The 45,926-nt window shown below is 73.5% G+C and carries 44 protein-coding genes; 36 read left to right on the top strand and 8 right to left on the bottom strand.

The features are described from left to right. Window positions 1-258 precede the first annotated feature (258 nt). The 3 genes from ACFV3R_RS26855 to ACFV3R_RS26845 all read left to right on the top strand — a co-directional run bounded on the left by ACFV3R_RS26855 (window position 259) and on the right by ACFV3R_RS26845 (window position 2,343). Window positions 259-573: a WXG100 family type VII secretion target gene (locus ACFV3R_RS26855; RefSeq protein WP_385588364.1), complete on the top strand. Its 315-nt coding sequence runs from the start codon at window positions 259-261 to the stop codon at window positions 571-573. Beyond that, complete coding sequence (locus tag ACFV3R_RS26850; protein WP_385588361.1) at window positions 570-1,580, top strand: WXG100 family type VII secretion target; 1,011 nt, start codon at window positions 570-572, stop codon at window positions 1,578-1,580. The genes ACFV3R_RS26855 and ACFV3R_RS26850 overlap by 4 nt, the downstream gene beginning before the upstream one ends. Window positions 1,581-1,644: 64 nt before the next feature. Then, window positions 1,645-2,343 carry a hypothetical protein gene (locus ACFV3R_RS26845; RefSeq protein ID WP_385588358.1) on the top strand — a complete coding sequence of 233 codons (699 nt, stop codon included), beginning with the start codon at window positions 1,645-1,647 and terminating at the stop codon, window positions 2,341-2,343. Between the two features lie 98 nt (window positions 2,344-2,441). Here the strand turns inward: ACFV3R_RS26845 and ACFV3R_RS26840 are convergent, their stop codons facing one another. Continuing rightward, window positions 2,442-3,434 carry a LacI family DNA-binding transcriptional regulator gene (locus ACFV3R_RS26840; RefSeq protein ID WP_385588355.1) on the bottom strand — a complete coding sequence of 331 codons (993 nt, stop codon included), beginning with the start codon at window positions 3,432-3,434 and terminating at the stop codon, window positions 2,442-2,444. Between the two features lie 359 nt (window positions 3,435-3,793). Here ACFV3R_RS26840 and ACFV3R_RS26835 point away from each other — a divergent pair, with 359 nt between their 5' ends. The 12 genes from ACFV3R_RS26835 to ACFV3R_RS26780 all read left to right on the top strand — a co-directional run bounded on the left by ACFV3R_RS26835 (window position 3,794) and on the right by ACFV3R_RS26780 (window position 15,964). Beyond that, complete coding sequence (locus ACFV3R_RS26835; RefSeq protein WP_385588352.1) at window positions 3,794-5,053, top strand: MFS transporter; 1,260 nt, start codon at window positions 3,794-3,796, stop codon at window positions 5,051-5,053. Between the two features lie 9 nt (window positions 5,054-5,062). Next, complete coding sequence (gene pafA, locus ACFV3R_RS26830) at window positions 5,063-6,424, top strand: Pup--protein ligase (RefSeq protein WP_385588349.1); 1,362 nt, start codon at window positions 5,063-5,065, stop codon at window positions 6,422-6,424. A 243-nt stretch (window positions 6,425-6,667) separates the two neighbouring features. Continuing rightward, entirely contained in the window at window positions 6,668-7,687 is a 1,020-nt protein-coding gene (locus ACFV3R_RS26825; RefSeq protein ID WP_385588346.1) for an FKBP-type peptidyl-prolyl cis-trans isomerase, read from the top strand. Window positions 7,688-7,840: 153 nt separating this feature from the next. Next, window positions 7,841-8,215 carry an FKBP-type peptidyl-prolyl cis-trans isomerase gene (locus tag ACFV3R_RS26820; protein WP_385588343.1) on the top strand — a complete coding sequence of 125 codons (375 nt, stop codon included), beginning with the start codon at window positions 7,841-7,843 and terminating at the stop codon, window positions 8,213-8,215. Between the two features lie 169 nt (window positions 8,216-8,384). Next, window positions 8,385-9,371 (top strand): helix-turn-helix transcriptional regulator, encoded by a 987-nt coding sequence (locus ACFV3R_RS26815; RefSeq protein ID WP_385588340.1) that lies wholly within the window; start codon window positions 8,385-8,387, stop codon window positions 9,369-9,371. A gap of 21 nt (window positions 9,372-9,392) precedes the next feature. Further along, the gene (locus ACFV3R_RS26810; RefSeq protein ID WP_385588337.1) at window positions 9,393-10,343 is read left to right on the top strand and encodes a helix-turn-helix transcriptional regulator; all 951 of its coding nucleotides are present in this window, start codon (window positions 9,393-9,395) and stop codon (window positions 10,341-10,343) included. Between the two features lie 95 nt (window positions 10,344-10,438). Continuing rightward, window positions 10,439-10,678 (top strand): hypothetical protein, encoded by a 240-nt coding sequence (locus ACFV3R_RS26805; protein ID WP_385588403.1) that lies wholly within the window; start codon window positions 10,439-10,441, stop codon window positions 10,676-10,678. Between the two features lie 67 nt (window positions 10,679-10,745). Then, window positions 10,746-10,955 (top strand): hypothetical protein, encoded by a 210-nt coding sequence (locus ACFV3R_RS26800; RefSeq protein WP_385588333.1) that lies wholly within the window; start codon window positions 10,746-10,748, stop codon window positions 10,953-10,955. 177 nt (window positions 10,956-11,132) lie between these two features. Next, on the top strand, window positions 11,133-11,405 hold the full coding sequence (tatA, locus tag ACFV3R_RS26795) for a Sec-independent protein translocase subunit TatA (protein WP_385588330.1): 273 nt from the start codon (window positions 11,133-11,135) through the stop codon (window positions 11,403-11,405). 56 nt (window positions 11,406-11,461) lie between these two features. After that, window positions 11,462-12,421, top strand: a complete 960-nt coding sequence (gene tatC / locus ACFV3R_RS26790) for a twin-arginine translocase subunit TatC (protein ID WP_385588327.1) — start codon at window positions 11,462-11,464, stop codon at window positions 12,419-12,421. A 211-nt stretch (window positions 12,422-12,632) separates the two neighbouring features. Next, window positions 12,633-15,449, top strand: coding sequence for a DEAD/DEAH box helicase (locus ACFV3R_RS26785; protein ID WP_385588324.1), 2,817 nt, complete (start codon window positions 12,633-12,635; stop codon window positions 15,447-15,449). A 122-nt stretch (window positions 15,450-15,571) separates the two neighbouring features. Further along, the gene (locus ACFV3R_RS26780; protein ID WP_385588321.1) at window positions 15,572-15,964 is read left to right on the top strand and encodes an L-rhamnose mutarotase; all 393 of its coding nucleotides are present in this window, start codon (window positions 15,572-15,574) and stop codon (window positions 15,962-15,964) included. Between the two features lie 172 nt (window positions 15,965-16,136). Here ACFV3R_RS26780 and ACFV3R_RS26775 read toward each other — a convergent pair whose 3' ends face one another. Further along, on the bottom strand, window positions 16,137-16,943 hold the full coding sequence (locus ACFV3R_RS26775) for an IclR family transcriptional regulator (protein ID WP_385588318.1): 807 nt from the start codon (window positions 16,941-16,943) through the stop codon (window positions 16,137-16,139). Between the two features lie 132 nt (window positions 16,944-17,075). Between ACFV3R_RS26775 and ACFV3R_RS26770 the strand changes: the two genes are divergently transcribed. The 8 genes from ACFV3R_RS26770 to ACFV3R_RS26735 all read left to right on the top strand — a co-directional run bounded on the left by ACFV3R_RS26770 (window position 17,076) and on the right by ACFV3R_RS26735 (window position 23,307). Next, the gene (locus ACFV3R_RS26770) at window positions 17,076-18,278 is read left to right on the top strand and encodes an amidohydrolase/deacetylase family metallohydrolase (RefSeq protein WP_385588315.1); all 1,203 of its coding nucleotides are present in this window, start codon (window positions 17,076-17,078) and stop codon (window positions 18,276-18,278) included. A gap of 38 nt (window positions 18,279-18,316) precedes the next feature. Continuing rightward, on the top strand, window positions 18,317-18,796 hold the full coding sequence (locus ACFV3R_RS26765; RefSeq protein WP_385588312.1) for a hypothetical protein: 480 nt from the start codon (window positions 18,317-18,319) through the stop codon (window positions 18,794-18,796). Window positions 18,797-18,806: 10 nt separating this feature from the next. After that, window positions 18,807-19,205 (top strand): SFCGS family glycine-rich protein, encoded by a 399-nt coding sequence (locus ACFV3R_RS26760; RefSeq protein ID WP_385588309.1) that lies wholly within the window; start codon window positions 18,807-18,809, stop codon window positions 19,203-19,205. Continuing rightward, window positions 19,202-19,537 (top strand): DUF4312 family protein, encoded by a 336-nt coding sequence (locus ACFV3R_RS26755; protein ID WP_385588307.1) that lies wholly within the window; start codon window positions 19,202-19,204, stop codon window positions 19,535-19,537. Before ACFV3R_RS26760 ends, ACFV3R_RS26755 begins: the two co-directional genes overlap by 4 nt. Before the next feature lie 7 nt (window positions 19,538-19,544). Next, a complete protein-coding gene (locus ACFV3R_RS26750) occupies window positions 19,545-20,336 on the top strand; it encodes a DUF4311 domain-containing protein (protein WP_385588304.1) in 792 nt (263 codons plus the stop codon). Window positions 20,337-20,350: 14 nt separating this feature from the next. Further along, window positions 20,351-21,064: a DUF4310 family protein gene (locus tag ACFV3R_RS26745; RefSeq protein WP_385588301.1), complete on the top strand. Its 714-nt coding sequence runs from the start codon at window positions 20,351-20,353 to the stop codon at window positions 21,062-21,064. 79 nt (window positions 21,065-21,143) lie between these two features. Further along, window positions 21,144-22,595, top strand: a complete 1,452-nt coding sequence (locus ACFV3R_RS26740) for a DgaE family pyridoxal phosphate-dependent ammonia lyase (protein WP_385588298.1) — start codon at window positions 21,144-21,146, stop codon at window positions 22,593-22,595. A 73-nt stretch (window positions 22,596-22,668) separates the two neighbouring features. Continuing rightward, window positions 22,669-23,307, top strand: coding sequence for a bifunctional 4-hydroxy-2-oxoglutarate aldolase/2-dehydro-3-deoxy-phosphogluconate aldolase (locus ACFV3R_RS26735; protein WP_385588295.1), 639 nt, complete (start codon window positions 22,669-22,671; stop codon window positions 23,305-23,307). Window positions 23,308-23,486: 179 nt separating this feature from the next. Here the strand turns inward: ACFV3R_RS26735 and ACFV3R_RS26730 are convergent, their stop codons facing one another. Further along, on the bottom strand, window positions 23,487-24,335 hold the full coding sequence (locus ACFV3R_RS26730) for a siderophore-interacting protein (RefSeq protein WP_385588292.1): 849 nt from the start codon (window positions 24,333-24,335) through the stop codon (window positions 23,487-23,489). 82 nt (window positions 24,336-24,417) lie between these two features. After that, window positions 24,418-25,323: a 5'-3' exonuclease H3TH domain-containing protein gene (locus ACFV3R_RS26725; protein ID WP_385588400.1), complete on the bottom strand. Its 906-nt coding sequence runs from the start codon at window positions 25,321-25,323 to the stop codon at window positions 24,418-24,420. Window positions 25,324-25,743: 420 nt separating this feature from the next. Between ACFV3R_RS26725 and ACFV3R_RS26720 the strand changes: the two genes are divergently transcribed. Together ACFV3R_RS26720 and ACFV3R_RS26715 are read left to right on the top strand one after the other, a co-directional pair. Then, window positions 25,744-26,901 (top strand): glycine betaine/L-proline ABC transporter ATP-binding protein, encoded by a 1,158-nt coding sequence (locus tag ACFV3R_RS26720; protein ID WP_385588290.1) that lies wholly within the window; start codon window positions 25,744-25,746, stop codon window positions 26,899-26,901. After that, entirely contained in the window at window positions 26,894-29,497 is a 2,604-nt protein-coding gene (locus ACFV3R_RS26715; RefSeq protein WP_385588287.1) for an ABC transporter permease/substrate binding protein, read from the top strand. The genes ACFV3R_RS26720 and ACFV3R_RS26715 overlap by 8 nt, the downstream gene beginning before the upstream one ends. Window positions 29,498-29,743: 246 nt before the next feature. Here the strand turns inward: ACFV3R_RS26715 and ACFV3R_RS26710 are convergent, their stop codons facing one another. Further along, on the bottom strand, window positions 29,744-30,430 hold the full coding sequence (locus ACFV3R_RS26710) for a gamma-glutamyl-gamma-aminobutyrate hydrolase family protein (RefSeq protein ID WP_385588284.1): 687 nt from the start codon (window positions 30,428-30,430) through the stop codon (window positions 29,744-29,746). A 547-nt stretch (window positions 30,431-30,977) separates the two neighbouring features. Here ACFV3R_RS26710 and ACFV3R_RS26705 point away from each other — a divergent pair. Next, window positions 30,978-31,547, top strand: coding sequence for a transglycosylase SLT domain-containing protein (locus tag ACFV3R_RS26705; RefSeq protein WP_385588281.1), 570 nt, complete (start codon window positions 30,978-30,980; stop codon window positions 31,545-31,547). Between the two features lie 271 nt (window positions 31,548-31,818). Here ACFV3R_RS26705 and ACFV3R_RS26700 read toward each other — a convergent pair whose 3' ends face one another. Further along, the gene (locus tag ACFV3R_RS26700; RefSeq protein ID WP_385588278.1) at window positions 31,819-32,550 is read right to left on the bottom strand and encodes a FadR/GntR family transcriptional regulator; all 732 of its coding nucleotides are present in this window, start codon (window positions 32,548-32,550) and stop codon (window positions 31,819-31,821) included. A gap of 227 nt (window positions 32,551-32,777) precedes the next feature. Between ACFV3R_RS26700 and ACFV3R_RS26695 the strand changes: the two genes are divergently transcribed. The 3 genes from ACFV3R_RS26695 (at window position 32,778) to ACFV3R_RS26685 (ending at window position 36,603) form a co-directional block, all read left to right on the top strand. Next, window positions 32,778-34,166 (top strand): glutamine synthetase family protein, encoded by a 1,389-nt coding sequence (locus tag ACFV3R_RS26695; protein WP_385588275.1) that lies wholly within the window; start codon window positions 32,778-32,780, stop codon window positions 34,164-34,166. 156 nt (window positions 34,167-34,322) lie between these two features. Then, window positions 34,323-35,711, top strand: coding sequence for an aldehyde dehydrogenase family protein (locus tag ACFV3R_RS26690; RefSeq protein ID WP_385588271.1), 1,389 nt, complete (start codon window positions 34,323-34,325; stop codon window positions 35,709-35,711). 94 nt (window positions 35,712-35,805) lie between these two features. Continuing rightward, window positions 35,806-36,603: a 3-oxoacyl-ACP reductase gene (locus ACFV3R_RS26685; RefSeq protein WP_385588268.1), complete on the top strand. Its 798-nt coding sequence runs from the start codon at window positions 35,806-35,808 to the stop codon at window positions 36,601-36,603. Between the two features lie 221 nt (window positions 36,604-36,824). Here ACFV3R_RS26685 and ACFV3R_RS26680 read toward each other — a convergent pair whose 3' ends face one another. After that, window positions 36,825-38,039, bottom strand: a complete 1,215-nt coding sequence (locus ACFV3R_RS26680; RefSeq protein ID WP_385588265.1) for an amino acid deaminase/aldolase — start codon at window positions 38,037-38,039, stop codon at window positions 36,825-36,827. Between the two features lie 221 nt (window positions 38,040-38,260). Here ACFV3R_RS26680 and ACFV3R_RS26675 point away from each other — a divergent pair, with 221 nt between their 5' ends. From ACFV3R_RS26675 to ACFV3R_RS26660, 4 genes are all read left to right on the top strand, one after another. Then, window positions 38,261-40,447 (top strand): hypothetical protein, encoded by a 2,187-nt coding sequence (locus ACFV3R_RS26675; RefSeq protein ID WP_385588262.1) that lies wholly within the window; start codon window positions 38,261-38,263, stop codon window positions 40,445-40,447. Between the two features lie 83 nt (window positions 40,448-40,530). Continuing rightward, on the top strand, window positions 40,531-41,757 hold the full coding sequence (mycP, locus tag ACFV3R_RS26670) for a type VII secretion-associated serine protease mycosin (RefSeq protein ID WP_385588259.1): 1,227 nt from the start codon (window positions 40,531-40,533) through the stop codon (window positions 41,755-41,757). Between the two features lie 58 nt (window positions 41,758-41,815). Further along, complete coding sequence (locus ACFV3R_RS26665) at window positions 41,816-42,550, top strand: SseB family protein (protein ID WP_385588256.1); 735 nt, start codon at window positions 41,816-41,818, stop codon at window positions 42,548-42,550. A 177-nt stretch (window positions 42,551-42,727) separates the two neighbouring features. Then, window positions 42,728-43,474: an MIP family channel protein gene (locus ACFV3R_RS26660; protein ID WP_385588253.1), complete on the top strand. Its 747-nt coding sequence runs from the start codon at window positions 42,728-42,730 to the stop codon at window positions 43,472-43,474. Window positions 43,475-43,562: 88 nt separating this feature from the next. Here ACFV3R_RS26660 and ACFV3R_RS26655 read toward each other — a convergent pair whose 3' ends face one another. Continuing rightward, window positions 43,563-43,928 carry a DUF1844 domain-containing protein gene (locus ACFV3R_RS26655; protein WP_385588250.1) on the bottom strand — a complete coding sequence of 122 codons (366 nt, stop codon included), beginning with the start codon at window positions 43,926-43,928 and terminating at the stop codon, window positions 43,563-43,565. 378 nt (window positions 43,929-44,306) lie between these two features. Here ACFV3R_RS26655 and infC point away from each other — a divergent pair, with 378 nt between their 5' ends. From infC to rplT, 3 genes are all read left to right on the top strand, one after another. Further along, the gene (gene infC, locus ACFV3R_RS26650; RefSeq protein ID WP_385588397.1) at window positions 44,307-44,930 is read left to right on the top strand and encodes a translation initiation factor IF-3; all 624 of its coding nucleotides are present in this window, start codon (window positions 44,307-44,309) and stop codon (window positions 44,928-44,930) included. Between the two features lie 158 nt (window positions 44,931-45,088). Beyond that, on the top strand, window positions 45,089-45,283 hold the full coding sequence (gene rpmI, locus ACFV3R_RS26645; RefSeq protein WP_046726698.1) for a 50S ribosomal protein L35: 195 nt from the start codon (window positions 45,089-45,091) through the stop codon (window positions 45,281-45,283). A 104-nt stretch (window positions 45,284-45,387) separates the two neighbouring features. Continuing rightward, a complete protein-coding gene (gene rplT, locus ACFV3R_RS26640; RefSeq protein WP_365455709.1) occupies window positions 45,388-45,771 on the top strand; it encodes a 50S ribosomal protein L20 in 384 nt (127 codons plus the stop codon). Window positions 45,772-45,926: the final 155 nt, after the last annotated feature.

Raw genomic sequence — 45,926 nt, 5'->3', positions numbered from 1 at the left:
TCTCCGGACGGCCCGCTTTCCGTTGACTGCCTGGTCACCAGCCCGGTTCCGGTTTCCGCGTGCTGATGCCGGCGCGCAAAACAATCACCATCGCTGGGCAAAATCCCGGTAGACGGCGGCTGGCAAACCTCGCCAAGGCGGGGTCTTCCCCCCATTCCCCTCAGTGCCTCGCACGTAGGTTCGTGCGTGCGCCCCGCCATGGCCCCTCCCGGGACAGTGCTCACGGGGTGGAACATCGCACCACCCAAGGGGAAGAACTTGCACGCCGGTTACCAGGTGCATCCGGAGGCGCTGCGCACCTACGCCTCCCGGATCGACGCGGCGGCAGGCCGCGTCTCCACCATCATGAGCGCGCTCTCCGGCACCCGCGTGCCGGACCAGGCCTTCGGCAAGCTGCCCGACGCCCACGGCCTCGCCTCCGCCTACGAGGAGCACGCGGAGGCGGACGTACAGGACTGCCGCGACCTGCACGACATCCTCCAGGACACCGCCGACGGCTTGCGGACCACGGCCGACTCCTACGACGACACGGAGACCGTCACGGTCTCCGCGCTGCAGGAGGTGAAGCGGTGACGGTCACGGCCTGGCTCGGGCCCGGCGGCCCGAGCACGGCGTACGAGTGGACCCGGAAGAACCCGAAGGAGTTCCCCGAGGTCCCGCAGGCCGAGAGCCCCGACCGCGGATCCATCAGCGGTGCCGTGGACGAGGCGGTCACCTGGACGCTGGAGAAGACCGGCGCACTGGACCTCCTGGACCAGGTCACCGGCGCCCCCGCCGAGCTGTCGGCGGCCGCCCGGACATGGCGTCAGCAGGCGGAGGCCATGCGGCAGGTCGCCACCGGCCTGCGCCGCGGCGCCGAGCCGCTGGCGGAGGCCTGGACGGGGAGCGCGTCGGACGGCTTCGGCTCCCACATGGGCGACGTGGTGGCAGCGGTCGACGACACCGCGTACGACATGGCCCAGACGGCGTACATCCTCGGGCAGGCGGCGAAGGAGTGCGCGCTCGCCGAGGAGACGATCATCGAGCTGATCAGCGACCTGATCACCATGCTGCTCGCGGAGTTGGCCACCAGCTTCGTCCTCGACCTGTTCACCGCCGGCCTGGCGACCGTCGTGGACGCGTTGGCCAGCGAGGCCGAGATCGCGGCGGGCATCGCCCGGATCGAGCGGATCTCCCAGAAACTGGCCACCGCGTTGAGGGAGTTGGAGCAGGTCGTCAAGGAGATGCGCACGGCCCAGCGTGAGGGCAAGGCGGTCGGCGAGATCGCGAAGAAGGCGCTGAAGGTGAGGCGCGCGGCCTCAGGCGTCCGCAAGACCGCCAAGGGGCTGGGCGGCAAGCTCGGCAAGGATGAGGGCCTGACCTACTTGCAGCGGAAGAAGTTCGCGCAGCCCTTCAAGCAGATCAACAAGCACGTCAACGAGGGCCTCGGCATCGAGAAGGCGGCCAAACCGCTCGAACGGTACGCGGAGGACGCCGACGCCAGGCGGTCTCTCCTGCAGGACGGCTCCGAGGCCCCGCCCGCCTACCGCGTCGACAAGGAGTCCCTGGACCCCTCGGGTGTGCAGGCGACCTTCGGATGAGTGCCGGCCGACCGGACGCGCTCGTCCCCTCGGTCCCCACGCCACCACGCAGCAGAGGAGAGAGATGACCGACGTGGGCGCACCCGTGCCCTCGGGCACCGGACCCGTGAAGGCGGCGTACGGTGCGGGCCGAGGGCACCTGAGCCCGGCGCAGCGGGCCGTGTGCCACCTGGTGGAGGGTGAGCGGCTGCTGTACGTCTGCCCGACGGAGCTGGACCCCCTGCTCCCGCCCCGCCTGCCCCGGCGCCTGCGGGTCGGCCGCGCCGCCCGTCTGCGCTGGTGGGCTCCTCTGACCTGCCTGCTGTCCACCGTCCTCAGGCTCGGGGACTACTGGCTCGGCTGGGACCTCTGGACCCTGGGGCCCACGGTCTGGGAGTACTTCTTCGACTGGTGCCGGCGCCCGTACCGCATGGTCCGCCGCGCCGTCCGTGGTGGGGTGTGGGGCGGCGGTTACGAGTCCGAGGCCGGGCGGTTCGTGGTGGCGGTGCGCAATGCGCCGCCGTGGCGGCACGGGGAGCACGACAGGCTACTGCTCGCCGTGACATCGCACCGCTTGCTGGCGCTGCCGTGGAAGGCGCCGTCCGCGGGGGAGCAGGAGGAGATCTCCGCGCAGTTCCCGCAGGGCGCCTTCCGCAACCGCCGGGAACCGCTGCCCGCCGGCCGGCGACTGCGGGTGGCGCTCGAGTTCCGGGACGGGTCCTGGGTGGGGCTGGTCGTGAAGTCGGAGCAGGAGGCGAAGGCGCTCACCGCGGCATGGGGCTGAGCGGCGCCCGGGCCGACGATCCGTCCAGGCCTGCCGTCGGGCTCCCCCGCGGCCCGCACAGGCCCGCACCCGGGCCGGACATCCCCGGCCCGCGCCGTTCACTCCGGCGCGGACCCCGACGATCCCCGCACCACCAGCCGCACCGGCAGCGTCACCGAGGTGGGGGCCCGGCCGTCCAGCGCCGCGATGAGCGCCCGCATGCCCGTCGCGCCGAACTCCTCGGCGGGCAGGTGGACGGTGGTCAGCTCGGGTTCGACCGCGGTCGCCAGCGGAAGGTCGTCGCAGCCGGTGACCGAGAGGTCCTGCGGGACGCGCAGGCCCAGTCGGCGTGCGGCCTTCAGGGCACCGGCGGCCAGGATGTCGTCGTCGCAGACCAACGCGGTGGGCCGCGGCCCGGGGCCGGTGAGGGCGGCGCGGGCCGCGGCCTCACCGTCGGGCACGCCGATGCGGGTGCGGACGGTGGCCAGCTCGGCTTCCGGTGCCGCCCGCACGGTCTCGGCCACCGCGCGGGCCCGCACCGTGAAGGTCCAGGAGTCGACGTCGGCCGCCAGGTGGACCAGGCGCCGGTGGCCGAGCTCCAGCAGGTGGCGCGTCACGTCCCGGATGCCGGCCGGGATGTCGAGGTTGACGGTGGCCGCGGCCTGCGGGTCCGCCGGATCGCTGTCCAGCATGACCAGCGGCAGCCCGCCGTCCCGCAAGGTGCTCAGGGCGCCCGCGGCCATCGACGAGGCGATGACCCCGTCGAGCGCGGTGGACGCCGAGGCGAACGGGTCCGGGGCGGGGCCGACGAGCTCCGGCGAGGGGTAGAGCACCACGCCGAAGCCGTGTTCGGCAGCCACCCGGGCGGCGCCGGTGTGCACCCGCGCGAAGAACTCGGTGGTGAGTACCGGCACCACGAGCAGTGCGGTGCGGGTGCGGCCCAGCCGGAGCGATCGGGCGGCCAGGTTGGGCCGGTAGCCCAGCTCCCGGGCGGCGCCGCGGACGGCTGCGGCCTTCGCCTCCGACACCCGGCCGCGCCACTTGTCGCTCAGGACGAGGGAGACGGCCGCCTGCGAGACACCGGCCGCCCGCGCCACGTCGCGACTGGTCACGCGTCCCCCCGGAAAGGGAGGCACCGCGGGATCCGCGCCGGACGGCGTTCCCGGGGTGGCGCCGTGCAGCGGGCGTGCGGGGGAGGGGCCCGGGCCGGGCGGCACCGGGTCGTGCGGACCGGGAAGGGCGGCCTGCGCGTCGGGGCGGACGGTCTGCGCGTCAGGGCGGAGGCGGACCACCGGTCACCTGCCTTCCTCGTCACGGTGCCGGCAGGCCGCAGGACGGGTGGACCGCCGGCGCTCGCGATGATACGTATACGAGCCGGGACGTTATACGTAACACCTCTGCGGTCGCCGTCCGCGGCCGTGCCGCTCGACCATCCCGTCACCCCGACCGCCCGCCACCGCGAGGAGCCGCCATGGCCGCGCAGTACGCGCAGGTCCTCAGGGCCCGTCACGCCGCCCGACTGCTCACCGGCACCCTCGTCGGCCGGCTGCCCAACGCCACGGCCCCGCTGGCGCTGGTGCTCTTCACCCGCGCCGAGGGCGGCTCCTACGGGCTGGCCGGTGCCCTCTCCGCGGTGTACGGCCTCTGCAACGCGGTGGGGCAGCCGGTACTGGGGCGCATGGTGGACCGACGGGGCCAGCCGGCGGTGATGCTGCCCGCGGCCGTCCTCTCCGCGCTCGGCATGACCCTCTACGCGGTGGTCGGACTGGCGGCGCCGGTACTGGCGTTCGCGGCCGTCGTGGTCGCCGGCTTCTGCACGCCGCCGCTGGAGGGCGGGTTGCGGGCGCTCTGGCCGGACGTGCTGCGGCGCCAGGACCGGGTGCACGCGGCGTACGCCCTGGACGCCGTGGCCCAGGAGGTCATGTTCGCCGTCGGGCCGCTGCTGGTGACGCTCTGTGTGGCCGGGTGGTCGGAGCAGGCCGCGCTGTGGATGATCAACGTCCTGGGTGTGCTGGGCGCCGCCTCCGTCCTCCTCTCCGGCCCCTCGCGCCGGTGGCGGGGCGCGGCCCGGGCGGCCCACTGGCTCGGGGCGCTGCACTCGGCCGGCATGCGGGTGCTGGTCGGCTCGTTCTTCTTCGTGGGCGTGGCGCTCGGCTCGATCTCGGTGGCCGCCGTGGCCTACGCCGGCGAGGAGGGCGTCGCCGGGGCGTCCAGCTACCTGCTCTCCGCGCTCGGCCTCGGCGCGCTGGTGGGCGGCATCGTCTACGGGGCGCGACCCTGGCCGGGCACCCCCGAGGGGCGGCTGCGGGTGCTGGTGGGACTGCTGGCCCTGGGCTACCTGCCGCTGACCCTGGTGCCCGGGGTGGTGTGGATGACGGTGCTGGCGGGCCTCTCCGGGCTCTTCCTCGCCCCCGCGCTGGCCTGCGCCTTCGTGGTGGTGGACCGGCACGCGCCGGCGGGCACCGTGACCGAGGCGTTCTCCTGGCTGGTGACCACCTTCGGGGTGGGCTCGGCGGCCGGCATGTCGGTGGTGGGGCCCGCGGTCGAGTACGGCGGGGCGCGCGCCGGCTTCGCGGTGGCGGGACTGGGCGGGCTCGCCGCCCTGGGGGCCATGGCGGTGACCAGACGCTTCCTCGCCGCGCCCGCCCCGGCGCAGCCCGCGGGCGTGTCGGGGGAAAATGATCGAAACCGTCCCGTCGAACCCGGTTTCAAGGCTCGCCATCAGGCGTAATGTCTAGTCATGGACCGCCGCATTTTCGGGCTGGAGAACGAGTACGGCGTCACGTGCACGTTCAGGGGACAGCGCCGACTGTCGCCTGACGAAGTGGCGCGCTACCTCTTCCGCCGTGTCGTGTCATGGGGCCGCAGCAGCAACGTCTTCCTGCGCAACGGCGCCCGCCTCTACCTCGACGTGGGTTCGCATCCGGAATACGCCACTCCCGAATGCGACAACGTGACCGAGCTGGTCACCCACGACAAGGCCGGCGAGCGCATTCTCGAAGGTCTGCTCGTCGACGCCGAACGCCGCCTGCACGAGGAGGGCATCGCGGGCGACGTCTACCTCTTCAAGAACAACACCGACTCGGCCGGAAACAGCTACGGCTGCCACGAGAACTACCTGGTCGCCCGGCACGGCGAGTTCTCCCGCCTGGCGGACATCCTCATCCCCTTCCTCGTCACCCGGCAGCTCCTGTGCGGTGCGGGCAAGGTGCTCCAGACCCCCAGGGGCGCGGTCTACTGCGTCAGCCAGCGGGCCGAGCACATCTGGGAGGGAGTCTCCTCGGCGACGACGCGGTCCCGGCCCATCATCAACACCAGGGACGAGCCGCACGCCGACGCCGAGCGCTACCGCCGGCTCCACGTCATCGTCGGCGACTCCAACATGTCGGAGACGACGATGATGCTCAAGGTCGGCGCGACCGACCTGGTGCTGCGGATGATCGAGGCCGGCACGGTCATGCGCGACCTGACCCTGGAGAACCCGATCCGCGCCATCCGCGAGGTCAGCCACGACACCACGGGCCAGCGCAAGGTGCGCCTCGCCAGCGGCCGGGAGGCCTCGGCGCTGGAGATCCAGCAGGAGTACTACGAGAAGGCCGTCGACTTCTGCGAGCGCCGGGGCATCCGCACCGGCACCGTCGACCGCGTCCTGGAACTGTGGGGCCGCGCCCTGGAGGCCATCCGCGACGAGGACCTGGACCGCATCAACACCGAGATCGACTGGGTGATGAAGTACCAGCTCCTGGAGCGCTACCGGGCCAAGAACGACCTGAGCATGTCGCACCCCCGGGTAGCGCAGATAGACCTCGCGTACCACGACATCCACCGCCGCCGCGGCCTGTACTACCTGCTGGAGCGCAGCGGCCGGGCCGCCCGGGTCTGCGACGACCTGAAGATCTTCGAGGGCAAGTCGGTGCCCCCGCAGACCACCAGGGCCCGGCTGCGCGGGGACTTCATCCGGCGCGCCCAGGAGCAGCGGCGGGACTTCACCGTGGACTGGGTGCACCTCAAGCTCAACGACCAGGCCCAGCGGACGGTCCTGTGCAAGGACCCGTTCCGCTCGGTGGACGACCGGGTGGAGAAGCTCATCGCCGGGATGTGACGGCAGCTCGCGTGCGGGCTGCCCGCTGAGGAAGAGCGCGGCCCGCGCTCCGCTTCTGGCGCGACGCTTACGCGCACTGTCGGCGAGTGACGTATACGGATCGCGACGAACCCCGTTTCTGACGGGGTTCGTTGCTTCTCCGTGCGGGTGCCCGGCGCGTCCGGCGTGCTGCGGGGCCGGACGAGGGACAGGCCGTAGAGTGGCGGCCACTGTCCGCGCAGCCCCCTAGCACGAGTTGGACCGATGGTGAATTCCTCCGGGGTACACCCCCCGCACTCCCGTCCGAGCACCAAGACCCTGCAGAGGGTCGCCGCGGCAACCCTGGCCGTGCCGCTGCTGCTGCTCTCCGCAGCCTGCGGGTCGGACGACGAGGCGGCCCCCGCCCCCGTCGCCTCGGTCTCCGGCAAGCCCGGCCAGCAGCCGAAGATCACGGCCTCCAAGGGAGCGAAGGCCCCGGACCAGGTGGTGGCCAAGACCGTCACCGAGGGCAAGGGCGCCACCGTCCACAAGGACGACTTCGTCCGGCTGGACTTCGCCTACCAGACCCTGGACGGCCAGGCCATCGGCTCCACCTGGAGCGCCCAGGCCCGCACCAAGGGCAAGAGCGCCTCCCCGCAGCTCGTCGGCCAGGCCACCAACAAGTCGACCTCGCTGGTCAACCCCGGTGGCGTGTTCCAGAAGCTGGTCGGCCAGAAGGTCGGCAGCCGGGTCGAGGTCGAGGGCACCGCGAAGACCTTCTACGGCGAGCAGATGGCGAGCCAGGTCGGCCTCAAGCCCACCCAGGGCCTGGTGTTCGTCGCCGACATCAAGGCGTCGAAGAAGGTCGACCCGAAGGCCACCGTCACGGGCAAGCAGGCCGCCCCCGAGTCCGGGCTGCCGACGGTGAAGGCGGACGGCCAGAAGGCCGCGACGATCACCGTCCCCAAGGGGGAGAAGGCACCCGGCGACCTCAAGCAGCAGACGCTCATCCACGGCAAGGGACCCGAGGTCAAGGCCGGACAGGCACTCGTCGTCCAGTACACGGGTGTGAAGTGGGAGGACGGCAAGACCTTTGACTCCTCCTGGAAGAACGGCGGCGCCACCGGCTTCCAGATCGGCACCGGCTCGGTCATCAAGGGCTGGGACCAGGGACTGGTCGGCAAGCACGTGGGCGACCGCGTGCTGCTGGTCATCCCGCCGAAGCTCGGGTACGGCGACCAGGCCCAGAGCGGCCTGTCGAAGAACACGCTGGTCTTCTCCGTCGACATCCTCGCCGCCTTCTGACCCGCAGTCCGTCCTCACGACCGCGTCTCCTGCGGCCCGCCTCCCGGGCCGCAGGAAGCGGGCGCGGAGCGGCGGTGACGACCCTCCGCCCCGCCGGGGACGTATCTGCAAGACTGGTCCCGACACCCGAGGATCATCTGTAGGAGCACATTCGTGAACATCGACAAGCCCGAGATCGACTTCCCCGAGGGGCCCGCGCCCAGCGAGCTGGAGATCGTGGACCTGTGGGAGGGCGACGGGCCGGTCGCCAAGGCGGGGGACACCGTCTCCGTCCACTACGTCGGCGTCTCCTTCGACACCGGCGAGGAGTTCGACGCGAGCTGGAACCGCGGCAAGCCGCTCCAGTTCCAGCTCGGTGCCGGCCAGGTCATCGCCGGCTGGGACCAGGGTGTGCAGGGCATGAAGGTCGGCGGTCGCCGCCGTCTGACCATCCCGGCCCACCTGGCCTACGGCGAGCGGGGCGCCGGTGGCGGCCGCATCAAGCCGAACGAGACGCTGATCTTCGTCTGCGACCTCGTCGCGGTCTGACCGGACCGGCCGGCGCGACCGGCCGGAGCCGTGGGCCGAGGGCCCGTGCCCGTACCGGACTTGATCTCCGGCGGTCACGGGCCCTCGGCTTTGCCGGCCGTCCCCCGAGCGGTACGGTCAAGGGCTAAAGGAACCACGGAGAACGGGAAAGAAGGGGCTAAGGGCGTCGATGGCGATTGCCAAGGCTGAGCGGTTGATGAACCTCGCGTTGTGCCTGCTGGGTACCCGGCGCCCGCTCACCAAGCGTGAGCTGCGCGCTTCCATCGAGGCCTACGTCGAGTCCTTCGCCGCCTCCGACGGCGCCCAGGGGAGCGACGAGGCGTTCAACCGCATGTTCGAACGCGACAAGGACGACCTGCGGGAACTGGGTCTGGTCATCGAGACCGTCGACGGCGTCGACGGTGACACCGGTTACCTGGCCCGCCGCGACAGCAACCGGCTCCCCCCGGTGGCCTTCGACGCGGCCGAGGCCGCCGCGCTCGGCTTGGCGGCGAAGATCTGGCAGCAGGCCCGGCTCGCCGGTGCCGCCAGCGGCGCCCTGCAGAAGCTCCGGGCCGCCGGCATGCCGCTGGCCTCGCAGGACGGCTACGAGGAGGCTCCGCCGAGCGCGCTGGAGCCCCGCATCCCCGCGCACGAGGCGGCCTTCGAACCGCTGATGGTCGCCTGCCGCGACCGGCGCCCGGTCGTCTTCGACTACCGCAAGGCCAACGCCGCCCAGCCGCAGACCCGCCATGTCGAGCCGTGGATCCTGGAGTGCTGGCGCGGCACCTGGTACCTCGCCGGCTGGGACCGCGACCGGCAGGCCGAGCGCGTCTTCCGGCTCTCCCGCATCACCGGCAGGGTCCGCTCCCGGCAGGGCGCCTTCACCGCGCCCGTACCCGACCACGTCACGGTCCGCGAGACCGTGGAGAGCTGGGCCGGCGAGAGCGCCACCGGCACCGCCCGCATCCGGCTGCGCGCCGGCCACGGCTACCCGCTCCGCTCCCGTGCCCTCTCCCTGCGCGAGGTGGGTGAGGGCTGGGACGAGCTGGAGATCCCCAACGGCCACGGCCTGGACGCCTGGCTGGTGGAGTTCGGCGCGGACGTCGTCGTGCTGGAGCCCGCGGAGCTGCGGGCCGACGTCGTGGACCGGCTGCGCGCCGTCGCCAAGGCCTGACAGGACAGGGGCAGCAACCACATGCCGACCAACGCCATCGACCAGACCCGGCGCATGCTGTCGCTGGTCACCTACCTGCGGGAGCGGCCCGGCGCCCGGGTCGCCGACGTCGCCCGCGCCTTCGGCATCAGCCAGGACGAGCTGATCGCCGACCTGAACGTGCTGCCGATGTGCGGGACCAGCTTCCGCGGTGGCGACCTGCTCGACATCGACACCGACGGTGACCGGATCTGGTGGCACAACGCCGACGACGTCGCCGAGCCGCTGCGGCTTGCCGCCGACGAGGCCACCGCCCTGCTGGTGGCCGCCCGCGCCGTCGCCACCCTGCCCGGGCTGCGGGAGGGGGACCGGCAGGCGCTGCTGCGGGCCACCGCGAAGCTGGAGGCGGCAGCCGGCGAGGCGGCGGGTGCCAGCTCCCGGGTGTCGGTGACCTTCGAGTCCGAGGGCGGGGTCTTCGCCGACGTCGACCGCGCCATCGTCGAGCGGCGTCGGCTGTGGCTGCGCTACTACTCCCCGGCCCGTGACGAGCTGACCGAGCGCGAGATCGACCCGATCCGCCTCTTCGCCGTCGGCCACACCTACGTCGAGGCCTGGTGCCGCCTCTCCGAGGCCCGCCGCACCTTCCGTCTCGACCGGGTCGCCGACATCCGCCTGCTCGACGCCCCCGCCGACCCGCCGCCGGTGGAACTGCGCGACCTCTCCGAGGGGCTGGTGCAGCCCGCGGCCGAGGACCCCGAGGTCGTCGTCGAGGTGGGCCCGGGAGGCCGGTGGGTCGCCGAGTACTACCCGCACGACAAGGCGGAGGAACTGCCCGACGGCGGACTGCGCATCACGCTCCGCACCCCGGACCCCGCCTCCCTGCGGCGGCTGGCGATGCGGCTGGGACCGGACGGGCGCATCGTCGAACCCCGGGACCTGGCCGACAGCGCCCGCGAGGCCGCCCGCCAGGCGCTCGCCGCGTACGGGGAGTGAGGGGCGTGCGCGGCACGACACCGCCGGGCGGCGAGAGCGGCGGCGCGCGAGGGGACGGGCCCGGTCCGGCCGCCGGTGGGCCCGGTACCGACCGGGTGCCCACCGAGCCGGTGGCCGGCGCCGTGCTGTTCCGGGCGGCCTGCCCCGACTGCCGGGCCCGCTTCGAACTGCTCTCGGACGCCCTGCGCCTGGCCATCGGCGGCAGCCGCCGCACCACGTTCTACTCGTTCACCTGCCCCGAGTGCGGCAGCGTGGTCCGCAAGCCGGCGGGGGAGCGCATTGTGGAGTTGCTCACCGGGGGCGGCGTGAGCACCTTGCGGCTGCACTCCGGCTGACGAACGGCGCACCGTCCGTGGTCCGAAAACGTCCTCTTTCCGTAAGGCGCGCACCATGCTCTGGCCCATGATCGCCATCTCTCTCGGCTTCCTCGGCCTCGCCGTGCTGGCGGTGTTCGCCGCACGGGTGTACACGGAGGTGAGGCGACTGGCAGGACAGGTGGACAAGGCCTCGAACGAGATCGAACGGGCGGCGAGGGAGCTGAACGACGCCGCCGGCCCACTGGCCGCGCAGACGGGCCACTTCGTCCAGGATGTGACGTCACACACCACCTGACACCAGTTGTCCCGTGGTGCGACCGCGTGGACGGGGGCGAGCGGGACAACGGGGAGCCGCACGGGGATTGCCCCCTGTTTACCCCGTCGCGTTACGATCCTGTCAGCACGTGGGCCGGACGCATCTCCGCCGACGTCAGTTCCACCCCCCAGCCGCCTCGGTGAGAAGGTAGACAGCATGCTCAGCAACCTGCGAGCCCCCGAGATCATCCTGATCCTTGTGGTTGTCGTTCTCCTGTTCGGCGCCAAGAAGCTCCCCGACATGGCCCGGTCGCTCGGCAAGTCGGCCCGCATCCTCAAGAGCGAAGCCAAGGCGATGAAGAGCGAGGGCGAGCCCGCGGCTCCGAGTGAGGACACCGCGGCGGCCGCCCAGCGCACCATCCAGGCCGCCCCCGGCGACACCGCCAGCGCCCGCCCCGCCACCGAACCGCAGCAGACCAAGCAGAGCTGACGCAGAACGGGACCAGTAGCCGCACCCGTGTGGCGACGACGAGACGAGGACGTGGGGTGCTCAGTTCTGCCCGCAACAAGGACAGGGATCCGGAAGGGCGGATGCCGCTCGCGGAGCACCTGCGGGAGTTGCGCAACCGCCTGCTGAAGTCGGTCCTTGCGGTGGCCGTCGTCACAGTCGTCGCGTTCTGCTACTACAAACAGATCGCCCACTTCATCACCGGGCCGGTCACCGACGCCGTGGGCTGCCCCGGAAAGAACATCGGCGCCCGACCCGGGGGCAAGCCCTGCGCGCAGATCACCGCCAACGGTCTGCTGGCCCCCTTCACGATCATGCTGAAGATCGGTCTCACCACGGGCGTGGTGGGAGCGAGCCCGGTGTGGCTGTACCAGCTCTGGGCGTTCCTGGCACCCGGACTCCACAAGCACGAGAAGCGCTACGCGCTGGGGTTCGTGGGTGCGGGCGTCCCCCTCTTCCTGGTCGGCGCCTACATCGCCTACGCCGTGCTGCCCACGACGGCCGGCGCCCTGGTCGGCCTCACGCCGAGCGACTGGGACAACCTCTTCCCCGCGGACGAGTTCCTCGACATCGTCACCCGCATGGTGATCGTCTTCGGCGTCGCCTTCGAACTGCCGCTCCTGCTCGTGCTGCTCAACTTCGGTGGGGTGCTGTCCGGGAAGAAGGTCATCGGCTGGTGGCGCTTCATGGTGGTGGGCATCACCGTCTTCGCGGCCATCGCCACCCCCACCGGTGACCCGCTGACCATGAGCCTGCTGGCGGCACCGATCGTGGTCCTCTACTTCGGCGCCTCGGCGGTGTGCCTGCTGCACGACCGCAGGCGGTCGCGTGCCGACACCGACGCCCTGCTGAGCGACGAGGAGGCCGCCCCGCTCGACCTCCGCACCGAGGACGTGGGAGACGCCGAACCCCTCTCGGCCAGCCCGATCCCCGCCCAGGGGAGCACGCACCCAGGCGTCGAGCCCGCCGGCCGGTCCTACGACGAGGACGCCACCTAGGCAGGGCCTGCGCAGTGGCGTCGTCCCCCCGGAGGGCGGACGGGCGGGGCTTGGCAGACACTGCCCGGGACGCCGCTCCGCACCCGCGCGGGCGGCGCCGTCCGGTACGCCTCCGAGCGGCGACGCCCTGCTCAGACGGGTGCCCGCCCAGCGGGACGGCCCGGTAAAGATCTCCCCGCTGTCAGAGGTGGCCGGTAGGCTCGTAGACACGATGACCGAGGACATGTCTCCCGCCGACCGCTATGCCGCCGCCCGCCGCCGCGCGGCCGAGCAGGCCACCGCTCTGGCTTCCTTCCGTGAGGAGTACGACTTCGGGCTGGACCCCTTCCAGGTCGAGGCCTGTGAGGCGCTGGAGGCGGGCAGCGGTGTGCTCGTGGCCGCGCCGACCGGCTCCGGCAAGACGATCGTGGGCGAGTTCGGCGTCCACCTGGCCCTGCGCGAGGGCCGCAAGTGCTTCTACACCACGCCGATCAAGGCCCTCTCCAACCAGAAGTACCAGGACCTGGTGCGCCGCTACGGCCCCGACCGGGTCGGGCTCCTGACCGGCGACAACAGCGTGAACTCCGACGCGCCGATCGTGGTGATGACCACCGAGGTGCTGCGGAACATGCTGTACGCGGGCTCGCAGGCGCTCGCCGGTCTCGGCTACGTGGTGATGGACGAGGTGCACTACCTCTCCGACCGCTTCCGCGGCGCCGTCTGGGAGGAGGTGATCATCCACCTGCCGGACTCCGTCACCCTCATCTCGCTCTCGGCGACCGTCTCCAACGCGGAGGAGTTCGGCGACTGGCTGGACACCGTCCGCGGCGACACCCGCGTCATCGTCTCCGAGCACCGGCCGGTACCCCTGTGGCAGCACGTCCTGGCGGGCCGCCGGATCTACGACCTCTTCGAGGAGCGCGACACGCGGGCCGGCTCCCGGCGCGCGGTCAACCCGGACCTGGAGCGACTGGCCCGGCTGGAGAACAGCAGGCCCACCTTCGGGCGGGACAAGCGCCGCGGCAGGAACCTGCGCGAGGCCGACCGGGAGCGTGAGCGCCGTCAGCGCAACCGGGTGTGGACGCCGAGCCGCGCCGAGGTCATCGACCGGCTGGACAGCGAGGGGCTGCTGCCGGCCATCACCTTCATCTTCAGCCGCGCCGGCTGCGAGTCCGCAGTCCAGCAGTGCCTCTACTCGGGGCTCCGCCTGAACGACCAGGCGGCCCGGGACGAGGTCCGCCGGATCGTCGAGGCACGCACCGCCGGCATCCCCGACGAGGACCTGCACGTCCTGGGCTACTTCGAGTGGCTGGAGGGCCTCCAGCGCGGCATCGCCGCCCACCACGCCGGGATGCTGCCGACCTTCAAGGAGGTCGTGGAGGAACTGTTCGTCAAGGGCCTGGTGAAGGCCGTCTTCGCCACCGAGACCCTGGCGCTCGGCATCAACATGCCCGCCCGCACCGTGGTGCTGGAGAAGCTCGTCAAGTGGAACGGCGAGCAGCACGCCGACATCACGCCGGGGGAGTACACCCAGCTCACCGGCCGGGCAGGCCGCCGGGGCATCGACATCGAGGGCCACGCGGTGGTGCTGTGGCAGCGCGGCATGGACCCGGGCGCGCTCGCCGGCCTCGCCGGCACCCGGACCTACCCGCTGCGGTCCTCCTTCCGGCCCTCGTACAACATGGCCGTCAACCTCGTCTCGCAGTTCGGCCGGCACCGCTCGCGCGAGCTGCTGGAGATGTCCTTCGCCCAGTTCCAGGCGGACCGGTCGGTGGTGGGCATCACCCGCCAGGTGCAGAAGAACGAGAACGGGCTGGAGGGCTACCGCGCCTCGATGACCTGCCACCTCGGCGACTTCGAGGAGTACTCGCGGCTGCGCAGGGAACTCAAGGACCGCGAGACGGAGCTGGCCCGGCAGGGCGCGGCCCAGCGCCGGGCGCAGGCCGCCGCAGCACTGGAGAAGCTCAAGCCGGGCGACGTCATCCACGTGCCCACCGGCAAGTTCGCGGGGCTGGCCCTGGTGCTGGACCCGGGTGTCCCCCCGGGGCGCACCGACCGGCACCGGGGTGCCGACGCCTGGGACGGGCCCCGCCCCCTGGTGCTGACCGCGGAGCGGCAGGTCAAGCGGCTGGCGTCGATGGACTTCCCGGTCCCGGTGGAGCCCCTGGAGCGGATGCGCATCCCCAAGTCCTTCAACGCCCGAAGCCCCCAGTCCCGCCGGGACCTCGCCTCGGCGCTGCGGACCAAGGCCGGTCACATCGCGCCCGAACGGCACCGCAAGCAGCGCGCGCAGGCCGCCGACGACAAGGAGATCGCCCGTCTGCGCGCGGCGATCCGGGCGCATCCCTGCCACGGCTGCAACGACCGCGAGGACCACGCCAGGTGGGCCGAGCGCTACCACCGGCTGCTGCGGGACACCCGGCAGCTGGAGCGGCGCATCGAGGGCCGCACCAACACCATCGCCCGCACCTTCGACCGTATCTGCGCCCTGCTGACGCAGCTCGACTACCTGGAGGGCGACACCGTCACCGACGAGGGGCGCCGACTCGCCCGCCTTTATGGCGAGTTGGACCTGCTGGCCAGCGAGTGCCTGCGCGAGGGGGTGTGGGAGGACCTCAACCCGGCCGAACTGGCCGCCTGCGCCTCGGCGTTGGTGTACGAGGCGCGGCAGACGGACGAGTCCGTCACGCCGAAGCTGCCGTCGGGAGCCGCCCGTTCGGCGATGTCGGAGATGGTGCGCATCTGGGGCCGGCTGGACGCCCTGGAGGAGGACCACCGCATCAACCAGACGGAGGGAGTGGGCCAGCGCGAGCCCGACCTGGGCTTCGCCTGGGCCGCCTACAGCTGGGCCTCCGACGTTCCCCTGGACGAGGTGCTGCGGGAGGCGGACATGCCGGCCGGCGACTTCGTGCGCTGGTGCAAGCAGATCATCGACGTCCTGGGCCAGATCTCGGCCGCGGCACCGCACGGCGGCAAGGTCGCCCGCAACGCCCGCAAGGCCGTTGACGCGATGCTCCGCGGCGTGGTGGCGTACTCCTCGGTGGGGTGATCGCGGGCGGGAGCGGCCCGCGGGCCGCTCCCGCGGCCTGGCCCCGCGGCCGGGTCGGCGGGCCGACCGCTCCGCCGCCGTGCTCCGGCGCCCGCCGGGGCCTGGAAGGAGCGTGAGAGCGGATGTCGCAGGTTCCCGAGCCGACCGGAGCGTCCCGGCCCCAGCCGCCGGCCACCGAGGGGGCGGCCCGCGGCCGGCGTCACGCCAAGGTGGTGCGCCTGCGCCCCGAACACCGGGAGGAGTACCTGCGGTTGCACGCCGAGGTGTGGCCGGAGGTGCTGGCCACCATCACCGCGTGCCACATCCGCAACTACTCGATCTTCCTCCACGGTGACCTGCTCTTCTCCTACTACGAGTACGTCGGTGAGGACCACGAGGCCGACATGGAGCGGATGGCCGCCGACCCGGCCACCCAGCGGTGGTGGAAGCTGACCGACCCCTGCCAGGAGCCGGTGGAGGGCACCCCGGAGGGGGAGTGGTGGATGCCGGTGCCGGAGGTGTTCCACCACGGCTGAGGCGCAGGCCCGTCCGGCCCGGTCCGCCCTGCCTGCCCACCGGGGGCCGTCCGCGGCAGCGCCCCGTCCTGCCCGCCGCCGCCCGGAGCCGGTGGCGGCGCGGCGGCCGGCCCGGTGGTGACCGCGCGCGGCTGACGGGCGTCCCCCCGGCGTCCCCGCCCTCGCGCCCCTCTCACAGCCGCCGGGAGACCTCGCGGGCCGTCTGTTCCACCGCGGGGGCGAAGGCGCGGAGCTGCTCCTCGGTGACCAGGAACGTCAGCGAGGAGACCGACACCGCCCCCACCGGATAGCCCCCGTCGTCCAGCACCGGCGCGGCCAGGGAGCAGAGGGCGGCGTCGGCCTCCTCGTACTCGGTGGCGAATCCCGCCTCGCGCACCCGCGCCAGCTCGGCCTCCAGGGCGGCACGGTCGGTCAGGGTACGCGAGGTCCGGGCGGGCAGGGCGGCCCTGTCGAGGAGGGCGTCGATCTCGCCCTGCGGCAGGTGGGCCAGGAGCACCTTGCCGGCCGCGGTGGCGTGCAGGGCCAGCGGGGCACCGACCTCGCTGGCGATGCGGTAGGCGTGGCCGGGGTCGATCTTGTGCGTGTAGGTGGCGTGGTCGCCGCTGAGGACCGCGAGGTGGACGGTCTGGCCGAGGCGGCCGCTCAGTGCGCGCAGCACGGCGTCGATGCCGACCGTGTCGTCGGAGAGCACCGTGGCCGCCAGGGCCCGCAGCGCGGTGCCGATCCCGTAGCGGCCCTCCCCGTCCCAGACGACCCAGCCCTCCTCGACGAGGGTGGCCAGGATGCGGTGGGTGCTCGCCTTGGGGACGCCGGCGCGCTGCGCGATGTCGCCCAGCCGGTGGGGGGCGTCGGGGTGTGCCACCGCGCGGACCACCCGCAGCGCCTTCGCCACGGAGTTGGCCGCGGGGGCCGGCGGCTTCTCCTCCGGAGCCGCCTCGGCGGGCCCCTGAGGGAGGTTCACCGTCTCTTCGCGATCCATTGACCCTCCAGCTCGGTGGGGCTAGCGTGCAGCCCAATCCGTTCTACGGAACGCGAATCTACTCTACGGAATGCCTCGTGTCCCGTGGTGGCATCTCCGTGCCCTGACACGCCTGGGAAAGGCGCCCTTTCCATGCCCGACTCCCCTTCCTCCCCCCGCCCCTGGGACCTGCTGGTCCGCGGCGGCCTGATCGTCGACCCGGAACAAGGCCGGGCCACCCCTGGCGACATCGCCGTGACGGACGGCCGCATCGCGGCCCTCGGGCCCGAGTTGGACCCCCGGGGCGCCGAGATCTACCACGCCGAGGGCCTGCTGGTCACCCCGGGCCTCATCGACCTGCACACCCACGTCTACGAGGAGGCCACCTCCCTGGGCCTGGCCGCCGACCGGGCCGGCCTGGACAACGCCGTCACCACCGTCGTCGACGCCGGCAGCTGCGGCAGCGACCACTGGGAAGACTTCTCCCGCGCCGTCGTGGTCCCCGCCGCCACCCGGGTCCTGGCCTGGCTGAACATCTCCCGCCACGGCCTGGTCCACGGCACCCGCGAACTGGCCGGCGGCCCCGGCGACATCGACCTCGACGCCACCGCCGGCCTGCTGGCCCGGCACAGCGACACCCTGCGCGGCGTCAAGGTGCGGATGAGCCGGTCGGTGCTGGGCGACTCCGGGCTGGCGCCGCTGCGGGCCGCCACCTCACTCGGCGTCCCGGTGATGGTGCACGTCGGCAACGCACCCCCCGACTTCGGCGACGTGCTGGACCTGCTGCGTGAGGGCGACGTGGTCACGCACGCCTTCCACGGCAAGCGCGGCGGCCTGTTCGGCGGCACCTCCGAGGTGATCCCGCAGGCGCGGGCCGCCCTCGAGCGGGGGGTGCGCCTGGACGTGGGGCACGGCAGCGCCAGTTTCTCCTTCGCCACCGCCGAGGCGGCGCTGCGCGCCGGAGTGCGGCCCCACACCGTCTCCACCGACCTCCACCGCCGCAACGTCGACGGCCCGGTCCACGGCCTGCCGGCCACCCTCTCCAAGCTGCTGGCCCTCGGGCTGCCGCTCACCGAGGTCGTCCGCGCCGCCACCCTCCACCCGGCGCAGGTCCTGGGCCTCGCGGACGGGCTCGGCACCCTGCGGGTGGGCGCCGTCGCCGACCTGAGCCTGCTGCGGCCGGACCGCGCCCCCCACCTCCTCACCGACGCCGAGGGCGAGCAGCGGCAGGCCGAGACGGCACTGCTCCCCGTGGCGGCCGTCCGCGCCGGCCGGGTGTACCCGGCAGCACGCGAGGAGCAGGCCGGGACACCACCGGGCGGGCCGTCCGCCGCCGCCCCGAGCACCTCCGCCTGACCCCGCCGCCCGGCGGACCACCGCAAGAAGAGGCACCCATGACCGAGCACCACCCCCCGCCCCCCACCGGGCCCGCCGACGAGGACAGGGCCGCCGGAGGGGAACTCGACCGCCTCCTCGCCCGAGTGCGGGAGATGACCGAACACTCCGCCCAGCCGCTCGCCGACGAGGACCGCGAAGCGCTGCGGCACCTGCTGCCCGAGGCGGAGCGGCGGGCCGCGATCGAGGAGGTGGGATTCGACGAGGACCGCCGGCTGGCGCTCGCCGTCCACCTCGCCGCGTACCTGCGGCGGGCCCGCACCGGCGAGGAGCTGGAGCCCCTGGGCCCCGAACTCCTCGCCGAGGTCGGCGCCCCCCGCCTCGCCGCCGCCCGCGAGGTCATCGCCCGGCAGGACGCCGCCACCGGACGGCGGGGCGCACCCGGCGGTGACCGGGTGGACCCCGAAGTCCTGCTGCTCGCGCTGCACTTCGAGACCGCCTGGCAGCTGTCGCACCACCTTCAGGTCGAGACGAACTAGGAGCTGCACCATGACAGTCAAGATCGTGATCGGACACCGGCTCGGCAAGGGCCAGGCCGTCGCCGACGGCATCCGCCGGGCCGGCGCCGAACCCGTCCTCATCCCCGGCCCCGGCGCCGACATGAAGGTGGGCGACGTGATGGCCGCCGAGTCGGCCGCGCTCGGCATCTCCTTCTGCGGCAGCGGCGGCGCCGGAGCTGTGACCGCCAAGGCCAAGTACGGCCACGAGATCGAGTTCGGCATGCGCTCGCCGCAGGCCGGCGTCACCGCCGTCGAGCAGGGGAAAACCGTCCTCGGCTTCGGGTTCCTGGACACCGAGGAACTCGGCTTCGAGGTCGCCGGGGCCCTGCTGCGCAAGCTCGGCGCCACCCCGGGGACCGCCGGCACCCAGGACGGGGCCGGGCAGTGAACACCTCCCGCCACACCCTGCGGCTCACCGGCACCGGCACCAGCCGCGAGCGGGCCTTCGCCGAGGCGATGGGGCAGGTGCAGCGGCGCGTCGGGGAGAAGGTGACGGGCACCTGCATACGGATCGAACCGGTCGACCTCGTCGTCGAGTCGGCTGTGGAGCGCCGCTGGACGGAACGGTTCCTCGGTCTGCTCTTCCCCCGCCGCCGCACCGCCTACGAGATCACCGTCCGAGTGGAGGTGCAGGTCGGCGCCGTCGACCTGGCCGCCGTCGACTTCCGCGTCGTCGAGGAGAAGCTGACCCCTCTCCAACACGCCCTCCTCATGAGGTGAGGCAGCCGTGAACCAGACCCTCACGATCGCTCTGGAGTCGATGGTCATCGGCGCCCTCATCGGCTTCGGGGCGAGCGCCGGTGTGGCCCGGATGTTCCACGCCCCGAAAGTCCAGGGCATGGGCGCCTTCCGCACCCTCGGCGAACTGAACGCCTGCGAGAACGACCCCGTCGCGCACTTCTCCTTCGGGCTGGGCTTCTTCTTCAACGCCTGGGCCAGCGCGGTGGGCACCGGAGCGCTCACCTCCGACGTCGACCACCGCATCGTGCCCCACTGGTCGGCCTCCCTGGCGATGATCCGCAACCGGAACCTCGCCGAGACGCTGCACAACCCCCGGCGCATGGCCCTCACGGGGGCGGGCGTGGGACTGGTGCTGGTCACCGTCCTCAACACCACGGCCGCCTCGATCCCCAGCTCACTGCAGAAGGTCGCCGCCGACGTCCTCGGGCCCGCGTCGGAGTGGCTGATCAACCCCGTCATGCCCATCGTCTTCTGGATGGCCGCGGTGGACGCGGGGCGGCGGTCCGGCGGCTGGGGCACCGTGCTCGGCGGGCTGGCCCACGTGGTGATGGGCAACGCCGTCCCGGGCATCGTGCTCGGCATCGTCGTCGGCAAGGGGCTGGACGACCTCGGCTGGACGAAGGTGACGCGGGCGCTGGCCGGCGCGGTCGTGCTGCTCTTCGCCGCCAGCGCCTTCCTGCGCGGCGTGGACCTGCAACTGCTCCAGCAGATGAAGGTCACCGCGCCCGGCTGGCTGCAGCACCTCCACGACGCGACCCACACCACTCCGACGTCATGAGCGAGGACCCCACCATGACCGACACGACCGCAGCCGCCGCCGGCTCCGCGTCGCCCGAGGGCGAGCGCCGCAACCGGGTGCCGGGGGAGGGGAGTTTCTGGCTCTCGGAGTGGGCCTTCCCCCTCCTCGTGGCCTGCCTGGCGGCCGGGATCTTCGCCGGCACGCACCTCTACTACGTCTACCACACCGGCACGTTCAGCGACGTCGCGGTGACCGCCCTGCTCAAGGCCGGTATGGCGCACGGAAGTTACGGTGCGGCGGCAGCCTTCGGCGCCGGGTTCCTGTTCGCCCGCATCATCGAGGGCCCCATGGTCGGCATCCTCGACATCGGCGGGTCGCTCCAGACCGGCGTCGGCATCGGCATCCCCGCGATGATGCTGGCGGCCGGAGTGACCGCCCCCATGGAGCACTTCTGGCTGGCCCTGCCGACCGGCGCGGTCATCGGCGCCGCCGTCGGCTGCGTCATCCTCCTCATCCGCCGGGCGACGGTGAACTCCAGCGGCGGCACCTCGACGTTCGGGGCCGACGTGATGATGGGGGCGGGCAACTCCGCCGGCCGCTACCTCGGCCCGCTCGTCATCATCGCCGCCGCCACCGCCTCCCTCCCCGTCGGGCTCGGCTCGACGCTCGGCGCGGCCCTCTTCTACTGGTGGAAGAAGCCGCTCACCGGTGGCGCGATCCTCGGCGCGATGCTCGCCGGTCTCTTCTTCCCCATCGCGGCCAGGTAGCCGCGTCCCCGACAGCCGCTCCGCCACCCCGCGCCCGCCCCGCGCCGGTCCCCTCCACGGCCCACCGAAAGGCTCTTCCGTGCTCTACGACGAACTGAGGATCACCCCCGCCGTCAACGCCAGCGGCAAGATGACGGCCCTCGGTGGCAGCCGGCTGTCCGAGTCCGTCACCGCTGCCATGACGGAGGCCGGCACCGGCCACGTCGTGATGGCCGACCTGCTGGCGGCGGCGGGGCGGGACATCGCACGGGCCACCGGGACCGAGGACGCCTGCGTCACCACCGGCGCCGCGGCCGGTGTCGCCGTCGCCGTCGCCGCCCTGGTAGCCGGTACCGACCCGGCGCGGATCGAGGCGCTCCCCGACGCCCTCGGCCATCCCGACGAGGTCGTCCTCCAGAAGGGCCACGCCGTGCACTTCGGCGCCCCCGTGACGCAGATGGTGCGGCTCGGCGGCGGCCGGCCGGTGGAGGTGGGCGCCGCCAACAAGGTCACCGCGGCCCACCTCGCGGCGGCCGTCACCCCCCGCACGGTGGCGCTGCTGTACGTCCAGTCGCACCACGCCGTGCAGAAGGGCACGGTGCCGCTGGCGGAGATGATCGCGGTGGGCCGGGAACACGGTGTGCCCGTGATCGTCGACGCGGCGGCCGAGGAGGACCTGCGGCGCTGGCCGGCGACCGGCGCCGACCTCGTCGTCTACAGCGGAGGCAAGGCCATCGGCGGGCCCACCTCCGGCATCATCTGCGGTTCGGCGGCCCTGGTCGCGGCCTGCCGGGCGCAGAGCGGCGGCATCGCCCGCCCGATGAAGGTCGGCAAGGAGACCGTCCTCGGGCTGGTCCGCGCGGTCCGCGACCATGCCGCGCGGGCGGCCGGGCAGCCCGCCGAGGGCGGGGCGCAGCAAACCCGGATGGCCGCACTGGCCGACCGTCTCGGCGCGCTCCCGGGCCTGACCGCCCGCGTGGTGCAGGACGACGCCGGACGCGACATCCACCGCACCGAGATCACCGTCGACCCCGGCGGGGCCGGACTGACCGCCGTCGAGCTGGCCCGGAGCCTGGCCGCCGGCAGCCCCCCGGTGTTCCTGCGCGACCACCATGCCGCCTCGGGACGGCTGGCCGTCGACCCGCGTCCCCTCGACCCGGCGGAGGAGCAGCAGCTGGAACGGCGCATCGCCGAAGTGCTGGCCGCCGCATCGGGTGACGGCGCCCCCGGGGCGGGGCAGCCGGCCGCAGGCACGGGGACGGACGGGTCGGCCGGCGGGTGTGAGCGGCGGCTCCTGGTCACCGAACCCGCGGGCCTGCACGCCCGTCCCGCGGCGGCGTTCGCCCAGGCGGCGGCGCGCGGCGGGGTCAAGGTGGTGGTCCACCGGGCGGACGACGGCCGCAGCGCCGCCGCGCACAGCGTCCTGGGCCTGATGAGCCTCAACATCCGCCGCGGCGAGGAGATCGTGCTGCGCGTCGAGGGCGAGGCCGGCGAGGCGGCGCGCCACCTCCTGGACGAACTCGGCGCCATCGCCGCCCCGGGGACGGACTGACCCCGGTCCGTCCGCAAACCCACCCCTACCCCGACCTGACAGGCCCCCCGCCCCTTCGGAAGGACCAGCGCCCATGCCGTACGAGAGTCTCGACCACCTCACCCCCGCCGTCCGCGCCGTGGTGGACCGGATCGGGCGGGCCGCCGCCGTGCCGACCGTCCGCTGCGCGGGGCCCGAGGCGGCGGCGGAGCTGGTGGGGGAACTGCTCGCAGCGGGCCTCACCGCCTTCGAGTTCACCGCCACCACCCCCGGCTGGGAGGAACTGGTGACCGAGTGGACGCAGCGGGCGCCGGACGCCCTCATCGGCCTGGGAACGGTCACCTCGCCCGCCGTCGCCGAGCGGGCCCTGGCGGCCGGCGCCCACTACCTCGTCAGCCCCTTCCAGGTGCCCGAGGTCAGGCCGGTCGTCGACGAGGCCGACCGGCTGCTCGTGGAAGGCGGTCACACCCCCTCCGAGCTGCGGGTGGCCGCCGCGCGCGGCATCGCCAAGCTCTTCCCCGCGCACGTCGGCGGACTGCCGTACCTGAAGTCGCTGCGCTCGGTGCTGCCGGGGGCGCGCATCATGGCGACCGGCGGCGTCACCGTGGCCGACACCCCCACCTGGCTCGCGGCCGGCGCCCACAGTGTCAGCATCGGCGGCGACATCGCGGGGAACGCGGCCCGGCTGCGTGCCGCCCTCGACGAGCGCCGGGCGGCGGCACCCACGGCGTGAGGGCGGCCAGGGCCGACGCCGCCCGGTGACGCACGACTGTCCGGGCAGCGGCGCTCCGCCCCGAGGCGTTTGTCACGGCACGGCACGGCACGGCACGGCACGGCACGGCCCGCGTCCGGGGCGGACGGCTGCCCTCGGGGCGGACGACCGCGGCGGATGCGCCCGCCCGGGCCGAGCCGTCACCGGCCCGAGGACTCCTGCTCCGCCTCCACCTCGGCGTTCCACTCCCGCTTGGAGGCCTGCCAGCCGTCCTCGTTGTGCCCGGTGCGCCAGTAACCGGAGACGGAGAGGTCCTCCCGCGGCACGCCGTGATCCAGCCGCAGCAGCCGCCGCAGGTCCTTGACGAAGCCCGCCTCGCCGTGCACGAAGGCCTGGACCCGGCCCTGCGGCCAGTCCATCGACTGCACGGCGTCCACCAGCAGTTTGCCCACCGGCGCGCCGTCGCGGTGCAGCCAGGTCAGCCGGCCCCCCGCCGGCACGGCCAGCGGCTGCTCCTCCGAGGCGTCGGCCACCTCGACGAAGGCGTGCACCACGGCGTCGGCGGGCATGCCCTCCAGGGCCGCAGCGATGGCCGGCAGGGCACTCTCGTCACCGGCGAGCAGGTGCCAGTCCGCGGTGGCGTCGGGCTTGTAGGCGCCACCGGGCCCGCCGAAGTGGATCCGCTGGCCGGGGGCCGCCTGCAGGGCCCACGGGCCCGCCAGCCCCTCGTCGCCGTGGACCACGAAGTCGAGGGCCAGCTCCCGGCGCTCGGCGTCCCAGTGGCGGACGGTGTACGTGCGGCTCACCGGCCACTGGTCGCGGGGGAACTCCTCACGGATCGCCCCCATGTCGAACGGCTCGGGGTAGGCCACCCCGGGGACGGGGAAGAGCAGCTTGACGTAGGCGTCGGTGACGTCGGCCACCGCGAACTGCGACAGGCCGTCACCGCCGAGGACCACCCGGACCATGTGCGGGGTGAGGCGCTCGGTGCGCACCACCTCGCCGCAGTGGGTGGTCGACTTCTTGCGGGCCGGGCGGGCTGACGTCATGGACACTCCCAGAGGCTGCGCGGTCGGTCGCGTGGACCCGGTCCGGCGGACCACGCGAGATTAGGGTTACCTAACCTAACAGTCAGCCCTGGAGGACGGACAGCAGCCTCTGCAGGGAACCGCCCAGCCCCCACCGCTGCGCCAGCACCTGGAGGGCGGCCGGGTCCGCGGGCTGCGCGGGCAGCCGCACCTCCCGCTCCGGCAGGGGCACGTCCCTCGCCACCCGCACCACCTTCGGCGCCACCGCCAGGTAGGGCGCGGCCTCGCGGAGCCTGGTGCGCTGGGTGGGGGTGAGGCGGGCGGCCGGGTTCTCGACGGCGGCCAGGATGCCCGCGAGGTCGCCGTGGGCGGCCAGCAGCTTGGCGGCGGTCTTCTCCCCGATCCCCGGCACCCCCGGCAGGCCGTCGCTGGGGTCGCCGCGCAGCAGCGCCAGATCGGCGTAGCCGGCGCCGTCGACGCCGTACTTCTCCCGCAGCCACGCCTCGTCGGTGCTCTGGAGGGTGCCCACGCCCTTGAGGGGGTAGAGCACGCGCACCCCGCGGGCGTCGTCGACGAGCTGGTAGAGGTCCCGGTCCCCGGTGACGATGTCCACCGGGCCGGAGGCCCGTGCCGTGAGGGTGCCGATGACGTCGTCGGCCTCGTAGCCCGGCGCACCCAGCCGCGCGATGCCGAGCGCGTCCAGCACCTCCTCGATCACCGGGACCTGCGGCGAGAGGGTGTCGGGCACCTCCTCGACGTCCGCGCCCGCCGGGACCTCCTCCGCGACCCGGTGCGCCTTGTAGGAGGGGATGAGGTCCACTCGCCACTGCGGGCGCCAGTCCTCGTCCATGCACGCCACCAGTGCGTCCGGCCGGTGGTCCTGGACGAGGCGGGCGATGAAGTCGAGCAGGCCGCGGACCGCGTTGACGGGTGTGCCGTCGGGTGCCCGGACGGATTCCGGTACGCCGAAGTACGCGCGGAAGTAGAGCGAGGCGGTGTCCAGGAGCATCAGGCGTCGGGTCGCAGTCACACGGCGATGATGCCGTACCGCACCGACAGCGGGCCGGAAGGTCCGCCGCCGCCCGCTCCGCGTCCGTCCGCCGGCCCGACGGGCGGCGGGTTCCGGGGAATTCGGTGCCCCGCGGGCCAGGCGGGCCCGCACGCCGCCCGGTTGGCGCCGGCGGGCGCCGTCCGTCCGTCAATTACTCCTGCATGTCGTGTCGGTCACGGTTCGTGCACCGGTTGCGAGGGGCGTTGTGAGGCACGTCACTCTTTGGTTTGATTTCAGGGCAGCCGGGCAGGCGCGCCGCCGGAACGAAGCGGTTGGATTTTTCAACTTTCCAGGCGTGAAGCGGTTGGAGGCCGCACGTTCCACGACCCGTCGAGCGGGGGTGGGCGGGTCGTTTCTCGTACAACCAGAGAGGTCTATGTGTCCAGGCTGCAAGCCGAGCATCTCTACAAAGTGTTCGGCAGACGACCCGAGGACGCGGTCCGCGAACTGGAGGCCGGCGCCGACCGGGACCAGCTGCGCGCCCAAGGGACGACTGCCGCGGTGATCGATGCGTCGTTCTCGGTGGACGAGGGCGAGATATTCGTCGTCATGGGTCTGTCGGGATCGGGAAAGTCCACGCTGCTGCGCATGCTCAACGGCCTGCTGGAGGCCACCGCCGGCAGCGTGAGGTTCGACGGACAGGACCTCACCTCCCTCACGCCGGGGGAACTGCGCAAGGTGCGCGCCGAGAACATATCCATGGTCTTCCAGCACTTCGCCCTCTTCCCGCACCGCAGTGTTCTGGAGAACGCCGCGTACGGGCTGGAGGTCCAGAACGTGCCGCGTGTTGAGCGGGAGCGGCGCGCGACCGAGGCCCTGGAACTGGCCGGGCTCAAGGGCTGGGAGAAGTCCTGGCCTGACGAGCTCTCCGGCGGCATGCAGCAGCGGGTGGGCCTGGCCCGCGCCCTGGCCACCAACGCCGACCTGCTGCTGATGGACGAGTCCTTCAGCGCCCTCGACCCGCTGATCCGCCGGGACATGCAGGACCAGCTGCTGGAGCTGCAGAAGACCCTGAAGAAGACGATCGTCTTCATCACCCACGACCTGAACGAGGCCATGCGCCTGGGCGACCGCATCGCCGTGATGCGCGACGGCCGGATCGTCCAGATCGGCACCGCCGAGGACATCCTGGTCACGCCCGCCAACGACTACGTCGCCTCCTTCACCCAGGACGTCGACCGCACCCGCGTGCTGACCGCCGGCGCCGTCATGGCCGACGCCGACACCGCGGTCGGGGACGGCACCGGGTTCGCCACCGCCGCGGAGCTGCTGGCCGCGGCCCCCGCGAAGGTGCCCGCCCACACGCCCGTCTACGAGCTCTTCGGACCGTGCTCGACCAGCCAGGTGCCGGTGGCGGTGGTCGACGCCGAGGGCACCCTGATCGGCGTGGTCCCGGCGGGCCGGCTGCTGGCCGTCGTCGGCGAACCCCAGCGGGGCCCGGACGACGTGATCACGACGAAGGCCCCGGAGGCCGAGGCGGAGGACGCCGCCGGCTCCGAGGGAGACAACGACGGCAAGGTGAACGCGCATGCCTAGGATTCAGCTCGGCTCCTGGGTCGACACGGTCGTCACCTGGCTGCAGCACCACGTCGCCTGGCTCTTCGACTTCATCTCCACCGTTCTCGGCGGCATGTACGACGGCATCCACGCCGTCCTCTCCGCCCCCGAACCCCTGCTGCTCGCCGGCATCCTCGCCGTCATCGCCTGGTGGCTGCGCGGCCTGCTGGCGGCGGTCCTCACCTTCCTCGGCTTCGCACTGATCGAGTCCATCGACCAGTGGGGCCCGACGATGGAGTCCCTGTCGCTGGTCCTGGTGGCCTGCATCATCACGGTGGTCGTCGCGGTGCCGCTCGGCATCTGGGCCGCCCGCAACCGCGGGGTCAGCGGCACGCTGCGCCCGGTGCTGGACCTGATGCAGACCATGCCGGCGATGGTGTACCTCATCCCCGGCATCCTCTTCTTCGGCATCGGCGTCACCCCCGGCATCGTCGCGACGATCATCTTCGCCATGCCGCCGGCCGTCCGCATGACCGAACTGGGCATCCGCCAGGTCGACGCCGAACTGGTCGAGGCCGCGGAGGCGTTCGGCACGCACCCGCGCCGGACCCTGCTCCGCGTCCAGTTGCCGCTGGCCCTGCCGACCATCATGGCCGGCATCAACCAGGTCATCATGCTCGCCCTGTCGATGGTCGTCATCGCGGGCATGGTCGGCGGTGGCGGTCTCGGCTCCTCCGTCTACAACGCGATCAGCTCCGTCGACGTGGCCCTCGGGTCCGAGGCGGGCCTCGCGGTCGTCATCCTCGCCATGTACCTGGACCGGATGACCGGCGCCCTCAACCAGCGCGTCTCGCCGCTCGGCCGGCGCGCGCTGGCCAAGGCCCAGGCGGCGCTCGACGGCTGGCGGTTCCTGCACTGGAAGCCGGCCACCTCGGTGGCCACCGTCGGCGTGGTCGTGCTGGCGCTCGTCGCCGGCGGCATGGGCCTGGCGGGCGGCGGTGACCAGAAGGCGTCCGCCAAGAGCATCGGCGACGGCCGGACCGTCAACATCGGCTACGTCAACTGGGACGAGGGCGTCGCGACCAGCTTCCTGTGGAAGGAGGTCCTGGAGCAGCGCGGTTTCAAGGTCAACGCCAAGGCGCTGGAGGCCGGCGCGCTGTACACCGGTGAGGCCCGCGGCGACATCGACGTCCAGACCAACTCCTGGCTGCCGGTCACCCACGCCGAGTACTGGAAGAAGTACAAGGACAAGCTCGACGACTACGGCGCCTGGTACGACAAGACCTCGCTGGAGGTCGCCGTCCCGTCCTACGTCAAGGACGTGAAGTCGCTGTCCGACCTCAAGGCCAGGAGCGGCGAGTTCGGCAACAAGGTCGTCGGCATCGAGCCCGGCGCCGGCGAGATGAAGCTCTACAAGGACAAGGTCGCCAAGGCCTACGGCCTGAGCGGCATGAAGCTGGTGGAGTCCTCCACCTCCTCGATGCTCGCCGAACTGGACCGCGCCTACAGCGCCAAGAAGCCCATCGCCGTGACCCTGTGGTCGCCGCACTGGGCGTACAGCAAGTACCACCTGACGAAGCTGAAGGACCCCAAGGGCGCCTTCGGCTCCGGCGACGGCATCCACACCCTGGCGCGCAAGGGCTTCGACAAGGACGAGCCCCAGGTCGCCCAGTGGATGAAGAAGTTCAAGCTGGACGAGAAGCAGCTCACCAGCCTGGAGAACGACATCCAGAAGGCCGGCAAGAACCACGAGCAGGACGGCGTGCGCGCCTGGCTCAAGGCCAACCCCGGCACGGTCGACAAGATGGCCCCGGCCGGCACCTCCTACGCCAAGGGCAAGGACGCCGGCGCCGCCCCGGTGCTGGGCTACCCCGCCTGGGACGAGGGCATCGCCACCTCCATGCTGTGGGAGGACGTGCTGCGCAAGCGCGGCTACGCCCCCAAGCTCAAGGAGCTCGACGTCGGCCCGATGTGGACCGGCATGTCGACCGGACAGGTCGACTTCGAGACCGACGGCTGGCTGCCGGTGGCGCAGAAGCAGTACTGGGACAAGTACAAGAACTCCCTGTCCAAGCTCGGCGCCTGGTACGACAAGACGTCCCTGGAGCTCGCGGTGCCGTCCTACGTCAAGGGCGTGAAGTCCATGGCGGACCTCGCCAAGCACAAGGACGAGTTCAAGGGCAAGATCATCGGGATCGAACCGGGCACCGGCGAGATGATGCGCCTGAAGTCCAAGGTGCTGCCCGCCTACGGCATGAAGGACTGGAAGGTCACCGCGGCCGGCACCAGCGCGATGCTCGCCGAACTCCAGCGCGCGTACGCGGCCAAGGAGCCCATCGCGGTCGTCCTGTGGTCCCCGCACTGGGCGTACAGCAAGTACCACCTCACCAAGCTCGCCGACCCCAAGGGCACCTGGGGCGCCAACAACCAGATTGTCTCCCTCGGGAACAAGAGCTTCCCCAAGAAGTACCCCGAGCTGGCGGGCTGGCTGAAGAACTGGCACATGGACGCGGACGAGCTCGGCAGCCTGGAGCAGGCCGTCCAGGAGGCCGGCACCGGCCACGAGCGGGACGGTGTCAGCAAGTGGGTCGACGCCCACCCCGGCATCGTCGACGAGATGGCACCGGTGAAGTGACCCCCGCGGTCTGACGCCACCACCTCAGGGCCCCGCCCGACCCCAGCGGTCGGACGGGGCCCGTCGCGTTCCCGCAGCCCGCCTGCCGCCCGCCACCGGCCGGGCGGCCTCGGCACCGGGGCGGGCCGGAGCCGACGCCACGGTCCGGGGCTCGTCCTGCGGCAGTTCCCTGCTGCACGACGCACGGCCCGAAGACCGCCGGGCCCGGCGCGTGCGAGGCGGCGGACCGCGCGGCCGGCGCGTCCGTCACCGGCGGGCCGCCGCCACCAGTCCCGCCATCACCCTGGTGTCGTCCCCGGCCTCCGGATGCCACTGCACGCCGAGCACGAACCCGTCTCCGCCCGCCGCCTCCACCGCCTCCACCGTGCCGTCCTGGGCACGCGCCGAGACCTGCAGGCCCGCACCCAGCACGGCCACGCACTGGTGGTGGTAGGTCGGCACGGTGACCGGCCCGCCGAGCAGCCGGTGCGTCAGGGTGCCCGTCAGCGGCGCCACCCGGTGGTGCGCGAACACCCCGGGCGGACCGGCGTGGCCGTCCCTGTGCTGGAGGAGCGTCCCGCCCCGGGCCACGTTCAGCAGCTGCATGCCCCGGCACACTCCGAGCAACGGCACCCCGCGGTGCAACGCCGCCCGGATCAGGGCGAGTTCCCAGGCATCGCGGGCAGGGGCCGGCGGTCCGGTCCGCGGCAGGCGCTCGGCACCGTAACGCGCCGGCTCGACATCGGGCCCGCCCGCCACCACCAGGGCGTCCAACCGCGCCACCACCTCCTCGGCCACGGCCTCCTCGTCCGGCGGCAGCATCACCGCCACACCGCCGGCCTCCCGCACCATCCGCGGATAGCCGGCCGGCAGCAGCGCGGCGGGCAGCGTCCACACCCCCCACCGCGCCTCGTCCTCCAGGTAGGTGGTGATGCCGACCAGCGGCTTGGGCACGACGGGCTCCGAAGCAGGGGGAGACGAGGGCGCTCCCAGGCTAGGCCGGAAGGGGAGGGGGCGCCACAGTGCGGGTGGGCGGGGGCGCGCCGGCGGCCGGCCCCACACGGGCCACCACCCGCCCCGCCCCCGGACGACCGCACCCTCCGCCCACCCGGCGGGCCCGTCGGCGACCCGTAGGCAGTCACTGACCCACGGTGTGCCGGACCAGGCCCGGTGCGGTGGTTCCGGGGGGTGTCGTGTGAGGGGCGGCACGGGGCGTGGATCACAGGGGAGGGGCGGTAGTAGGAGTCGGAGGCGTCCGGGCAGGGGCGGGACGCCCCGGTGGGGGTGCGGCTCCTAGGCGGCTTCGTAGGTCACATGGTTGCCGGGGGGTGGAGCCACTTCCCAACGTGGTGGTCGTACCGGGGAGCCGAGCGCCGGACGCGGGACGCAGACAGCGGCCCGTCGTCGATCCGCCGGCCCCGGCGCGGAGCACCAGGCCCGCGTCGCCGACTTCCCTTTTCGTCGGCCTCCCCACGAAGTCCCCCGATTGGAGAGGTACGCCATGGCTGCCACCACCGCCACCCGCTTCCGCAAGTACACGATCGCCGGCATCGCCACCGCCGGTGCCGCCGCTGCCGCCGCCACGCTGGCGCCGACCCCGGCCCACGCCGGCGAGCCCGCCAAGGGCCAGCAGACCGCGCCGGTCGTGGTCAGCGCCGCGCACGTGGCCAAGCAGGCGGACGCCACCGCGAAGCAGGCGACCACCACCGACCGCGTCGCCGCAATCGCGCAGGACGCCGGCCACAAGTACCCGGACAACCTGGACGGGTGGATCAAGCAGGCCCGCGACATCATGAAGCTCAAGGGCATCCCCGGCTCCTACGAGGGCATCCACCGCAACATCATCCGGGAGTCCGGCGGCAACCCCCTGGCCCAGAACAACTGGGACATCAACGCCCAGAAGGGCGTGCCATCCAAGGGCCTGCTCCAGGTGATCCAGCCGACCTTCGACACCTACCACGTCAAGGGCACCAAGGACTCGCTGACCGACCCCGTCGCCAACATCGTCGCCGCGTGCAACTACGCCGCCGACCGGTACGGCTCGATGGACAACGTCAACTCCGCCTACTGATCGCGCGGAACGACACCGCCGGACTGACGGCCGGCGCCGCACGAGCGAGTGGTGGGCGTGCCCCGGCGCGGGGGCGTCCGGAGGCACGGCAAGAGGACCCGGACCCGGAAGGGGGCCCGGGTCCTCTTCCGGGTCCGGTCCTCGCCCTGAGGCCACCACGGGCCCACCGGGGCACGGGCCCGCAGGGGAGCGCGGCGGCGGAGCGGCGGACGACGGGCCGACGGTCCGGCGAACCGGCGAACCGCCGGGCAAAGGTCCCCGGTCCGTCCATTTACCCCGCCGGGTCGAGGAACCCCCGCAACAGGGCCGCGGTGCCCCGGCAGTGCTCACGCATCACCGCGCGTGCCCGTTCCCCGTCGCCGGCCAGCACGGCGGCCACGACGGCGGTGTGCTGGGACTGGGCGTGCTCGAGGTTGCGCACCAGCAGCGGTATGCAGTCCAGGAGCTGGTTGAGGTCGGCGCGGACCGCCGCGTACCCGGCGGCCAGCGACGGGGAGCCGGAGAGCTCGGCCAGGGTCAGGTGGAAGAGGGTGTCGTGCCGCCGGTAGTCGGCGGGCGCCGCGTCCCCCGTCGCGGTGAGCGCCGCCCGAAGCCGCTCCCCGGCCGGGCCGCTCGGTCTCGCCGCCGCACAGAGCTCCGCCGCCCCCACCTCCAGCACCTCGCGGAAGCGCAGCACGTCCGCCAGGTCCAACCCCGCGACACGCCGGCGCAGCTCCGCCTCGCCGGGCGCCCCCGCCCCGCGGCCGGCCACGAACGTGCCGCCGTACCGGCCCCGCCGGCTGACCAGCAGGCCCTGGCTCCTGAGCACCTCCAGAGCCTCCCGCAACGTCATCCTGCTCACCCCCAGCAGCGACGCCAACTCGCGCTCCGGCGGGAGGCGTTCGCCCTCCGGGACGAGTCCCAGTCGCAGGACCCGGAGTATCTGCTCCAGGGCCTCCTCGAAACCGTTGCCGGCCCGCACCGGGCGCAGCGCCGGTGCCAGTCGCTCTGCGGCGTCGCCCATCAGGTCCCCTTCCCGTCAAAGGTCCGTACGTCTACCTTAGGAGTCCTCGCCGGACGCCCGTCCCGGTCACGCGGCCGCATCGGACGTTCGTACGGCGAGAACTCCTCAGGAGTCCGTACGCCATGGCGGCCGCAGTGGGCCGGAAACGGCGCGGGGCTCCGCAAGGACCGGGCAGCGGCGCCTGCGCGCGGTGACCGCCCGGTGTCCGCAGCGACAGGAGGCACCCCGTGGCACACCGTCCCGGCCCGCTCAGCGTGGAGACGCTGCGTGCGCTCGTCGCCGCCGGCGAGATCGACACCGTCGTCCTCGCCTTCACCGACATGCAGGGCCGCCTCCAGGGCAAGAGGTTCGCCGCCCGCTTCTTCCTCGACGAGGTCCTGGAGGGCGGGGCCGAGGGCTGCAACTACCTCCTCGCCGTCGACGTGGACCTCAACACCGTCGACGGCTACGCCATGTCGTCCTGGGAGCACGGCTACGGCGACTTCGCCCTGCACCCCGACACCGCCACGCTGCGCCGCGTCCCCTGGCACCCCGGCACCGCCCTGGTCACCGCCGACCTCGCCTGGCACGACGGCACCCCCGTCGCCGCCTCCCCGCGGCAGATACTGCGCCGGCAGCTCGACCGGCTGGCCGCGGCCGGACGGGAGCACGGCGGCAGCGCCTGGCACGCCTGGGCCGGCACCGAGCTGGAGTTCATGGTCTTCCACGACACCTACGAGGACGCCTGGTCACGCGGCTACCGGGACATGCGGCCGGCCAACCTCTACAACGTCGACTACTCCGTCCTGGGCACCGGCCGCGTCGAGCCGCTGCTGCGCCGCATCCGCAACGAGATGACGGCCGCCGGCATGACCGTGGAGTCCGCCAAGGGGGAGTGCAACCTCGGCCAGCACGAGATCGCCTTCCGCTACGACGAGGCGCTGACCACCTGCGACAACCACAGCGTCTACAAGACCGGCGCCAAGGAGATCGCCGCGCAGGAGGGCCGCTCGCTGACCTTCATGGCCAAGTACGACGAGCGGGAGGGCAACTCCTGCCACATCCACCTCTCGCTGCGGGACGAGGACGGCAGGCCGGTCCTCGCCGAGGACGCCGACCCCCACGGCATGTCCGAGGTCATGCGGCACTTCCTGGCGGGCCAGCTCGCCGCCCTGCGCGAACTCACCCTGCTGTACGCCCCCAACATCAACTCCTACAAGCGCTACCGGCCCGGCTCCTTCGCCCCGACCGCCGTGGCCTGGGGCCCGGACAACCGCACCTGCGCCCTGCGCGTGGTCGGCCACGGCCCCTCCCACCGCATGGAGAACCGGTTGCCCGGCGGCGACGTCAACCCCTACCTCGCCGTCGCAGGCATGATCGCCGCCGGGCTGCACGGCGTCGAGAACCGGCTGGAACTGCCCGAGCCCTGCACCGGCAACGCCTACGCCGGCGACGCGCCGCAGGTGCCGAGCAGCCTGCGGGAGGCCGCGGCCCTGTGGGAGGGCAGCCGGATCGCCCGTGCCGCCTTCGGCGACGAGGTGGTCGAGCACTACCTGCACGCGGCCCACGTCGAGCAGGAGGCGCACGACACGGCCGTCACCGACTGGGAACGGTTCCGGTCCTTCGAACGGATGTGAGCCCCGCCCGGCAGCCCCCGCCCCGCCCGGCAGCCCCCGCCCCCCGGCAGCCCCCGCTCCCCGGCAGCAGCCCGCGACCGACGGCCCCGACCGCCGGCACCCGGTCACCGACCGACCCCGCCACGGCAGACGCAGCCCCCGACCGAAGGACACCCGGTGCGCCACCCGACCGACCCCACCGCACTGCCGGACACCCTCACCGTCCTCAACCCCGCGACCGGCGAACACCTCGCCGACACCCCCGCCACCAGCGCCGAGGAGGTGGCGGCCGCGGTCTCCCGGGCCGCCCGCGCCCAACGCACCTGGGCGGCACTGGCCCCGGCCGAACGGGCCCGGCTGCTGCGCCGCTTCGCCTCCGTCGTCGAGGAGCACGGCGAGGAACTGGCCCGGCTGGAGGTCGCCGAGGCCGGCCACCCCCTCGGCAACGCCCGGTGGGAGGCCGGCAACGTGGCGGACCTCCTGCACTACGCGGCAGGCGGCGTGGAGCGGCTCACCGGCCGGCAGATCCCCGTCGCGGGCGGGCTCGACGTCACCTTCCTCGAACCCCTCGGCGTGGTCGGCGTCATCGCCCCGTGGAACTTCCCCATGCCGGTCGCCGCGTGGAGCACCGCCCCCGCGCTCGCCGCCGGCAACGCCGTCCTCCTCAAACCCGCCGAGGCCACGCCGCTGACAGCCCTGCGCCTGGCCGAACTCGCCCTCGACGCCGACCTGCCCGAACACCTCTTCCAGGTCCTCCCCGGCCACGGCCCGGTGACCGGGGAGGCGCTGGTGGACCACCCCGGCGTCGCGAAGATCGTGTTCACCGGATCGACCGAGGTCGGCCGGGCCGTCGCCGCACGCTGCGCGGCCACCACCAAACGACTCACCCTGGAACTCGGCGGCAAGAACCCCAACATCGTCTTCGCCGACGCCGACCTGGAGGCGGCGGCCGCCACCGCACCGGCGTCCTTCCTCGACAACACCGGCCAGGACTGCTGCGCACGCAGCCGCATCCTCGTCCAGGACACCGTGTACGACCGCTTCCTGGAGCTGCTCGAACCGGCGGTGCGGGCCTTCACGGCCGGCGACCCCCTCGACCCCGCCACGATGATGGGTCCGCTCGTCTCGGCCGCCCACCGCGAACGGGTCCGCTCCCACGTGCCCGAGGACGCCCCCGCCCTGTTCCGCGGCGAGGTGCCCGGCGGGCCGGGGTTCTGGTACCCGGCCACTGTCCTGGCGGGCGGGCCCGGGGACCCGCGGGACCTCACGGAGGTCTTCGGGCCGGTGGCGACGGTCCGCCGGTTCAGGGACGAGGAGGAGGCGGTCGCCCTCGCCAACGCCACCGACTACGGCCTCTCGGGTTCCCTGTGGACCCGTGACGTCGGACGGGCCCTGCGCGTCTCGCGAGCGGTCCAGGCCGGAAACCTCTCCGTCAACTCCCACAGCAGCGTGCGGTACTCGACGCCGTTCGGCGGCTTCAAGCAGTCCGGGCTCGGCCGCGAACTGGGCCCCGAGGCGCTCGCCGCCTTCACCGAGACCAAGAACGTCTTCGTCAGCACCGGCTGACATCCGGCAGCACCGACCGCCACCCCGACCGCAGTCCCGGCCGCCCCGCCGCGGCCCACCGCTCCCGACCACCGGCACCGGCCAGGAGGACCCCGTGACCGAACCCCAGACCGCCAGCCCACCCGTCTGCCGCCGCCTGGTGGACCGCACCGCCGTCGTCACCGGCGCCGGCAGCGGCATCGGCCTCGCCACCGCCCGGCGGCTGGCCTCCGAGGGCGCCCACGTGGTGTGCGCCGACATCGACGCGGCGGCCGGTGAAGCCGCGGCCGAGGAGGTCCGCGGCCTCTTCGTCCGCGTCGACGTCACCGACGGGGAACAGGTCGAGGCGCTCTTCCGCACCGCCCACGAGACCTACGGCAGCGTCGACGTGGCCTTCAACAACGCCGGCATCTCACCACCCGAGGACGACTCCATCCTCACCACCCCGCTCGACGCCTGGCGCCGGGTCCAGGAGGTCAACCTCACCTCCGTCTACCTGTGTTGCAAGGCCGCGCTGCCCTACATGCGCAGCCAGGGCCGCGGGTCGATCATCAACACCGCCTCCTTCGTGGCCGTGATGGGTGCGGCGACCTCCCAGATCAGCTACACCGCCTCCAAGGGCGGGGTGCTGGCCATGTCCCGCGAGCTGGGCGTGCAGTTCGCGCGGGAGGGCATCCGCGTCAACGCGCTCTGCCCGGGGCCGGTCAACACCCCGCTGCTCAAGGAGCTGTTCGCCAAGGACCCCGAACGTGCGGCGCGACGGCTGGTGCACGTGCCGGTGGGCAGGTTCGCCGAGCCGGAGGAGATCGCCGCCGCCGTCGCCTTCCTCGCCAGCGACGACTCCTCGTTCGTCAACGCCGCCGAGTTCCTCGTCGACGGCGGCATCGCCGGCGCCTACGTCACGCCCCTGTAGCGCTCACCGCACGCAGCCCGCGGGGCCGGCCGTGAGGTCCGAGGCCGGCCCGCCGCGGAGGGACCGGCCTCCCCCCGGGGAGGACCGGCTCTCACAGGAAGGCCATGCTCTCGCCCCGGTAGGTCGGCACGGCCTTCCCCTGGGAAGGACCGGCTCTCACAGGAAGGTCATGCTCTCGCCCCGGTAGGTCGGCACGGCCTTCCCCTGGGAAGGACCGGCTCTCACAGGAAGGTCATGCCCTCGCCCCGGTAGGTCGGCACGCTCTCCACCACCCGGTCGCCCCGCACCAGGTGCAGGCGGTCGAAGCGCTCGCACAGCTCGCCCGCCTTGGCATGCCGGAACCAGACCTTGTCGCCTATCAGCAGGTCGTCGGCGGCCGGACCCCGCAGCGGCGTCTGCACCTCGCCCGCCCCCTCCCGGCCGTCGTAGCGCAGCCCGGGGGGCAGGTACGGCACCGGCGACCGGTCGGGCCCCGCGACTCCCGAGGCCGGGTAACCGCCGCCCAGCACCGTCACCACGGACACCCCCGGGCGGCGCACCACCGGCTGGGCGAAGAGCGCCGCCGGGCGACCCGAGAACGACCGGAAGTCGTCGAAGAGGCGTGGCACGTACAGCCCCGAACCGGCGGCGATCTCCGTCACCGCCGCCTCCGCCGCGGTGTGCTGCACGCTGCCCGTGCCGCCGCCGTTGACGAACTCCAGATCCGGGGCGACGGCCCGCACCGCGTCCACCGCCTCGGCCCGGCGCCCCGCGAGCTCCCGGCGCGCCACCGCCTGCATCGCGCGGACCGTGCGGGAGAACACCGGCCGGCCCGCGACCGCGTCCCCCACGCCGGCGATGTGTCCCTCGTACGCCATGATCCCGACCAGCGCGAACCCCGGGCGGCGCACCACCGAACGGGCCAGCGTGGCCAGACCGGCCGGGCCGCGCACCGGCGACCGCAGCGGTCCGAACCGCACCCGGCCGCCCAACAGCCGCAGAGACGTGTCGAGTTCGAGACAGACGCGGACGCGCTCCCGGCCACCGGCCCGCGCCGCGTCGATGAGGTCGAGTTGCCGGACGTCGTCGACCATGACGGTGACCGTTGCCGCCAGCCGTGGATCGGCCGCCAGCTCCGCGTACCCGGCACGGTCGACCGACGGGTACGCCACCAGGACGTCCGTCACCCCTGCCCGCGCGAGCCACAGCGCCTCGCCGAGCGTGAAGGCCATGACACCGGCGAACCCCTCACGTGCCAGGACGCGTTCCAGCAGGGCGCGGCACCGCACCGACTTGCTGGCCACCCGAATCGGCTTGCCGCCGGCCCGGCGGACCAGGTCGGCGGCGTTGGCGTCGAAGGCCTCCAGGTCCACCACCGCCAGCGGGGCGTCCAGGTGGGCGGTGGCCCGTTCGAGACGGGCGTGGTCCAGGTGACGAGCGGGGTGCGGCTGCGACATGGCCGAAGACTGCCAGAGACGTCCGCAACCGGGTAGGGGCCGCCGGGCGTCGCAGTACGGGGTTGGAGCGCGGGTGCCCCCAGCCCTTAGAGTGGCCGCACGCCGCTGCCGCAGGTCAGGGGCGTCTTGTCCGAATACAACCAGCCTGCCCGGAATACTGTTCGACGGGGAGGGCCCCGGCATCGGCGGGGTGCGGGTCCGAACGGCGCTAGGGGGCGCGGGTGAGCACCGACGCGGACCGGACCGAGGCGCCCGGCGATCCCGAAACGCCGTCACGCCCCACCGCGACGCCCACCGTGCCGGAGCCGCGACGCGACCCCGCCGCCCTGCCCAGGAGCCCCGTGCCGGCCGGGCAGAGCGCCTCGGCCACCCCTCCGTCCCGCGCCAACCCCTTCCTGCCGCCGACCCGCGAGCCCGCGGTACCGGTCGAGGAACCCGAGGCCGTGGTGGAGGCGCCCGCCGTGCGCGCCGAGCCGGCAGCCGCCCCCGACCGGGACGCCGGCGCCCCGGTCGGCGAGCCCGCCTCCCACGCCGAGGCGCCCGCCGCCGTCGACGCGGCCCCCACCACCGTCGACGCGGCCCCCGCCGTCCCCCACGAGCAGACGGCCGCCGTCCCGCTCCGGCAGCCGACCACCGCCCAGGCGAAGCGGACCGCCGCCGCGCCGACCGAGCAGTCCGCGGCCGGACAGCCGAAGCCGCCTGTGGCTTCCGCCCCTGGGCGCACCGCCGCGCCGCCGAAGCCGCCTGCCGCCCCGTCCGCGCGCGCCACCGCTTCGCCGGAGTCGCCTGCGGCCTCCTCCGCGCGTCCCGCTGCCGCCCGGCCCCAGCCGCCTGCGGCATCCCTCGCCGCCGCGCCGGCGCAGCCGCCTGCCGCGCCCCGCGCACGTCCCGCTGCCCCCCAGCCGCAGCCGCCTGCCACGCCCCCCGCCGAGGAGGAACTGCCGCCTCCTGATGCCTCGACACGCCTGCCCGGGCCCGCGGTGACGCCCCCGCCGGCCCCACCGGCCGTCACCTCCGCGCCCGCCGCCGTCGCTCCGGGGACGGGAACCGCCGCGCCCGCCACCGCGCCTGCGGCGACGCGGGGCCCGGCCGCCCCCCCGGGCGACACCGTCCCGCCGGACGAGCCGACCGCGTACCTGCCCCGGCAGAAAGCCGCCGGACCCGCCGGACCCGCCGGACCCAGCGCCCCGGCCGGTTCCGTCGGAACGCCCGGTGACCACCCCACCGCCGGCATTCCGCGCCAGGCACCCGCACCGGCCGGGGCGGCGGCCGTGCGCCCTGCCACCGCGCCGGGCCGGGTACCGCCTCCTCCCGCGCAGACCCCGGCCGTTCCGCCGCGACCCGCCGCACCCCCGCGGGGGCCGCAGCCCGGCGGTGGCCTTCCGCCCCGCCCCGCCCAACCGCCGGCCACCGCAGCGCAACGGCCCGCCGAGCCCGTCGGCGAGGACGCCTTCCGCGACACGGCCGCCTTCCACCTCGCGCGAGCCGAGGCGCTCTGGCGCGAGGAGAGTTCCGGACCGTCCGACAGTGCCGCCGCCCCACCGCCGCCGCCCGAGGCCCCGCCGGCCGCCCCGGACCACGCCGCACCCCTGCCCGGAGCGGGACCACGGCCCGCCGCGGCGCGGACCCGGGGCCGCATCGGCCTGCCCACGCCCCGCCTCCGGCTCGGCCTGGCCCGCACCATGGTGGTCGGCGCCTGCATGGCGCTCGGGGTCGGCCTGCTGGGCGGGGCCGCGGCCGGCACCTGGCTCTCGGACGACGTGCGCCCGCCGTCGGTCGCGGCCTTCGAGCAGGGCCGCGGCCTCTGGCACGACGTCCCGGTGAACACCCTCTTCCCGCAGGTGCTCAAGGGCCCGGGCTCCGGGCCGGGCGGTGCCGACCGCGTCTACACGCGGATCGCCGTCGCCCGGGACTCCGGCTGCTCCGGCGCCTTCGACCCACTGCTGGCCAAGGCCCTCTCCGCAGTGGGCTGTTCCCGGCTGATACGCGCCACCTACACCGATGCCACCAGCAGCAGCCTCATCACCACCGGCGCCCTCTTCACCACCGTGGGCCCCCGGACGATGAAGACCCTCGCCGCCCGCTTCCGCGAGGAGAAGCTCACCAGCCGCACCGACATGCTGCCCCGCCCCTACGCCGCCGCCCACACCCCCGCCGAGCACTTCACGCCGAGTAGCAGGGCGAGTTGGAGCATCGACGTCATGACCGACCTGCCGGTGGTGGTCTTCGCCGTGTCCGGGTTCGCCGACGGCCGCGAGGTCCCCACCCCGCAGGCCGCCACGGAGGCCACCCGGGCCGGCGAGACCACCGCCCCCGCCGAGGCCGGCCTCGGCCACGACGCCCTGACCCTCGCCGACCTGACGGGCACCGGACTGCGCCGGGACGCACGGAAGGCGGCCGCGCAATGACAGGCGAGACCCCCTTCGTCCGGACGCGGACAGCGGCACCAGGACGGCCCGGACACGTACCGCGGAGCGAAGGGCGGAACCGGATGGACGAGGCGACACCCGCCACGGCGGCGGGCGGCAGCCGGCGCCTGAGCCGTCCGGGCCGCGCCGGGCACTGGCTGCGTGCCGCCGCCGTGACCGCCTCGGCAGCCGCGCTCGCCGTCGGCCCCGCCCTGAGCGCGCAGGCCGACGGCATCCGCGACCAGGAGTGGGCGGTCAAGGCCCTGCACCTCTCGCAGGCCTGGCGGACCACGAAGGGCAAGGGCGTCACCGTCGCCGTGCTGGACACCGGGGTCGACGCCGACAACCCCGACCTCGACGGCCAGGTGCTCGCCGACAAGGACCTCGTCGGCTTCGGGGCACGGCCCGGTGACCCGGCCTGGGCCAGCCACGGCACCGCCATGGCCGGTCTCATCGCCGGCCACGGCCACGGCTCGGGCCACCAGGACGGCGTCGTCGGGGTGGCACCGCAGGCGAAGATCCTGCCGGTCCGCGTCATCCTGGAGGACGACGACCCCGCCCGCGAGAGGGCCCGCACCGAGCGGGGCGGGGCGCTCGCCGACGGCATCCGCTACGCCGTCGACCACGGAGCCGACGTCATCAACCTCTCGCTGGGCGACGACAGCAAGTCCGCCCACCCCGAACCGCGCGAGGACGACGCCGTGCAGTACGCACTGGGCAAGGGCGTGCCCGTGGTGGCCTCCGCCGGCAACGGCGGCGACCAGGGAAGCCACGTCTCCTACCCCGCCGCCTACCCCGGCGTCATCGCGGTGACGGCGGTGGACCGCTTCGGCCTGCGGGCCCACTTCTCCACCCGCCACTGGTACGCCACGCTGTGCGCCCCCGGGGTCCAGGTGCTCATGCCCAACCCCAACGGCCGCTACTACGAGGGCTGGGGCACCTCGCCCGCCGCCGCCTTCGTCTCCGGCACCGTCGCCCTGCTGCGCGCCGCCCACCCCGGACTCAGCCCCGCGCAGATCCGGCAGCTGCTCACCGACACCGCGCAGGACCCGCCGAAGGGCGGCCGCAACGACGACCTGGGCGCCGGGCTCGTCGACCCGGCCGCCGCCCTGAAGGCCGCGGCACACCTCACCCCCGCGGCGGAGAAGCCGTCCCCCGCCGCCTACCGGGCAGCGCACTTCGGGCCCGGCCCGCAGGACGACGACACCGACGACGGGCCGGGGTGGCTGGTGTGGACCTCGACCGCACTCGGCGCGGCCTTCGTCGCCGCGGCGGTGGCCCTGTGGCGGCGCTGGCGCCCCGCGGACTGAGCACAGCACCGGCAGCCCTGGGCGCGGCGCCGGCCGCCCCGCCCGGTAGGGTCCCGACGTGGCCACCAAGAACATCCCGGACCCCGGCTTCTCCGACGACGACGGCACCGCCGACCCCGAGCTGACGGCGGCCCTGGACGCCTGGTCCCGGGACCAGGCGGCCGAACCCCGGGTCCTGGCCGCCCTGCGGGACGCCCGGCTGCTGGTGCCCGTGGTCGCCGTGCTGGGGGAGAGCGAGCAGGGCCCCGACGGTCTCACCCGCGAGAAGACCAGCGACATGGCCGTCCCCACCCTCCAGGCCCCCGACGGCCGGCGCGCCCTGCCCGCCTTCACCTCGCTCGATACCCTGGCGCGCTGGCGGGCCGACGCCCGCCCGGTGGCCGTGCCGCTGCGCCAGGCGCTGGAGGCGGTCGCCCACGAGGGCGCCGACACCCTCGTCCTGGACCTGGCCGGACCGGTCACCTTCCCCGTCACCGGGGCAGCGCTGCGCGCCCTGGCCGAGGGACGGACCACCGGTGACCCGCTGGCCGACCCCGCCGTCCAGACGGCCCTGCGCCAGGTGCTGGCCGCCGACCCCGCCGTGCGGGCCGCCCACCTGCTGCCCGCCGCGGCCACCGACGGCACGCTGGCCGTGGCGCTCGACCTGTCCGTCGAGCCGCAGGAGGCCGCCGGCCGGCTGGCCCGCGCCGTGGCCGAGGACGAGACCCTGCGCGCCCGGCTCGTCCGCGGGCTCGACCTCGCCCTGCTCCCGCCGGACGCGGGCACCGACCGGACCCCCTTCTTCCACCGCTGACGCCCCGGCCGCCACCCGCCGCGCCCGGCCGCCGCCCCCGGACGGCCGATGCCCCGCACGCTCCCGGCCCGCCTCGCTGACCTGCCCCGTCGCGCCCCGCGCCGGGGAGCGCCGCCGCGCGGTGACGCGTCGACCCGCACACAATGCGAGGACGGCACGTCGAGCGAGGAGGCACGGATGAAGACCACATGGCGACCCGTGGAGTCCACGGCGACCCGGGCGGTGGTGGCCGAGTTCCTCGGGACGCTGATCCTCATCTTCGTCGCCGTCGGCACGGCCGTGCTGGCGGGCGAGTTCATCGGCACCTTCGGCATCGCCCTGACCTTCGGCTTCACCCTGCTGGTCCTGGCCTACGCCATCGGGCCCATCTCCGGCTCGCACGTGAACCCGGCGATCACCCTGGGCATGCTGCTGGCGAAACGGATCAGCCCCCGCACCGCCCTGGAGTACTGGGTCGCGCAGATCCTCGGCGCCATCGTGGGCGCCGCCCTGCTCTACCTGCTGGCCAAGCAGGTGCCCGGACTGCGCACCGACGGGGCGTTCGGCACCAACGGGTTCGCCGACCGCTCGGCGGTCCACCTCGGGCTCGGCGGCGCCTTCCTCACCGAGATCGTGCTGACCTTCTTCGTGGTCTGGGTGGTCCTCGCGATGACCCACAAGGTCGCGGTGACCGGCTTCGACGGCCTTGCGATCGGCCTGTCCTTCGCCGCCGTCCACCTGGTCGGCATCCCGCTCACCGGCATGTCGGTCAACCCGGCCCGAAGCCTGGGCCCCGCCCTGTTCGCCGGCGGTCAGGCGCTCTCCCAGGTGTGGGTCTTCCTCGTCGCCCCCATGGTCGGCGGCGCCGTCGCGGCCCTCGTCCACCCGCTGACCCACCCGCCGATGGAACCGACCACGGTCGCCGACGAGCAGGCCGCCGCCTGAAGGCGCCGAGGACCGCGGGCCCCACCGAAACGCGCGCAGCGCCCGCCTCCGATCGAGCGGAGGCGGGCGCTGCGTGCTGCGGGCCGGGTCAGCCGTAGACCGGGCCGGTGTACTTCTCGCCCGGCCCCTGTCCCGGCTCGTCGGGGACGACGGACGCCTCGCGGAAGGCGAGCTGCAGCGACTTCAGGCCGTCCCGCAGCGGGGCGGCGTGGTAGCTGCCGATCTCGGTGGCACTGGCGGTCACGAGGCCGGCGAGCGCCTGGATGAGCTTGCGCGCCTCGTCCAGGTCCTTGTGCTGCTCGCCCTCCTCGGAGAGGCCGAGGTTGACGGCCGCGGAGCTCATCAGGTGTACGGCGACGGTGGTGATGACCTCGACGGCCGGCACCTCGGCGATGTCGCGCGCCAACGCTTCGGGGTCGGTGTTCTGGGGGGCGGGGGAGGTGGGCTCGCTCATCAACTTCTCGCATCGGTGGGCCGGGATCTGCGCTCAGCGTAGAGGAGGGCCGGTGACCGGCCCGCGGCGCCGGTACCGATGCGGGCCGGGCGCCGCACCGCCGGGTCTTTGGTACTCTGGAGTCCGACCGGCCGGACACCTGTGTGTGCTCGGCCCACAAGTGGAGGCTCCGATCTCCCACCCGCACCGGCCTCACGGTCGGCGGGTCACGGTCAGGCTGCGCCCCGCGGTTGACGCGGTGGTGCTCCCGAGCCATCGAGGAGCCCCGCCTGTGTCCCGTCCGGGGCATTTTTCATGAACCGGTGCGGTTAGGTCACACGTCAAGACGTTGTGCGGCAGTCCGCCAGACTGTCGCGTGGTGCTAACCGAGGAGGATCCATCAGCGCCGAGCCCCGCATCAACGACCGGATTCGTGTCCCTGAGGTGCGACTCGTCGGTCCCAGTGGTGAGCAGGTCGGCATCGTGCCGCTTGCCAAGGCACTGGAGCTTGCGCAGGAGTACGACCTCGACTTGGTCGAGGTGGCCGCGACGGCCCGTCCGCCGGTCTGCAAGCTCATGGACTACGGGAAGTTCAAGTACGAGTCGGCCATGAAGGCCCGTGAGGCGCGCAAGAACCAGGCGCACACGGTCATCAAGGAGATGAAGCTCCGGCCGAAGATCGATCCGCACGACTACGACACCAAGAAGGGTCACGTCGTCCGGTTCCTCAAGCAGGGTGACAAGGTCAAGATCACGATCATGTTCCGTGGTCGCGAGCAGTCCCGCCCGGAGCTCGGATTCCGGCTGCTGCAGCGGCTCGCGGAGGACGTCCAGGACCTCGGTTTCGTGGAGTCGAACCCGAAGCAGGACGGCCGCAACATGATCATGGTCCTCGGTCCGCACAAGAAGAAGACCGAAGCGATGGCCGAGGCCCGCGAGGCCCAGGCGGCTCGCAAGCGCGGCGCCGCTGACGACGAGGCCGGTTCCGTCGAGGAGCCCGCTGAGGAGCCCGCCGAGGCGTGACGACGGTGGTCGGGGTGTGAGCCCCGCGCCGCCGGCGGTGCACCAGGGCACCGTCCGTGAGGTCACGGGACCGCACGGACACCACCGACAACACCGAGGCACCACCGTGTGCCGGCCCAGGCCGGCGGGGGTGCCACCGACGAGGAGAGTACGGCGCGATGCCGAAGAACAAGACGCACAGCGGTGCCAGCAAGCGCTTCAAGGTCACTGGCTCCGGCAAGGTCCTGCGCGAGCGCGCGGGCAAGCGCCACCTGCTCGAGCACAAGTCGTCCCGCGTGACGCGTCGCCTCACCGGCAACGCCGAGATGGCCCCGGGCGACACCGCGAAGATCAAGAAGCTTCTCGGCAAGTGAGCCGGCGTCCCGCCCTTCCGCGGGATCGCCGCAGCACCCTCCGGGACCTGATTCGAACCGGGCCGTGTGAGGACCACCACGGCCCCGCTACAAGGAGTTAACAAGTGGCACGCGTCAAGCGGGCAGTCAACGCTCACAAGAAGCGCCGGGCGATCCTCGAGCAGGCCAGCGGCTACCGCGGCCAGCGCTCTCGCCTGTACCGCAAGGCGAAGGAGCAGGTCACCCACTCCCTCGTCTACAACTACAACGACCGCAAGAAGCGCAAGGGCGACTTCCGCCAGCTCTGGATCCAGCGGATCAACGCCGCCGCCCGTGCGAACGGCATGACCTACAACCGCTTCATCCAGGGTCTGAAGGCCGCCAACATCGAGGTCGACCGCAAGATCCTCGCCGAGCTCGCGGTCAACGACGCCGGCGCCTTCGCCGCGCTCGTCGAGGCGGCCCAGAAGGCGCTGCCGAGCGACGTCAACGCCCCCAAGGCCGCCTGACGACGCCCTTGACCGGCCCGCCGGCGCACGCCGCCGGCTCCGGCACCACCCGCGGGGCCCAAGGCCCCGCCCGGGGGGGGCCGGCGGTGAGGGCCTGCCCCGCGCCCCCCCCCCCCCCCCCCCCGGCCCCCCCCCCCCCCCCACGTGTCGGCGGG

The organism is Streptomyces sp. NPDC059740 (assembly GCF_042733155.1).
Lineage (GTDB): Bacteria > Actinomycetota > Actinomycetes > Streptomycetales > Streptomycetaceae > Streptomyces.
This window is presented reverse-complemented; position numbering and strand designations above follow the sequence as displayed.

Coding starts and splice junctions, on each gene's coding strand:
- ACFV3R_RS26845 (WP_385588358.1), top strand. CDS start 1,645: ATGACCGACGTGGGCGCACCCGTGCCCTCGGGCACCGGACCCGTGAAG.
- ACFV3R_RS26835 (WP_385588352.1), top strand. CDS start 3,794: ATGGCCGCGCAGTACGCGCAGGTCCTCAGGGCCCGTCACGCCGCCCGA.
- pafA (WP_385588349.1), top strand. CDS start 5,063: ATGGACCGCCGCATTTTCGGGCTGGAGAACGAGTACGGCGTCACGTGC.
- ACFV3R_RS26825 (WP_385588346.1), top strand. CDS start 6,668: ATGGTGAATTCCTCCGGGGTACACCCCCCGCACTCCCGTCCGAGCACC.
- ACFV3R_RS26815 (WP_385588340.1), top strand. CDS start 8,385: ATGGCGATTGCCAAGGCTGAGCGGTTGATGAACCTCGCGTTGTGCCTG.
- ACFV3R_RS26810 (WP_385588337.1), top strand. CDS start 9,393: ATGCCGACCAACGCCATCGACCAGACCCGGCGCATGCTGTCGCTGGTC.
- ACFV3R_RS26800 (WP_385588333.1), top strand. CDS start 10,746: ATGATCGCCATCTCTCTCGGCTTCCTCGGCCTCGCCGTGCTGGCGGTG.
- tatA (WP_385588330.1), top strand. CDS start 11,133: ATGCTCAGCAACCTGCGAGCCCCCGAGATCATCCTGATCCTTGTGGTT.
- ACFV3R_RS26785 (WP_385588324.1), top strand. CDS start 12,633: ATGACCGAGGACATGTCTCCCGCCGACCGCTATGCCGCCGCCCGCCGC.
- ACFV3R_RS26780 (WP_385588321.1), top strand. CDS start 15,572: ATGTCGCAGGTTCCCGAGCCGACCGGAGCGTCCCGGCCCCAGCCGCCG.
- ACFV3R_RS26775 (WP_385588318.1), bottom strand. CDS start 16,943: ATGGATCGCGAAGAGACGGTGAACCTCCCTCAGGGGCCCGCCGAGGCG.
- ACFV3R_RS26770 (WP_385588315.1), top strand. CDS start 17,076: ATGCCCGACTCCCCTTCCTCCCCCCGCCCCTGGGACCTGCTGGTCCGC.
- ACFV3R_RS26765 (WP_385588312.1), top strand. CDS start 18,317: ATGACCGAGCACCACCCCCCGCCCCCCACCGGGCCCGCCGACGAGGAC.
- ACFV3R_RS26760 (WP_385588309.1), top strand. CDS start 18,807: ATGACAGTCAAGATCGTGATCGGACACCGGCTCGGCAAGGGCCAGGCC.
- ACFV3R_RS26745 (WP_385588301.1), top strand. CDS start 20,351: ATGACCGACACGACCGCAGCCGCCGCCGGCTCCGCGTCGCCCGAGGGC.
- ACFV3R_RS26735 (WP_385588295.1), top strand. CDS start 22,669: ATGCCGTACGAGAGTCTCGACCACCTCACCCCCGCCGTCCGCGCCGTG.
- ACFV3R_RS26730 (WP_385588292.1), bottom strand. CDS start 24,335: ATGACGTCAGCCCGCCCGGCCCGCAAGAAGTCGACCACCCACTGCGGC.
- ACFV3R_RS26725 (WP_385588400.1), bottom strand. CDS start 25,323: ATGCTCCTGGACACCGCCTCGCTCTACTTCCGCGCGTACTTCGGCGTA.
- ACFV3R_RS26715 (WP_385588287.1), top strand. CDS start 26,894: ATGCCTAGGATTCAGCTCGGCTCCTGGGTCGACACGGTCGTCACCTGG.
- ACFV3R_RS26705 (WP_385588281.1), top strand. CDS start 30,978: ATGGCTGCCACCACCGCCACCCGCTTCCGCAAGTACACGATCGCCGGC.
- ACFV3R_RS26700 (WP_385588278.1), bottom strand. CDS start 32,550: ATGGGCGACGCCGCAGAGCGACTGGCACCGGCGCTGCGCCCGGTGCGG.
- ACFV3R_RS26680 (WP_385588265.1), bottom strand. CDS start 38,039: ATGTCGCAGCCGCACCCCGCTCGTCACCTGGACCACGCCCGTCTCGAA.
- mycP (WP_385588259.1), top strand. CDS start 40,531: ATGGACGAGGCGACACCCGCCACGGCGGCGGGCGGCAGCCGGCGCCTG.
- ACFV3R_RS26660 (WP_385588253.1), top strand. CDS start 42,728: ATGAAGACCACATGGCGACCCGTGGAGTCCACGGCGACCCGGGCGGTG.
- ACFV3R_RS26655 (WP_385588250.1), bottom strand. CDS start 43,928: ATGAGCGAGCCCACCTCCCCCGCCCCCCAGAACACCGACCCCGAAGCG.
- rpmI (WP_046726698.1), top strand. CDS start 45,089: ATGCCGAAGAACAAGACGCACAGCGGTGCCAGCAAGCGCTTCAAGGTC.